Genomic DNA, 57,671 nt, shown 5'->3' on the forward strand with positions numbered 1-57,671 from the left:
ATTGCAAGACTTGTAAACTTTGCTTCTTCTGGCGTTGAACCAAGAATCATGGGTATCGGTCCAGTAAAAGCAATCCCGAAAGCGTTGAAACAAGCTGGTTTAGAATTAAAAGATATTGACTTAGTAGAATTAAACGAGGCATTTGCTTCTCAGTCTTTGGCTGTAATTCGTGAGTTAGGTTTAAATCCTGATATCGTAAACGTAAACGGTGGAGCAATCGCACTAGGACACCCTCTGGGATGTACAGGAGCTAAACTTTCTGTTCAGTTATTTGATGAGATGAAACGAAGAGGCAGTAAATACGGAATTGTTTCGATGTGTGTGGGGACTGGACAAGGAAGTGCGGGGATTTACGAGGTTCTTTAAAAAAGATAATAGAGAATAGAATATAGAAAATAGAATATAGAACATAGAATATAGAATATAGAGAATAGAGAATAGATTTTTTTTGAGAAGAAAGAGATAAGACTTTTTGAAATTACAAAATGTTTCAAAAATAATAAATAGTAATAATCTTACTTTTTATTTTAATTCTTTAACTTGACTCAAAAAACATGAGACATAATTATAAGAACTTGAAGATTTGGAAACTTGGAATTTCAATTGCTAATGATATTTCAGATTTATTGTTAGACTTTCCGAAACATGAAAGATATGATCTTAGTTCTCAAATAAGCCGATGTTCTGTTTCAATGCCTAGTAATATTGCTGAAGGTTCTTCTCGAACTGATAAATCTTTCAGTCATTTTTTAGACATTTCTCTAGGTTCTTCATTTGAACTCATTACACAATTATTGATTGCAACGCATAGAAAATATATAAACGAAACACAATTTAACCAATTAGAAATTAAAATAGAAGAATTTCAAAGAATGACAATGGGCTTCCAAAACGGCTTAAAGTAAAGTAAGCTCAGTCTAAAATCTATTCTCTATATTCTATTTTCTTTTCTCTTAAAAAAAAATAAAAATGGCAGATACAATCGAAAAAAACGTGACTCGTGGTGGTCAGTTTTTAGTTAAAGAAACAAAGTGCGAAGACATCTTTACACCAGAAGATTTCTCGGAAGAGCAGTTGATGATGCGTGACTCTGTGAAGGAGTTCGTTGACAAAGAATTATGGGCGCATAAAGATCGTTTTGAGAAAAAAGATTACGCTTATACAGAAGCTTCTATGCGTAAAGCGGGTGAACTTGGACTTCTTGGAGTTGCGGTTCCTGAGGAATACGGTGGATTAGGAATGGGATTCGTATCTACAATGCTGGTTTGCGATTACATTTCTGGTGCAACAGGATCTTTCTCAACTGCTTTTGGTGCACATACTGGTATTGGAACTATGCCAATTACACTTTATGGAACTGAGGAACAAAAGAAAAAATACGTTCCTAAATTGGCTTCTGGAGAATGGTTTGGCGCTTATTGCTTAACGGAACCAGGCGCTGGATCTGACGCTAACTCAGGAAAAACTAAAGCTGTTTTATCTGAAGATGGAAAATACTACTCTATTACAGGACAAAAAATGTGGATTTCGAATGCAGGTTTCTGCAGCGTTTTCATCGTTTTTGCTCGTATTGGAGATGATAAAAATATTACAGGTTTTATCGTAGAAAACGATCCGTCAAACGGAATTTCTATGAATGAAGAAGAGCACAAATTAGGAATTCGTGCTTCTTCTACGCGTCAGGTTTTCTTTAACGAAACAAAGGTTCCGGTTGAAAACATGTTGTCTGAAAGAGGAAACGGTTTCAAAATCGCAATGAATGCTTTAAATGTTGGTCGTATTAAATTGGCTGCTGCATGTTTGGATGCTCAAAGAAGAGTAACAACGGGAGCAGTAAAATATGCTAACGAAAGAATCCAGTTCAATACTGCAATTTCATCTTTTGGAGCTATTCGCTCTAAATTGGCTGAAATGGCAACTAGTGCTTACGCTGGAGAAAGTGCTTCTTACCGTGCAGCAAAAGACATCGAAGATAGAATTGCCGCTCGTGAAGCTGAAGGAACTTCTCACCAAGAAGCTGAACTGAAAGGTGTTGAAGAATACGCAATCGAATGTTCTATCTTGAAAGTAGCAGTTTCTGAAGATATTCAGAACTGTTCTGACGAAGGAATTCAGATTTTTGGTGGAATGGGATTCTCTGAAGATACTCCGATGGAAAGTGCCTGGAGAGATGCTCGTATTGCTAGAATCTACGAAGGAACAAATGAAATCAACAGAATGCTTTCTGTAGGTATGTTGATCAAAAAAGCGATGAAAGGCCACGTTGATTTATTAGGTCCTGCAACGAAAGTTCAGGAAGAATTAATGGGAATTCCATCTTTTGACACTCCAGATTTCTCTGAATTGTTTGCAGAAGAAAAAGGAATCGTAGCTAACTTGAAAAAAGTATTCTTAATGGTTGCCGGAAGCGCGGTTCAAAAATATGGCGCTGATTTAGATGCTCACCAACAATTATTAATGGCTGCATCTGATATCTTAATCGAAATCTACATGGCTGAAAGTACTATTTTAAGAACTGAAAAATTAGCCAAAAATAAAGGTGAAGACAAAGTTCAAGAGCAGATTGCTATGGCAAAATTATACTTGTATAAAGCTGTAGATATCGTAAACTTAAAAGGAAAAGAAGGAATTGCTTCTTTTGCTGAAGGTGATGAGCAACGTATGATGTTAATGGGATTAAAACGTTTTACAAAATACACTAATCTGCCAAATGTTGTGGCACTGAGAGAAAAAATTGCAGAAAAATTAGTTGCAGAAAATTCATACTGCTTCTAATATAAAATAGTTTTTAGCTTTTAATTTGTTTAAACCCGCGCAAGTCCGAAACTGTGCGGGTTTATTTTTTTTCTTATGCTACATGCAATCCGCAATATTTTTGCAACGATTTGCAAAATTTTCGTTAAAATTACTTTTTTATAGTTATTAAAAGCTGAATATTGAATGAATTGCTTTAATTTTAGCATTCTAAAAACGCTAAAAAACAAATAATGAAACACATTACTCTAATCGCATTATTTTTAATGTGCTTTGGTATCTCCAATACTTATGCGCAGAAAAGTAAAAAAATGGACATTATTGCCTATTATACAGGCGATTCTAAACTTATTGATGAATACGAAGTAGGTAAACTAAATCAGATTATATTTAGTTTTCTTCATTTAAAAGATGGAAAATTAACTGTCGATTCTGAAAAAGATTCCATTACTATTAAACACTTAGTTTCTTTAAAAGCTAAAAATCCGCAGTTAAAAATTATTTTATCTCTTGGCGGCTGGGGTGGCTGCGAACCATGCTCTGCTGCATTTTCTACTGCTGAGGGGCGTTTGAAATTTGCTAAATCTGTAAAAGAAATCAGCGATTCTTATAAAGCAGATGGTTTAGATTTAGACTGGGAATATCCTGCGATTGAAGGACTTCCTGGACATTTGTTTCAAGCTGTTGATAAACCAAATTTTACTGAATTAGTAAAAATACTTCGTTCAACATTAGGCAAAAAATACGAATTGAGTTTTGCTGCAGGTGGTTTCCAAAAATATTTAGATGAATCTATTGATTGGAAAGCTGTAACTCCATTAGTTAATCGTATTAATATTATGAGTTATGATCTAGTAAACGGATATTCTAAAGTTACAGGACACCACACTCCATTATACAGTACAAATCCAAATCAAGAATCTACAAACAGAGCTGTTGAATATCTACTAAAACAAGGTGTTCCATCTGAGAAATTAGTTATTGGAGGCGCATTCTATTCTAGAACTTGGAAAAATGTAGAGAATATCAATAATGGTCTTTACCAGCCTGGTGAACATATTGAAGGTGTAAACTTTAAAAACTTTGCTTCAACTTATACAGAAGCAAATGGCTGGAAATATTTTTATGATGAAAAAGCACAAGCACCATATTGGTATAATGCAGCTACAAAAACTTTCGCAACATCTGACGATCTTAAATCTATCAAAGCTAAAGCAGAATATGTGAAAGCTAAAAAACTAGGAGGAATTATGTTTTGGGAACTTACATTAGACAGTTTCCGTGACGGAATGGTAAATGAAATTTACAAAGTAAAAACAGCAAAATAATTTTGCTAAACCACATAATAAAAGGCAGTTATCTAAAAAATAACTGCCTTTTCTATTTTATATAATGACTCAGTTTTATTGAACTTTTGACTTATCCAATTCTCCAATAAACGGAATCGCTTCTAAAGTTTCACTGCGAATAATGGTTTGGAGATAAACTTCCAACTGTATAAATTTAGCTGCATTTATAGGGCCAATCGCTTTTTTGGCTTGACCATAAGTTTTAGAGTATAATTTTTCATAATCTATATGATTTTTCAAAGTTCCTTTTGCCAATTCATCTGCTTTAGCATCAGTTAAAGTATCATAATTAGCTGCATAATCATTTATTAATTGAAATTTAGTTTGTCCGAGGGCTTTACGCTTTGTTTCGTATTCATCATAAACTTTAGTAAAAGCAGCGGTTTGTGCATCTGAGAGATTCATGTACTGTTTTACAAGTTCACTTTTAGATTTTCCGTAAACACTTTGTAAAACATCAACATCTTCTTTGAATGAAGATTGCGCATAAGATGAAAACATGGCAGTGGCCATAATAAAAATAAGACTTAATTTTTTCATAGTTATAATTTTAAATTTGTTTCTAAATAATTATACATTCTAAAATATATTGATTTTTAAAATCGTAATTAAAAAAATGAGGCCGTTCAATTTTTATCCTTTACTTCTTCAGATTTTGGAGCATTTAGTACTCCATCATAACTAATCGCCGCCCTGTTATTGCTATTTACATTTAATGTGGCACTTCCATTATAAAAAACAGTAAAAGTTAAATCATAAGTATCCGTCCTTCCGCGCACTGTCGCTTTAAGAACAGTATTATTCTTCTTATTTTCAACTTTTATATTTGTTGGTTTTCCTTCAAATTTAATTCCACCGTCACTATTATATCCAACATTAAAACCGCGTCCAAAAAAAGGAAGATCGCAAGTTGTATTGTCGGTATTAAAATTCAAGAAATAAGTACTGTAATCGAGCTGAATTAATCTGCCACCTTGAGGCGTAACTTTCTGTGCTTCAAAAACAAAATTTTTCGCATCAAGAAGCGCTTTAATTTCATTTTTCTTATTGAGTTCTCTTTCTTCTTTGAGTTGTTTTTTTGTTTTTTCCTGTGCTGCAGCTGAAAAACTTAAAACAGCAAAAAACAGAGTCAAAACAGATAATTTAGCTTTCATATAACTATTTTTTAGTAAAACGCATCATAGCAATATCTCCAGAAATAAAATTCAAAGTTTTTCCGTCATCCGTAATATCGTATGAGGTTATTTTTTGAAGTGTACTCATATAAGTCTGCTCACCTTGCTGTCCGTCCATGCACATCATTTTTGTCACGGCCATTGGCTGCGTAAAATCAATTTTATTTCCGTTTACAACCAGCTTTCCTGTGTAGGAGTTACAACTATTATTTCCAGAAACTTGATTTTCTTTCGTATTAAAAACTATTGTTGGCTTTTTATTTGGATACAAACCTTCAAAAGTAATTCGGGGACCAGTGATATAATTTAGTTCCCAAGTTCCGTCGAGTTTCGAAACTGCATCGCTTTTTTTACATTTAAAAATATTGCAGGAAAGTACTATTGAACTAAGGAAAACGAGAATTAAAATCTTTTTCATCATGACATTAAGAATTAAATGTGAGCGAATTAGAGAAGTTTGGTTTCAGAAATTATTCGTTAAAACCCTTACGAATTTAAGCAATATTTTTGGGTTTTGTGCTCAATCGATTGTATTTTATAACGTATAGTTTGACTTTTTTTTAACTTTTAGAGTTAAAGTAATCCGTTATTTTATGTTAAATTTACTTAATCTTTAATTAAAATACCCATAGATATGAAAAAACTAATCGTTTCTTTCGCTATAATTACAGCCGTAATCATTGGCTGTAAGACCAATACAAAATCTGGTGATGCCAAAACTTTGACTGTTGCATTAGAACCAAAAAGTAACAGTACTGTTGCCGGAACTGCTGTTTTTACAGAAAAAAATGGAAAAGTGACTTTTACAGCAAAAATGACTGGATTAAAACCAGGTGTTCACGCAATTCACATTCATGAAAAAGCAGATTGTACTGCTGCCGATGGAAGTTCTGCTGGAGGACACTGGAATCCTACCTTTAAAAAACACGGAAAATGGGGAGTTGGAGAATATCATAAAGGTGATATCGGAAACTTTACTGCTGATGCAAAAGGTAACGGATCTATAACTTTTACTACTGACGAATGGTGTGTAGGTTGTGGAGATTCTAACAAAGATGTTTTAGGAAAAGGCCTAATTGTACATGAAGGAACAGATGACTTTACAACGCAGCCAACCGGAAATGCCGGCGGAAGAGTTGCTTGTGCTGGAATTATCAAATAAGAAAACCATAATAACCACTATTTTTAACAAAATCTAGTGGTTATTTCATTTAAAACTAATTCTAAAACAAGAAAAAGACATAGCTTTGCATCAGCAAAATTAAGTCAATGATTAACCCATCAGCACCAGGCTGGATAGATAAGTTTTTTAGTGAACAGAAGTTTTCAGAAGCTATCCCTTTTGAGACTGTAGATTCCTTTTACTATAAAGTAAGAGAAACGGGCTTTATCTATGGTCATATTATTGCTATTGATTCGCAGTTTCCTATTCCGATAAAAGGCTGGTTTAAAACCGAAATTTCTAAGACAGCTTTACTCAACACTCTTTACCATGTTTTTTGTTTAGAGAAAAGAAATTCGGAACCTAAAAATTTTATTTCAGAAGTTTTAAAGTTTTACAAACAAATGAATCCAGAGGGATTTAACTTGTTTAAAATTTTACTTCCAAAAGACACTCCTTCCCTTTCGCTGGAAACTATTATTGATCAAAGAGTTCAAACGAACGACAGTATCATCAGCAAAAACTTTTCGCATTTAGTAACCAATGCTTTGCTTTTTATTGATGTTTTGGCTTTTAGACAATATTTAGCTCACGGCGAAATTCCAGAGAAATATTTAAAACGTATTGAAGAAACGGTACTTGGTATTGTTGGTTTGGCACTGAAAACCAAAACAGTAAAATCAGTTCACGACGATTTATTGATTAAGTTGTTTGAAGCTTCTATACGTTATTCGAAATTCTCAAAAGTTACGGTCGAAACTTTAGAAACACTTCAACTAGATTATTTCAGCAACAAACTAGAACAGTATTACTTAATAGATATGGCTGGAATGGCACTTTGGAGCGACGGCGTTGTTGAAAATGAAGAAGCCTACTTTCTGTATTCTTTAGGTTCGATGATGGGTGTTACGGATGAATTTACAGCCAAAAGTATTGCGACTACAAATACTTTTATCACCACTCATAAAAGTAAAATTCCATACTTTAACTACTCGAATCCTGTTAAACATTTCTACGATCAAATGACGCACAGCGTTATAAAATTGATTACAAGAAACAAAAACAGATTGGTAAGAGAGATTATGCAGAGTAAAGAACTTGTTGTGCTCCTTGCCTATTCTACAACAAGAGATTTGGATGCAAAGGAAAAGAAGAAAGTAAAAAAACAGCTTTTGGATATTTGCAAAACCATTCCGTCACTGACTATATTTTTACTTCCTGGAGGAAGTTTATTATTACCGATATTAATTAAGTTTATTCCAACAATGCTTCCATCTGCATTTAATGAGAATTTAGACGAAAACGAATAAAAAAAAATCGCCCTTAAGGCGATTTTTTTATTTCTTATAGATTACTAAGCTGGTAAACTTCGTCTAATTCATCATTCGAAGCAATATTTACATTTAAATCGGTTACAAAACCAGAATTTAAACCATAAACCCATCCGTGAAGCATTAAATCCTGACCATTTTTCCAAGCTCCCTGAACAATTGAAGTTTTGGCTAAATTATAAACTTGCTCTTTAGCATTGATTTCTACAAAAGCGTTAAAACGCTCCGTTTCATCTTCAATTGAATTTAAATATTTATCGTGCAAACGGTATTCATCTTTAATGTGGCGAATCCAGTTGTCAATAATTCCAACAGACATATTTCCCATTGCTGCTTTTACACCTCCGCATCCGTAGTGCCCGCATACAATAACGTGTTTTACCTTTAATACATTTACTGCATAATCCAGTACACTCAGCATATTCATATCAGAATGTACAACCATGTTTGCAATGTTACGGTGAACAAAAACTTCACCTGGCTTTGCACCTACGATTTCGTTTGCTGGAACACGACTGTCAGAACATCCAATCCATAATAATGGTGGTGACTGTCCTTTTGCTAGATCAGCAAAATAATTTGGATCTAAAGCCAATGAATTCTCAACCCACTTTTTATTGTTTTCTAATAACTGCTCATAAAACTTTCTCATTTTTTTTATTTTTTGCGTGGTAATTTCTAAGTTATAATAGTCTCAAAAAATGAACTTGTTGTAAAGTTACCTAAATTTAGACATTTTTTCTGCCTCAGAAAACCTATTTTTTTTATTCTCCTTTAACAACTTCTTTTTGAACTACTTCTCGTTTTGCCACATCATAATAATGCTCGATAGTAACGTGGTTGCTATTATCAGGCGTGTTTTCTAATTCGTATGCCGCTTTAAAACCTTTTAGTTTTACTTTGATATTTTCATCAATTGCTCTGGTTTCTTTAAACTCACGAATCAAATCTAAAACATCGTGTGCAATGTATTCGGTATCATGTGCATTGATAATTACTTTTGAATTTTCAGGAATTTCACTCAGCGTCTGCTTAATCGCAGCTTTATTTAAAAATGAAACTTCCTGCGCTAGATCGATGTGGATAATATCGCCATCTTCATATTGTTCTTTTTTGAAGACATAAGCTCTTTTTAAGTTTCCTCTCAAAACAAAAATAATACTAATAACGATTCCTAACGCAACACCTTTTAGCAAATCTGTCGCAACAACAAAGACCAAAGTTGCAATAAAAGGTACAAACTGGTATTTCCCCTTTTCCCAGAAATGCATAAAGGTTGCTGGTTTTGCTAATTTATATCCAACCAAAATTAAAACCGTCGCCAATGTTGCCAAAGGAATTTTGTTCAAAATTGCTGGAATTGATAATACACTTATTAATAAAAGTACACCATGAATAATGGCAGACATTTTAGATTTTGCCCCAGCATTGTTATTTGCTGACGAACGCACCACAACAGATGTCATAGGAAGACCTCCTAATAGAGAACTTATTATATTACCAATACCTTGTGCTCTAAGCTCAACATTCGTATTGGTATATCTTTTTTGAACATCCATTCTGTCAGAAGCTTCAATACATAAAAGTGTTTCAATAGAAGCGACAATGGCAATTGTAACAGCAACTACCCAAACCTGCGGATTTGAAACTGCAGCAAAGTTTGGTGTAATTATAATTGATTTAAATTCATCAAAAGATTTTGGAACTGGCAAAGAAACCAAATGTTCTTTTGCAATTGCCAAAGTGCTTCCTGTTGATACAAATATTTCGTTTAAGACTACTCCAGCGATAACTGCAACTAGTGCACCTGGAACTAATTTTATTCTTTTTAGAAAAGGAACTCTATCCCACGCTAATAAAATGGCTAATGAAACCGCAGAAACAACTACAGCTCCTAAATGAATATGATTTAAAACATCAAACAAAAATGAAAAAGAATTACTTCCGTCATTTTGTATAAATGCCTGATCGCCTTCAAAATCGGCATCGTAGCCAAAAGCGTGAGGGATTTGTTTTAAGATGATTATAATTCCAATACCCGCCAGCATTCCCTCAATTACATTTGTTGGAAAATAGTTCGATATACTTCCGGCTTTTAAAAATCCTAATGCTAATTGAATAATTCCAGCAATAAAAACAGACATTAAAAATACATCGAACGCTCCAAAATCGGTAATTGCGGTTAAAATAATAGCTGTTAACCCCGCAGCTGGACCTGATACACTAATGTGGGACTGGCTTAAATATCCTACGATAATACCACCCACGACACCAGCGATGATTCCAGAAAATAATGGTGCTCCAGAAGCCATTGCAATACCTAAACACAATGGAAGAGCCACCAAGAAAACCACTAAACCTGAAGCAAAATCAGATTTAAGGTTGGCAAAAAGATTGATTTTTTTTGTCATAATACAACACTAAAAAAATTATTCATTAAAGATTTACCCCATTTGTTCAAAATGCGGCTAAAGATCAAAATAATCGGAAGTATTATGCTATGTTGGGAGGTGGAGCAAATATGCTCGGAGAAATATTGTCAAGTTTTACAATATTTTCAGATAGGATAGTTTTTTTCTCGATATAAACCGAAATAATAACTTCATGCTCAAGAATTGACGGATGCATTACATTTTTAAGCTCTTTATGCACTTCTTCTTCAGCTATACTAAAAGATACAGCCGTATTATTCCCTTTCTTTATCGCCTGAACAATCGTCGGGGTCGATAAGAAAGCAATAAATATGAATAATAATATGCGAGCTAGTAATTTCATCGAAACAAAAATAGCGTTAAACAAATAAAAACAAAGCGATTTTCATAGAAATTTAACATACACAAAAAAGCAGAACGCAATTTTAATGCCGTTCTGCTTTTAATTCATTAATAAACAATATTTTAAAGAGTCTCTTCTAACCAAGCATTCATCATCCAAATTGTTTTTTCCTGCTCAGCAATGAAGTCACTCATCATAGAATTGGTTCCTTCATCATTAATTTCATCAGATCTGTTTAATATCTCTCTTTCAATTTTAAGTAAATCTGATAGAGAGTTAACAATTAAATGAACAGCTTTTTCATCATTCGAAATGTTTTTACCAACAGCTAATTTGTTGTTTTGAATATAGTCTTCAAAAGTATGCAATGGTGTACCGCCAATTGTCAAAACTCTCTCGGCTATCATGTCTATTTTTAGTTGTGCATCTGTGTATAATTCTTCAAATTTTACGTGTAAGTCAAAAAAACGTTTTCCTCGAATGTTCCAGTGAATTCCTCTTAAGTTTTGATAATACACTTGAAAGTTTGATAATAACACATTCAATTCTTTTACTAATAATTCTGATTCTTTTACAGGTAATCCTAAAATATTTGTTTTCATAATCTAATTTTTTACACCAATTTACTACAAATTTAAAGTAAGTTTGATAATTTTTACATAAATAAAAATTATATTTTCTTATTTTTGCATCAAAATTTACTATTGATATGACTATAACTCAATTACAATATGTGTTAGCAGTTGCTGAGCATAAAAACTTCACACTTGCTGCAGAAAAATGCTTTGTAACGCAGCCAACGTTAAGTATGCAGATCCAAAAGATTGAAGAAGAACTTAATATATTAATTTTCGACAGAAGTAAAAAACCAATTCAGCTTACTGATATTGGTCAAAAAATAGTGAATCAGGCCAAAAATATCGTAAACGAGGCAGATCGTATAAAAGATATTGTAGAACAGCAGAAAGGTTTTATTGGAGGAGAATTTCGTTTAGGCATTATTCCAACCATCATGCCTACTCTACTGCCCATGTTTTTAAATAATTTCATTAAAAAATATCCGAAAGTAAAACTCTTAATTGAAGAGCTTAACACAGACGAAATTATTCTAAAACTAAAAAACGGACATCTAGATGCTGCGATTGCAGCGACACCGCTTGAAGATGAAAAAATTAAAGAAATTGTTTTATATTTTGAGCCATTTGTAGCGTATATTCCTGAGCATCATGCTAGTTTTCAAAAGGAGGAAATCGAAGTTGCCGATTTAAATTTAAATGAAATTCTGCTGCTCCAAGACGGTCACTGTTTTAGAGACGGAATTCTGAATTTGTGCAAAAATGGATCTGACGTCGAACAAAATAATTTCCAGATTCAAAGCGGTAGTTTTGAAACCCTGATTAAATTGGCAGACGAAGGCCTTGGCACAACGTTACTTCCGTACTTGCACACCTTAGACTTAAAAGATTCCGACAAACTGAAACTACGAAATTTTAAGGAACCAAAACCAGCTCGAGAGGTAAGTTTGATTTACCCAAAGAGCGAATTAAAAATGCAGATTATTGACGCAATCAGATCTACAATTGCCGGCGTTGTAAAAGGCGCAATTGTTTTTCAAAATGTACAGATCATAAGTCCGCTACAAAAAAAATAGCCATAAAAAAGGAGCCAATTGGCTCCTTTTTTTATACTTTAATTAGCTGCAGACTTTGTTTTAATTCTGGTTTTTCAATAATAAAATTTAATAACCATTCTTGCAATTGTTCCATTTCGTATGGTAACAGCGTTTTGATAGCTTTTTCTAACTCTTTGCAGAAAAGTACCGGGTCGAAACTTACTCTCTCAAGTATTGATTTCGTGTAATCAAACATCATTTTTGACATAATAAAATAAGATTTTCGGGGGTTATCTATTTTTTAAACTCGCAACAAATGTAAACAAATATCATTCATAAGCATCTATTTTAACTTATTTTTTTAAAAAATTTAGCAACGAAACCGTTTTCTTAAAACAAATAAATCAATATAGAACAATTCTAAATAATTCATTTAAACCATTTTAGTTGCTCTAAACATTTCTCTTTTTCCTGGAGGACCTGCCAATTTTTCTACAGTAAACCCAACTTCGATCATGCTTCTTTTAACAACTCCGCGGGCTGCATAAGTCACAAGAACTCCATTTGGTTTTAAACTATTATACATTTTCTGAAAAATTTCAGTACTCCAAAGCTCCGGCTGCACTCTATATCCGAAGGCGTCAAAGTAAATCAAATCAAAAATTTCAAAATCGTTTATTTCGTGAAAAAATTGTTTCCTTTTGGTTAACGAGAACCGATCGCAAATTTCTACCTTTTTTCCCCATTCACTTTTATGCATTTTTTCAAAAATGTTCTCAAATTCCAATGCTTCAAGTTCTGCAGTATAATTCATTTCTAAAATTTCATCAGCATCTACTGGATACGCTTCTACTCCGACGTAATCAATATTTTGCTGTTTTCGAACAGACTCCAGAAAAGTAATAAATGCATTTAAACCTGTTCCAAAACCAATTTCTAGAACACTTATAGGTTTATCAAATAATGAAAGTCCGTTTTTTATAAATACATGTTTTGCTTCCTGAATGGCACCATGTCTAGAATGGTAACATTCGTCCCATTCTGGCAAATGAATTGTAGTTGAGCCGTCTAACGTTTTAATTATTTCCCTTTTCACTTTTTTCGAAATTTACAATAGCTTTTTGTTGATTTACAAGCCATTTTAATATTCAAATTTAGTCAAATCTAATGCGTAAAGCCTTAAAAATCGATAGTTTTTTCATAAATTCTTTATAAAAACGAATTAAATATTTCAGTTTATTATAGGATAAATAAATCTCAGTTTATAGTCGCAAATAATGAATTTTCTCTAAGCTTTTTACATTATTTTATTTAATTTTGCATTTAATAAATTCTATTTTACATGATATCATCACTTTAAATACTATAGTGAAAATATATCGCAAAAAACTTACATAACTATGAGTACAACTCAAACAGGCAAAATTGAAATCATCAAAGCTGCTTCTACAAAAATAAACGAAGTAGATTTTGACAACTTAAGTTTCGGTGCTGTATTTACAGACCATTTATTCGAATGCGATTTTAAAAACGGACAATGGCAAAATCCTGTCATTAAACCTTACGCTCCAATTTTAATGGATCCGTCTTCAAAAGTCTTTCATTACGGACAGGCTATTTTTGAAGGAATGAAAGCTTATAAAGATGACAATAACGATGTTTGGTTGTTTAGACCAGATGAAAACCACAAACGTTTTAATAATTCTGCAGTAAGAATGGCAATGCCAGAAGTACCAGAATCTATTTTTATGGATGGTTTGAATGAATTATTGAAATTAGACAAAGACTGGATTCAGAGAGGAAACGGAGCAAGTATGTATATACGTCCCTTTATGATTGCTACAGGCGCTGGTGTTGTTGCAAATCCTTCTGACGAATATAAATTCATGATTTTACTTTCTCCTGCAAAATCTTACTATTCTGGTGAAGTAAAAGTAATTATTGCGGAACATTATAGTAGAGCTGCAAATGGTGGAATTGGTGCTGCAAAAGCGGCTGGTAACTACGCTGCGCAATTTTACCCAACTAACTTAGCAAACAAAGATGGTTTTCAACAAGTTATCTGGACGGATGATGCAACGCATACAAAATTAGAAGAAGCTGGAACAATGAACGTTTTCTTCAGAATTAATGATACTTTATTAACTGCTCCAACAAGTGAAAGAATTTTAGATGGTATTACCAGAAAAAGTTTGATCGAAATGGCAAAGAAAGAAGGCCTTAATGTAGATGTTCGTCCTGTAATTGTTACAGAATTAGTTGAAGCGGCTAAAAACGGATCTTTAAAAGAAATTTTTGGAGCTGGAACTGCTGCTGTTATCAGCGTAATTAAAGGTTTCTCATATCAAGATGAATATTATGAAATGGCTCCAATCGAGAATTCATATGCTTCATTATTAAAGGAAAAACTAACAAGTCTTCAAAACAAACTTTCTGAAGATACTTTTGGATGGACAGTTAAAGTTCAATAAGCAAAAGACAAACATTATATATAAAAAACCCGACAGCTTAATAGTTGTCGGGTTTTGTTTTTTTTAATATATAAACACATAGAAACATAGCTTTTTGACACTTTATAAAAGGCGTTTCACTCACATTAGTGCACATTGCTATGTGTGAGAAACTAGTTTCTTTTTGCAATCTTTTTTAGGTATAAAAATCTATGATTCTATGTGTTTTAAATTATTTATATCAAGAATCTGCTCTTACAATAATTTAGAAAAATCAGGTTTAAAGTAGTTTGGCCCTTTCATTACCTTTCCGTCTTCACGATAAATTGGCTTGCCATCTTCTCCGAGCTTACTCATATTACTGCGTTGGATTTCATCAAAAACCGCTTCAATTTTATCTTGAAGACCATGTTCTATAATTGTACCGCACAGAATATACATCATGTCTCCTAAAGCATCAGCAATTTCAACTAAATCATTATTCTGAACCGCTTCATAATATTCTTCATTTTCTTCCTTCATTAAATTATAACGAAGTAATTTTTTCTCTGATCCAACATCGGCCAGTGGCGCTGTGCTGTGTCCAATTTTAAAAGCAGTATGAAATTCGGTTACGGCATCAAGTTGTTTTTTCATATAATCGTTTCTTTTTTTTTGCTAATTTAAGTTACTTCAGAATAAATCTAAAATAAAAATGAAGTAAATGAAAAGGCAATTTAGCCGCAAATCGTATACAATTCTCTAAATTTGCCAAAAATAATTTAAAAGCTATGTTTAGTCAAGGACAATTAATATTTGGAGTTTGTTTTTTTATTGCATTTGTAATCGTAATGATATTTGCTTATCGAAAAGATCTCGCATTGCACAAAATCTTTTACAAAGGAAACTATAAAGTATTACTTGTTTTTTTACTGTTTATCGCCATATTATTCTTGATTAAAATTTTCTTTAAAAGATAATTATTTCAAAAGCAAAAGAATCGTTTTTTTGATCTAAAAGTTTATCGCAATAAAATAAAACCTAATAATTATTGGTTATTAGTAAGACTCACGATAAAATTTATAACTTTACGAAACCAAACAATCTACCAATGAAAATTCTTAAGTATTTATTTCTTTTTGCGTTATTAAGCCTTGTTGCCCTTACTGTTTTTGTAGCTACACAAAAAGGAATTTTTGATGTAGAAAGAAGTAAAGTAATCAATTCGCCCCGCGCAACGGTTTACAATTATCTTAATGACTTTAGAAATTACGAAGATTTTGAATCTTGGTCGGTTGAAGATCCTTCAATACAAATGACTTTTCCTAACAAAACAAGCGGCAGTGGTGCTTCATTTTATTGGGATGGTGTTGATGGAAAAGGAAATGCGATTACTCTTAAAACAAAAGAAGGCGAAAGTATTGACCAAAAAATGAAATATGACGGAACAGAGGCTGATGTTCGTTGGATTTTAAAAGATACTTTAAACGGAAAAACTAAAGTTACCTGGAAAGGAAAAGGAACGATGAGTTTTTTATTTAAAATATATGCTGCATTACACGGAGGTTCTGATAGAGTTATTGGAACTATCTACGAAAAAAGTTTAGCAAATATTGACAAAAATCTTGATTACGAAACCAAAACTTATGCTGTTAAAGTTGACGGAGTGGTTAAGAAAACAGAAACACCTTATATCCGCCAGACTTTTACAAGTGAAATAGAAAAAGTAAACAAAAATGCTAGAATTGTAATTCCAAAGCTGATTCATTTTAGTGAAACTAACGGATTATCTGCAAACGGAAAACCTTTTATTATTTACCATACTTACGATACTAAAACTGGTTTAGCAAAAATTTCAATTTGTCTGCCAATCAATAAAGAAATTTCGATTAGTTCTGGAAGCGATATTCTTTCAGGAAAATTAAACGGTTTTGACGCTGTAAAAACAACGCTTACTGGAGATTACTCTCATAGAAATGAAGCTATTGCAAAAACAACTGCTTACATCAATAACGAAAAAATAATTCCGGAATTAGGCTGGTCACATCTGGAAATATGGGCGCTTAGTAAATTGGATGTAAAAGGCTCTTCGAAGTTAGTAACAGAAATTTATTTCCCAATTAAACCTAAAGTTGAACCTGTAGTTACTACACCTGTTTATTCACCAGAAACCCAAACGCAGGCAGAACCACAAGCAGAACCGGCACCAAAACCAGTACAGAAAAAACCAGCTGCTCCAACGCCAGCCACAACAACTCCTGCACAAGAAGAGGAACAGTCAGAATTCTAAATTTTAAGGTTCATTAAACCTTTTGTTTTAAATTCAGTCTAACTTATATTAAGAAAGTTTACAAAACAAAAAGTTTGATAGACGAGAAGGAATTTATAAAACAATTATTAGACCCTAAAACGCAAAATGCTGCGTTTCAAAAACTCCTGTCTGATTATCAGAGACCTTTGTATTCTCATATTCGAAACATTGTTTTGAATCATGATGATGCAGACGATGTCTTGCAGAATACTTTTGTAAAAGTCTTTCAATATCTTAAAAACTTTAAAGGTGAAAGTAAACTTTTTTCCTGGATGTATCGTATTGCTACAAATGAAGCCTTGACTTTTTTATCTCAAAAAGCAAAATTAAGCGGTGTCTCATCAGAAGATCTGCAGAATAAAACAATTGATAATTTAAAAGCTGATATTTATTTTGATGGAGATGAGATTCAAATTAAACTTCAAAAAGCAATTGTAACACTTCCAGAAAAACAACAGCTGGTTTTCAAAATGAAATATTTTGAAGAATTAAAATATGAAGAAATAGCAGAAATCTTAGGGACTTCTGTTGGAGCTTTAAAGGCCTCCTATCATCATGCAGTAAAAAAAATCGAATTATATGTTACATCAAATTAAACCTTTTGTAACTAAAACTATCTTATAGGTATTATGAAAACATTTAAATTAGAAAACGAACCAAAAATAAAATCTGGATTTAAGACTCCAGAGCATTATTTTGATGATTTTTCAGAGAAAGTTTTACAGCAGTTAAACGAAAAAGAAGTAAAAGTAATTCCATTTTACAAACGTAAAAAATCATTCTTTTTAGCAGCTGCGGCAGTAATTGGTTTTGCTTTAATGATTCCGATCGTAAACAATTACAATGCAACATCAAACGATCTTGATGAAGCGACTCTGGAGACGTATTTGGCTTATCAATCTAATTTGAACCAATACGATTTAATTCAAAAATTAGACGACAGCGATATCGAAAAATTAAACAATGATATTACACTTGAAAATGAAACTATAGAAGATATTTTATCAACAAGTCCAAACATAGAACATTTAATTTCAGAATAAACTAAATTAAACTTAACTCAACTTAACTTAACAATGAAAATAAAAAATATTTTACCGCTCCTGCTCTTTCTGATAAGTTTTTCCTTTTTTGCACAAACTGGAAAAATAGATGAAAAGCGTGAAAAAATTAAAGCTTTTAAAGTTTCTTTTTTAACAACAGAATTAGAATTAACTTCTACAGAAGCAGAAAAATTCTGGCCCATTTATAATGCTTACGACGACAAGCAATTTGACTTAAAGCATTTGAAGATGAAAACTTATCTTCGAAAATTAAACGATGATAACATCAACAATCTTTCTGAAAAAGAGGCTGTAACATTATTATCTCAAATAGAAAGCACAGATAAAGAGCTTTATTCACTTCGCGAGAAATATATGGCTAGTTTGAAAAAGATACTTTCTGCTAAAAAAATATTAAAGCTTAAAAAATCTGAAGACGATTTTAATCGAAAGTTACTACAGCAATATCGAGATAAGGCTGGTAAAGATTAAGCTCAAAACGAAACAACAGCGATAGGAACCCTATATAATAATACTTACTTTATTATTTAGGGTTCTTATTATTTTATTTAAAGTTAAGTCGGACAACTTTATTATATCCAGCTGCAATTGCAGTATTTCTATTGACGAAACGAACGGTAAAAAGACTTGAATCTGTAGACAATTGTGTCCAGTTTTCGCCACCATTTTGAGAGTATTGTATTCCCTCAGAACCAACACAAATTATTTCCCTGCCGCTTCCGCCTGGAACATATTGTATGCAGGACGCATAACCAAATCCTAAATTTTGGCCTATTAATTTCCAAGTTTTACCTCCATCTTCAGTAAAAGCTTTATTATCAGTTTTTTTAGTTGGAAGATCATAATCCCCTCCAGCAATAAATCCGTGTTTAGAGTCGTAAAAATCAGCGGTAAAAATCCCTGTCATTTGTTTCCCCTGTACGATAGGCGTTTCAATTACTTTCCAAGTTTTTGCTTTATCAGAAGAATAAAAAACACGTGCTTTTTTACCACCAGAAACCAGCCAAGTCTCATTTCCTTTTATTACAACATTAGTATTGCTGGCTGCAAAAGCAGCTTCTCCGGTAGCATTTGTTGGTAATTTATCAGACAATAATTTAGTCCAAGTTTCACCGCCATCACGGGTAACAATAATAGAAAAAGTATCTTCTGTCGGATCACCAATTGCAATTCCTTCCTTATCATTCCAAAACTGCATACTGTCGTAAAAAACTTTCTCATTTATCTCTTTGTAAACGAGTTTTACTTTATGGTCTTTTTTTGAAACAGAATAAAGCAAAGCAGGATTGGCAACACTAAGAAGAAAAATATCTTTAGAAGTCTGAGCGATACTTCTAAACTCTAATTTTAAAGTATCACGGTAAATATGTTCTTCGAATTTTTCTCTTTTATCTAAATCGTAATATCCAAAACGAGAATTATCTGCACCGTACCAAACTTTATTTTTATCAATTACAATCGCTCTTATACTAATTCTATCTTTAAACAAAGTATCTACTGTCATTGATGTAAAACCACTGTTATAAGCAGCTTGAGTTTTATAATTAAATGTTCTAAAAGACATCAATAAAATAAAAATACAACAAAACAAAACTAGTTTTTTCATATAAATCAAAATTTGGTTAACGCTAAAATACGATTATTTATAATATCTCAAATATGTTTAGATTTTTTTCAAAAATAATTTTTCTAAAAACTCCCTTGTTTTCTGTAATACTGCAGCGGCACGCAAAAACATAATAAACTAAAAATAAGACAATTAAAATCTAAAAACCTAGTAAGTAAATTTGTGGCACAGTAATTGAATATTTGATAATACAAATAATTTAATATGATTTAGTCATGAAAACGAAATTACTTTTAATAGCATTTACAGCATTAGTTTTTGGTTCTTGTGCAGCGCAAAGTCAAACTACTGTTTACGCAAAAAACTCAGATATAAGTGACAATTTAGACTTAAGAGCGGTTGCTTCCATGTTTGGAGAATCTGCAAATCTTCAAGATTTTGAAAGAAGGTTAAATGATCCAAAATATCAAATATCCAACTTAGACTTAAACGGCGATAACCAAGTAGATTATTTACGTGTAATCGAATCTGTAGAAGAGAGAACACACGTTGTAATTATTCAGGCGGTTTTAGACCGTGACGTTTATCAAGACGTAGCAACGATTGATGTAGAGAGAGACAATTACAATAAAGTAAGTGTTCAAGTTGTTGGAAATACTTATCTATATGGTGACAACTATATTTATGAGCCTGTTTACAGCGTTGTTCCAGTGATTTATACTTCTTTCTGGGTTACAAATTACCGACCATATTATTCAACATGGTCTTGGGGTTATTACCCAACATATTATGCAGCATGGAGACCTTACCCTGTTTACAGATACAGAAATAACATTAACGTTTGTATCAACGTAAACAATCATTACAACTACGTGAATACAAGAAGAAGCTACAGAGCACCAGCTATTTATGAAACTAGACGTGCGTACGGTTACGAAAGAATGAAACCAAACAATAGTTTTGCTCAAAGAAATTCGAATGTAAGTAACAGACACGATCTTGATCAAAGAAGAACTGCGAATAGAACTCAAAACACGTATAACACAAACAGATCATCAAATACCGGAAGAGTATCTTCTACCGAAAACAGAAGCACAAATAGAACTTATAACTCCAACAGAAACAATTCTGACAGAAGTTATAATACAAATCGTGCTACAACTAACAGTAGAGAAAATGCTGCAACAGTAAATACTCCTGCAAGAACGGAAAATACACAAAGAACAGAATACGGTAGAAATAATTCGACTGCATCTGCTCCAAGAGGAAATTCTGAAAACAGAGGTTACAGCAATAGACAGTCTTCACAAACAAGTGAACCATCGAGAACTTATTCTGAAAACAGAGGAAGTTCAAATAGAGCAAGCACAACTCAATCTGCTCCAGTTCAAAGAGCGGAGCCGTCAAGAAGCAGTTCTGAAAGCAGATCTAGTTCTTCAAGCAGATCATACGAATCTAGACCTCAAAACACCCAGCGTTCTGAAGCTCCAAGAGCAAGTCAGGAATCTAGAAGCAGTCAGCCGCAACGTGAGAGCGGTTCTAGCTCAAGAAGCGGTGGAGGAAGAAGAGGTTAAGAATATCTCAATTTATAATTAAATTTAGAAGCACAATTTTAGGATTGTGCTTTTTTTTATCTTTTTAATTATAATAGCTGCTAATTTGTTTTAAAACAGTAAATTTGCAACCGTCTTTTATAAAAACATACATGAGCGCATCGCATAAAAACTTACATAGTAAGTTGTCTATTGGGGGTTTATTGATTACTTTAGGGATTATTTATGGAGATATAGGGACTTCTCCACTGTACGTAATGAAGGCAATTCTGGGCGACCACACGATTAATGCCGATATTGTTCTAGGAGGTATTTCTTGTGTATTCTGGACATTAACGTTACAAACTACAATAAAGTACGTACTTATAACTTTAAGCGCAGACAATCATGGTGAAGGCGGAATCTTCGCATTATATGCTTTAGTCAAGAAAACAAAAATTCAGTGGCTTATTGTGCCCGCCATTATTGGGGGAAGTGCACTTCTGGCAGACGGAATTATAACCCCTCCCATTTCGATCTCATCTGCGGTTGAAGGAATTAGGGCGTTTTACCCAACAATGGAAACACAAACCATTGTTTATATCGTAATTTCGATCTTATTTGTTTTATTCACCATTCAGCAATTCGGAACTAAACTTGTGGGTAAATTTTTTGCTCCAATGATGTTAATCTGGTTTGCTATGCTGGGAACTTTAGGTACTATTCAAGTACTTCATTATCCAGAAGTTATTAAAGCAATTAATCCGTATTACGCTTATCATTTACTATCGATTCATCCTGATGGCTTCTTTGTTCTTGGTTTTGTATTTTTATGTACCACCGGAGCTGAAGCTTTATATTCTGACATGGGACACTGTGGAAGAAAAAACATCAGAATCAGCTGGATATTTGTAAAAACAACTTTAGTTTTAAACTACTTCGGACAAGCAGCTTATTTAATTCATCACGAAGGAAGTACTTTGCAGCAGTTAGGTGGAGAAAACGGAAATCCGTTTTACTTAATTATGCCGCATTGGTTTTTACCATTCGGAATTGTAGTTGCAACATTAGCAGCCGTAATTGCCTCTCAAGCGCTTATCAGTGGATCGTTTACGTTAATCAACGAAGCGATGCGTTTGAATTTCTGGCCGAAAGTAAAAATTAAATACCCAACAGAAGTAAAAGGGCAATTATACATTCCGTCAATTAACTGGTTATTGTTTTTTGGCTGTGTTGGAATCGTTTTACATTTTGAAAAGTCTGGAAACATGGAACATGCTTATGGTCTTGCCATAATTCTATGCATGATCATGACCACGATTTTATTGAATTATTACTTAATCATGAAACGTGTAAAATTATACTTCATGGTTCCGTTGATTACCATATATTTATTAATTGAATTCAGTTTCCTTTTTGCTAACATTACCAAATTTGCAGAAGGTGGTTATGTAACATTGATCATCGCAAGTATGCTGATTTCTGTAATGACGATTTGGTATCTGGCTAAGAAAATCAACAAAAACTACACTAAAGTGGTTAAAATTGATGATTACAAACAAGTTTTAGTTGAATTAAGCCAAGATTTATCCATTCCGAAATACGCTACGCATTTAGTTTACATGACTAATGCCAATCGTGTAGACGAATTAGAACATAAAATAATCTATTCTATTCTGCAAAAGCGTCCGAAAAGAGCTGATATTTATTGGTTTGTTCACGTAAACATCTTGACAGAACCTTATAAAACACAGTACAAAGTAACTGAAATTGCAAAAGACGATATTTACAGAATTGACTTTAATTTAGGTTTTAGAGAGCCTACTAAAATCAATTTAATGTTTAGAGAAGTTATCAAAGACATGGTAAAACGAGGCGAAGTGGATATTACAAGCCGTTATGAATCTTTGAACAAAAACAATATCATTGGTGACTTTAAATTTGTCTTGTCAGAGAAATTCTTATCAAACGATAATGATTTAAGATGGCACGAAAATATCATCATGAATTCTTATTTCTTTATTAAGAAACTGAGTTTATCCGAAGAGAGAGCTTTTGGACTAGACAGCAGTTCTGTAAAAATAGAGAAATTCCCAATGGTGCTTCATGCTCCAGAAAACATTGGATTAACACGTATTATTAAATAAAAATCGCATTTATATAATTCAAAAAAGACACTCTAAATTAGAGTGTTTTTTATTTTAATGAGAATCAGACTTAAGATTCAGTATTAAAAATTTAACTTTCAATCAATTAATAGTACCTTTGCAACTCAAATATTAGAAATGAGATTACACAGAAATTTAGTTTATACTACCATCGATTCTTTAAATGCAATTTTCAATGAAGGAGAATATGCAGATAAAGTGGTAGCCAGAGCATTAAAAAAAGACAAACGTTGGGGAAGTTCTGACAGGAAATTTGTTGCTGAAACGATATACGAAATTGTTCGTTGGAAACGATTATACGCTGAAATTGCAGAAGTTAAGGAACCTTATGATAGAGATAACCTTTGGAGAATGTTTGCTGTTTGGGCAGTTCTTCGCGGTTATCCAATTCCAGATTGGAGACAATTGGAAGGAACTCCAGAAAGAAAAATAAAAGGCCGTTTTGACGAATTATCTAAAAACAGAGCACTGAAAGAATCTATTCCAGACTGGATGGACGAATTAGGTGTAAAAGAATTAGGTGAAACAGTTTGGTCAAAAGAAATTACAGCACAAAATCAGCCGGCAAAAGTTATTCTTAGAACCAACACTTTAAAAGGTACCAAAGAAAACCTTAGAAACACTTTAATGGATTTAAATATTGAAACAGAATATTTAAAAGACCAGCCAGAAGCTCTTGTTTTAAAAGAAAGAGCAAATGTATTTTTAACAGACGCTTTTAAACAAGGACTTTTTGAAGTTCAAGATGCCAACTCACAATTAGTTGCAGGATTTCTAGATGTAAAACCAGGAATGCGTGTCGTAGATACGTGTGCTGGAGCTGGAGGAAAAACATTGCACATGGCTTCTTTAATGGAAAATAAAGGACAGCTGATTGCAATGGATTTGTATGAAAGCAAATTAAAGCAGTTAAAATTAAGAGCTAAAAGAAACGGTGCTTTCAATATCGAATACCGTATTATTGACAGTACGAAAGTGATTAAAAAACTGCATGAAAAGGCAGACCGTGTTTTAATTGACGCGCCTTGCAGCGGATTAGGAGTTTTAAAAAGAAACCCAGATTCTAAATGGAAACTACAGCCTGAATTTATCGATAATATTCGTAAAGTTCAAAGTGAAGTTTTAGAAAACTATTCTAAAATTGTAAAACCAGGAGGGAAATTAGTTTACGCAACTTGTTCTGTATTACCATCAGAAAATCAGGAGCAAGTAGAGAAATTCTTAAAAACAGAAATCGGACAACAATTTACGTTTGTTCAAGACCGTAAAATGCTGGCTTCAGAATCTGGTTTCGACGGATTCTATATGGCTTTACTGGAACGTAAAATATAAACTCCAATCCCAAAGCCTCGGGATAAATTCCAAATTCCAATTTGTTTTGGAATACTCAATATTAAAAAATCCAAATTCCAATTTTAAAACTTGGAATTTGGATTTTTTTTATTTTCTATATTTTTATACTTAGCCAACTTTGACAAAGTTCTAAATTAAAAGTTTGGAATTTGGAATTTATCCCGAGGCTTCTGGATTGGAATTTCAAACCTGCAAGGTTGGCTTGCGCAATAATTTTCCGTTTTCGTTTTCTTTAAACTTGGAAACAAAAACAATTTCTTTTGGTTTTTCATATTTACTCAAAACATCAAAAAAATCAGGAGCAAAATCTTGTTTTTCGCCTTCAATAACCAAAACCAATTTTTCTCCTAAAACCGTATCTGGAAGTCCGGTCACAAAAAACCTGCTGCTTATTTTTCCTATCAATTTAGCTTCAATTTGTTCTGGAATAAGCTTTACTCCTCCACTATTAATAACATTATCAATTCTTCCCAAAAAGATAAATTGTTGTTCGTTTACTAATTCAACCAAATCATTTGTCACAATTGGTTCATCAGAAATTGTGGCAACATTTATAACCAGACATTGACGATCGTCTTGAGATATTTTTACATTTGGCAAAATCGAAAAAACAGAATCGCCTAAACGTTTCGCCGCAATATGCGTTATCGTCTCTGTCATACCATACGTTTCGTAAATTTCTGTTTTAAGCGGCAAAAGTTTTTCTTCCAGAGAAGAATCCATTTTTGCACCGCCAATTATCAACTTACGCACTTTTGAAAGTTCCTTTATTGAATTTTGAACTTGAAGCGGTACCATTGCAACAAAATCATACAGTGTAGAATTTAAAGCCAGCGGATGAAGACTTGGCGAAACCACATCTAATTCTAGTCCTAAAATTAAACTGCGCACCAGCATCATTTTTCCTGCGATAAATTGAGTCGGCAAGCATAACAAAGCTTTATCTCCAGGTTTTAAATCGAAGAAGTCGCCCGTTGCTAAAGCAGAATGTATCATTGCCTGCTTTTGCAATCGAACCAATTTAGGAAGCCCTGTCGTTCCTGAAGTTGTCATTTCGATATATTCTTTTTTATCAAACCAATCCAAAAAGAATTCGCCAATCGATTGTTCGTAACCATCTCCTTCTTTAATAAAACTATAAGCAACACGGCACAAATCTTTAGCATTTAAATGATAACCATTTAACTTAAAATAATTGTGCACATTTCTGTGGGTCAAATTTTGCATGATTTTAATTTATTACTTCTGTTTTATTAATTTCTCCTGTTAACCTTTCTTTCCAATTTGTCCAGCGGTATTTTTTACTATAAATAAAAAGTAAAATAGGGTAAATGACCACAACAGGCAGAATAACATCAATTCCTGCCGATGGTTCTGAAATATCTTTAAATATAGAATTTGTTTGAAAAACCGACCAATCTGATGTAACTAGCAAGGCTCCTATTAAATTGTTAGCGGCATGAAACCCAAGAGCCAGTTCCATTCCCTCATCCATTAAGGTAATGATTCCTAAAAACAGCCCAGTTCCTATGTAATAAATCATGATAACATTTCCCATTTTAGCCACTTCCGGATTTGCCCAGTGCATTGAGCCAAAAATTACAGAAGTCATCAATAACGGAAACCATCTGTTACGAGCCAGATTAGCAAACCCCTGCATTAAATATCCTCTAAAAACATATTCTTCTGTACTGGTTTGAATTGGAATCAAAATCGAGCCTAAAACAACCAAAATCAGAAATGGAACTAATCTAAAATTCCACACAAATTGTTCCGGTGATCTGAGATAAACAAATAAAAAGCTGAGTAACGAAAAGAACGTCCATAAAAAGAAAGAAAAACAAATTCGATTCCAGTCTACTTTTGGCCTTGAAGTCGTTACTGATAATAAGGTTTGATGGTGAATATATTTGACAACAAAATAAATTCCGGCGAAAGCAAAAACAAATGAAATCATAACCAGAAAAAGAGTGGTATTAGACTCAAACATTTTCATAATTTCATCATTAGTCGTTGGAAAAGCTTTTTTCTCACTAAATGTTTTATAAAATACAGCAGCAGTAATCGGAATCTGCCCTACGAAAGATGCTGCAATAATAAAAACAGATCCTATAAGGTATTTCCAAAATTTATTTTCGGGTTTAATTCCTTGCTCTAAAAACATAAATATAAAATTTAAAAAAATGAGAATTCAAATTTGATAAGTTAGCCTTATTTTTGACATTGCTAAAATACCTCTTTTTAGCGTAAGACTATTTTGAATATCTAAATATAACAAAATGATACAAATTTATCATAATCCGAGATGCGGAAAATCGAGAAACTGCCTAGCTTTTATAGAACAATCAAAACAAGAGTTTGAGATTATACCGTATTTGACAGAAACTCCATCTTTTGATGAGCTTAAGGTATTATTAAAACAACTTGATCTTGAACCTCTTCAGTTAGTTAGAACTAAAGAAAAAATCTGGATCGAAAATTTTAAAGGAAAAACATTAACCAACGATCAAATTATTAAAGCAATGACAGAAAATCCGATCTTAATCGAACGTCCTATTGTGGTAAAAGATGGAAAAGCTATAATTGGCCGTGATCCTGATCTTGTGGCTTCTTTTTTAGATTGATTCTAAAATACAGTATTAACATATTTTTGTGATTTTTCTCTTTAAACCAAAAACTACTTTTGCCGTCTAAAGAGAAAAGAAAACCAGAAATGAAAAAAATCAAATTTGCCGTATTACTTGTATTCTTGTTTACAAGTTTTTACAATTACTCTCAACAAGGCCCAGGTGGAAATAAAGTCAAGGTCACCGGAAAAGTTTTTGAAAAAATAAGCAAACAACCTTTAGAGTATGCTACAATTTCTATTACTGCTCCAAACGACACTAAAGTTCTTGCTGGAGGGATCACAAATCCAAAAGGAGAATTCGAGGTTGCCATTGCACCTGGAACTTATGATATTAAAATTGAATTTATTTCATTCAAATCAAATGAAATCAAACAAAAAAGCATTCAGGGTGATACTAATTTAGGTGTAATAAATTTATCTGAAGACGCTGCACAGCTTAACGAAGTTGTTGTTCGTGCTGAAAAATCATCTGTAGAAATAAAATTAGATAAAAAAGTTTACAATGTTGGTCAGGATATGATCGTAAAAGGCGGAAGCGTGAGCGATGTTTTAGACAACGTACCATCTGTTTCTGTTGATACAGAAGGAAATGTAAGTTTAAGAGGAAGCGACAACATTCGTATTTTAATTGACGGAAGACCTTCACAGGCAATAAATATGGCAGAAGCTTTAAGACAGTTACCTGCAGATGCGATCGACAAAGTAGAAGTTATTACTAATCCATCTGCGCGTTATGATGCAGAAGGTGGATCTGGAATCATCAATATTGTTCTTAAAAAAGGAAAAAATCAAGGTTTCAACGGAACTTTAATTGCTTCAACTGGTTTACCAGAAACGTATGGTTTAAGTGCCAATGTGAATTATAAAACTGAAAAACTAAACTATTTTACCACTGCTGGATACAACTACAGAACAAACGAAGGTGCTGGTAAAACAAACTCAGAATATCTTAACGCTGACGGAACAACAAAAAGCTTCTTAGACGAAGATCGTGATACTAAACGTACCAGAAACGGGTTTAACGGAAGAGCTGGAGTTGAATGGACACTTACACCAACAACTTTCTGGACAAATGCCATAAACTATCAAAAAAATAACGGTAAGGATAGAGATTTGATCAACTATTACAATTATGATGCTGATAGAGTTTTTACAGGAACAACGTATCGTTTAAATAATGGTGATAGCGACAGTGAAAATGTAGAATTTACATCTAACTTAATTAAAAATTTCAACGATAAAGGACATAAATTGACTGCCGATCTTTCTATTTCAAGAAATACAGACGACAGCAATAGTACAATTACAGATTCGCCAAGATTTGACACAACATTAAATGATCAAATTCAAAAACAAGTTCTTTTCCAAGCCGATTATGTTTTGCCTTTAGGTAAAGGAGGTCAGTTTGAGGCTGGTTACAAAGGAAGTTTTGGAGATTTGAACAATGTTTACAATGTAACAGACAGCGAAGGTGTGGTAAACACTAATTTATCTAACACATTAGAGTACAAAGAAAACATAAACGCACTTTATACACAGTATGGTTTCAAAGTAAATAAATTTTCTTATTTATTTGGTTTAAGATGGGAAGACACTAATATCGAAGTTAACCTATTAGACAACAGCGATTTCAATACTAAAAAATACAACAACTTATTTCCAAGTGCTTTTGTTAGTTACGAAATTTCAGATCAAAGTAATTTCTCTGCAAGTTACAGCAAGCGTTTATCAAGACCAAGAGGACGTTTCATGAACCCGGCGGTAAATTATGCAAGTAATATCAATATCTTTCAAGGAAACCCAGATTTAGATCCTTCTTTAACAGATAAGTATGATATTGGCTATATCAAAAGATGGACTAAAGTAACGTTTAATACTTCGGCTTATTTTGAAGACACAAAAGATGTTTTCAGTTTTGTAAGATCTCCTACTGGAGACGAAGTTAATGGAGTTCCAGTAATCAAAAGCTCTCCTATCAACTTAGGTAAAGAGCAAAAATTTGGTTTCGAATTTACATTCAATTACACTCCATACAAATGGTGGAAATTAAACAGTAACTTCAACTTTTTCAACGTAAAAACAACTGGAGAAAACAGTTATACAGATACACAAGGAAATCTTATAGTTCAAAATTTAGACAATCAGGCTAACTCTTGGTTTGCCAGAATCAACTCTAAAGTTACTTTACCATACAAAATTGACTGGCAGTTGACAGGAATGTACAATGGCGAACAAAAAACAGCTCAAGGTAAAAATTTAGGAATGTTCGGAATGAATACTGCTTTAAGCAAAGATGTATTAAAAGACAAAGCTACAATTGCATTCAACATCAGCGACATTTTTAATTCTAGAAAAATGAGATCGTATACATATTTGGATAACGTAAATTCATACAGCGAATTCCAATTCCGTAAACGTCAATTCAATTTATCATTCACATACCGTTTCAACAAAGCAAAAGGTGAAAGAGATAAAAACATGCCAAAAAACAATGATGGCGGCGGAGAAGGCGGCGGAGAATTTCCTGGATAACCTTAGTTAAATTCCAAATTCCAATCTCTTTGAGATAAATTATAAAACTACAAATCCCAAATCCCAATGTTGAAATTGGAATTTGGGATTTTTTTTATTCCATCTTTTTATATTTTGGAATTCGAAATCATCAATTAAATTCCAAAATTTAAAAAATTCCAAATTCCAATCTCGTTGACATAAAATTACAAAACTAAAATTCCATCTTTTTATATTATGGAATTCGAAATCATTAATTAAATTCCAAAATTTAAAAAATTCCAAATCCCAATCTTAGAAATTGGAATTTCAATAATTGGAATTTGGGATTTTCAATATTGGAATTTGGAATTTCAAAAATTGGAATTTCATCTCAACGAGATTGGAATTTCTTATTTTTTTGGAACAAAAAAAAAGAACCCAAAAGGGTTCTTTTCTTATGACATCAATCTAAAATTAAATAGATTGTTCTTCTTGTCTTCTTTTAGCTCTTTTTTCTTTGAACATTTCCCAGCTTGCTCCCGTAACCCAATAAGATACGAAACCAACTAAGAAAAACATCAACCAAAACCCTATAGTTAGTATGGTCAAGAAAAGTAAAAAGCCTAAGTACTGTGAAAATTCAAACATGTTTTCCGGAATTTTTGAATGTTACGACAAATGTAGCGTATATATTTTTTCTCAGCAATAAAATCTAAATCAATTTTCGTTAAATAACATTTATCCGTATATTTATACTCATTTTAAATAAGGATTTTTTTGATCGCGAAACCTTTTAAATAAAGAGTTCATTTAAAATGATGATAAATTTCAGGAGCTGAAAACTGCTGTCCACTATATCTTTTATGACTCCCGAAGCCTCGGAACAACCATAAAAGGATACCGTTACCATCAGGGCTAAAACACTCATTTTCAAAAGAAATAAAGTTGAATTACATTATTATAAACATCATATATTACAAAAAATGAAATACCGTATAGAGAAAGACACCATGGGCGAAGTTCAAGTCCCAGCCGATAAATATTGGGGTGCACAAACAGAACGTTCTAGAAATAATTTCAAAATTGGACCATCGGCATCAATGCCTAAGGAAATTATAGAAGGTTTTGCTTATCTAAAAAAAGCTGCCGCTTATGCAAATTACGATTTAGGTGTTTTGCCTATCGAAAAAAGAGATGCTATCGCCGCTGTTTGTGATGAAATACTAGAAGGAAAATTGGATGATCAATTTCCTTTGGTAATCTGGCAGACAGGTTCAGGTACTCAAAGCAATATGAACGTGAATGAAGTAATTGCAAATCGCGCACAAGTCCTTAAAGGTTTCGAAATTGGCGAAGGCGAACAATTTATAAAAGCCAATGATGATGTTAACAAATCGCAGTCATCCAATGACACTTTTCCAACTGGAATGCATATTGCAGCCTACAAAATGGTTATAGAAACGACTATTCCAGGCGTAGAAAAATTACACGCCACTTTAGCCAATAAAGCTGCCGAATACAAAGATGTTGTAAAAATTGGCCGCACACACCTTATGGATGCAACGCCTTTAACATTAGGTCAGGAAATTTCTGGTTATGCCGCTCAATTGGCTTTCGGATTAAAAGCACTAAAAAATACTTTAGCACATTTATCTGAAATCGCACTTGGCGGAACCGCAGTTGGAACAGGATTAAATACTCCAAAAGGTTACGATGTAAAAGTAGCCGAATATATCGCTCAATTTACCAATCATCCATTTGTAACAGCCGAAAACAAATTTGAAGCACTTGCAGCTCACGATGCAATTGTTGAAACGCATGGGGCATTAAAACAATTAGCTGTTTCTCTTAACAAAATTGCAAACGACATTAGAATGCTGGCTTCTGGACCACGTTCTGGAATTGGAGAAATCCACATTCCCGAAAATGAACCGGGATCTTCTATCATGCCTGGAAAAGTAAATCCAACACAATGTGAGGCTTTAACAATGGTTTGTGCTCAAGTTATTGGAAATGACATGGCAATTGCTGTCGGCGGGATGCAAGGACATTACGAATTGAATGTTTTCAAACCTGTTATGGCGGCGAACTTTTTACAGTCTGCTCAATTATTAGGTGATGCCTGTGTTTCTTTTGATGAACATTGCGCTCAAGGAATCGAACCAAATCATAAACGAATTAAAGAATTAGTTGATAATTCATTAATGTTAGTGACAGCTTTAAATACTAAAATTGGTTACTACAAAGCTGCCGAAATTGCTCAAACCGCTCACAAAAACGGAACTACTCTAAAAGAGGAAGCGGTTCGCTTAGGTTATGTAACGCCCGAAGATTTTGATGCCTGGGTGAAACCGGAAGAAATGGTTTAATGTAATTGTTAATTGTTAATGGTTAATGGTTAATTGTTAATGGTTAATGGTTAATTGTTAATGGTTAATGGTTGATGGCAACTATTTATATAAAAAAAAGAGCTTTCCAAAAAATTTTAGAAAGCTCTTTTTTGAATTTATAAACGCATTTTATATTTAACAACCATTAACAATTAACAATTATTTCCCATCAACGTAATCTTGGAGGTAACTGAATCGCTCTGTTAGTTTTCCGTTTTCTGTTATTTTAGCACGCTTTAGAATTCCGTCTTTATCTTTGTTGAAAAAAGCCGGAATTACATGTGCCATAAATTGTTCTCCAAATCCTTCGCTGGCATCTTTTGGAATCTCACACGGAAGATTATCAACCGCCATGACAGCAACGGCTGCAGGATGAAAGAAATCTACTTCTTTATCTTCTAAAGGAAAATAACCATATAAAGGCTCTTCAATTGTCGACGAACGAATTGTACTCGCAATTGGTCCATTGACATCGCAAGAAATATCTGCTACCACTTTAAGTTTGCAATCGCTTGCATTAAGCATTTCTTTTGTCAAAATCATTGGGGCAGTACTCGCATAAAAATGACCCGCAAAATAAACATCAGATACTTTTGTAAACTTTTCAAAATCAGATTCGTATGCTTCGGGATGATTTACAAAATCATTAAAATCTAAAACTTGTCCGTCTTTTCTTTTGTTATATTCTAAAACATCGAGCTGTACGTAAACAGCCTGCGCATATTTTTTAGTCAAATAATTGTCTATTGTAATTTCTTTTACTTTTATGGCGTCCAAAATTTCTTTTGCCCCGCTCCCAACCTTCCCAGTTCCCGTAACTACAAATTTTAAAGCTGGCATTGTAATACGTTTTAAATGCATTATTAATGCTTCTTTTCCTGAAAGTGTTTCTGCTTTTGGCAGTTTAAACAATTCAAATTTAATTCCGAAAGCACGAATTCCGTTGTAAACACCAACCATTCCAGCATAACGTCCAAAACCAATTAAACGTCGGTCCAGTTCGTCAACAATAGTTTCGTGATCGTATAAATCAATATTCTTTTCTAAAATTGCCTGAAGCAGTTTTCTATTATGAGGCTGTTTTTTAATCGTGTGAGAAAAGAAGAAATACGCTTTGTTCGGAATTAAATTTTCTATAGGCACTTCTTTTACACCAAATAAAACATCACAGTCAGAAACATCATCTGAAACTGTAATTCCCATTTTTTTGTAATCCTCATCAGAAAATATTCGAATATCTGAACTTTCTACTTTTACAGAAGCTTCAGGATAAAGCTGTTGCAGCTTTGTTAATTCATTTGGAGAAAAGACAACTCTTCTATCCGGCGGATTTTTTCTTTCTTTTATGATTCCAAACTTCATTTAAATTGATTTTTTAACATTCAATAATATAACTTTTTAAACAGTATTTGTTTCAAATATAACAAATTTAGTTAAATTTTTGTTTTCAAAATACAATTTAGAATACTTCAAAAACGTTACAAGCTGAAAAACAAGTAAATAAAATTTATAACTCTTAAAATTATGTTAAAAAGAGTCGTTTAAAGCGTCTAAACTGAGAAAACAACAAAATTGAATTCGATATATTTGTTTTTAAAGAACGATGCAAATGATTTTCCTTAAAAAAACAAAGATACCACAAATACTTTTTTCTATACTAGTTTTAAGTTCTTGTGGTCAAAACAAAAAGACAGATACAGCTACAGCTCCTACAATCGAAGATACATTACCTAAAATGAAGCCCTTAGGTTCTGAAAAGAAAATTTCGCAGGCTTATATAAATTCGGTTACTGGCAGAATAAATCATTTTTACAATAAAAACTGGCCGAACAATACAATGAACGGAAGTTTTTTAGTCGCAAAAAATGGCCAGATTATTTTTGAAAGATATAATGGATTTGCCAATAAAAACGAAGGCACTAAGATAACAGCTGATACACCTGTACAAATTGCCTCTGTAAGTAAAGTTCTAACAGCTACGGCGGTTTTAAAATTGGTAAATGCCGGCAAAATTGATTTAGATCAAAAGGTAAACACAATTTTAAAAACATTTCCATATGAAGACTGTACTATCCGAATGCTTTTAAGCCACCGTACCGGAATGCGTAATTATGCTTATTTTACAGATAGGGATAAATCGGTTTGGGACAGACACAATCAATTAACCAACAAAGACATCTTGGATATTTTAGCCACAAAAAATATTGGTTTAGAATCAAAAACTGGAACTCGTTTTAGTTACTGCAATACCAATTATGCAATGCTTGCGCTTATTATCGAAAAAATTACGGGTTTAAGTTATAAAGAAGCGATGTCTGAAATGATTTTCAAACCATTAGGAATGAAAAATACTTATGTTTTTGATGATGATAAAGACAGAAAAAAGATCGTTCCATCCTACAAAGGAAATGGTGTAGAAATTGGTTTTGACTATCTGGACAATGTTTACGGAGATAAAAACGTTTTTTCAACCGCAAGAGATCTTTTAAAATTTGACAGAGCGAGACAATCACCTGATTTTTTAAAACCTGAATTACTGAAACAAGTTTATACAGGTTACAGCAATGAACGCAAAGGAACTAAAAATTATGGTCTGGGAATAAGAATGATCAATTGGGAAACGGGACAAAACTTTTACTTTCATAATGGCTGGTGGCATGGAAATACCTCATCTTATATTACTTTGAAGAATGAGGGAGTTACGATAATTGCACTTTCAAACAAAATGACTACTAAAACTTATGCCGTTCGAAAATTAGCTCCAATTTTTGGAGATTATCCTTTTAATTTTAAAGACGAAGAATAGAATAGTCATAAAGTCGAAAGTCATAAAGTCGAAAGTCTTAAAGCTGAAAGTCTTAAAGCTGAAAGTCATAAAGTCGAAAGTCATAAAGCCGAAAGTCTTAAAGTCTTCAGGCGGTTCCTAATATTGATTTTGTTCTTTTTTAACTACATAAATGGGTGAAATAAAAAGAAATAAAAGTAATCAAACAGGTGACTTTAAAAACTTTACAACTTTCGACTTTTGACTTTCTAATTTTTCTGAAAATTTTAATACAAAGTAAATTCAAATAGTATAAATTTGCAGACTCAATTTTGGGGTCGACTGGTTTTGACAGCAAGTCGAATTGAACAGTAAGCACGTCGAGCATTGAGACCTTGCTCGTAAATATAAGATCTCACACTTTTACACGGCGAAAATAATTACGCTTTAGCTGCATAATCCGAATCATAGTAAGATTGCGCCACGTCTCTACAAGGTAGAGAAGCTGGATTCTCCTGGAAAGCCTTGGTTTGTGGCGTTCCGTCAAGGAGAACCGTAAAAATAAACCTAGATATCCATGAGCTTCGGGTGGGTTTCGAAAATTAAGAAGATAAGTGTTCGGTGGCTGTTTCTGGCCTAGCTTAACAACGAAAATCTAATCAGGAAATAAGCGTGTAGAAAGCTCTTTAGTTGCTTGTTTGGACCCGGGTTCGATTCCCGGCGACTCCACAAAAAAGCCTGTAAACTTAATGTTTACAGGCTTTTTGTTTTTTGGTTGACAATTTAGTTGATAGTTTTGTTGTTGATAAAAATTCTTTATAAATTCTTTTCTGCAGTTTTGTCAAACTTAAAACAGGTAATTCTACGTGGGTATAATCACTTATGAATGAATAGCTTTGATTAAAATCTACTTTTATTTACTTTTTATGGAAATCCGTAAATAACTTCAAAGTTAAAAATAGACTTTAGCTATCTATTAATCATAAACAATAAAAAATGAAAAAATATTACCCAATACTTCTATCCAAAGCAGGAGAATTTACAGCTCTTTCCAAATTAAGTCAAACAACAAAAGATGAAGTAGTCCCTATTATTCAAGTCTTACCTGAGCAAATAACAAAACTTGAAGCTTTTTATTCTCATTGGAACTTTAAAGGCAATGAATTATTTTTAGACTTTTCTCTAATTGAGTCTTTTAGCTCAACAACTGTTTCAAAACTTATCAAACATTTACAATCTAATGGTGTCAACGTAGTTCCTGTCGTTCAAGAAAACAGCAATCAAAGATATCTAACTTTAATTGAAAACTTAATAAATAACTTAGAAATAGATAAAATCTGTATACGCTTTTCAAATGATAGCGGGGGATTTCTTAATATTAATACAACTATTGAAACATTAATTAATGCTCTAGGAACAAGCCCTTCCCAAGTATCACTCCTTCTTGATTTTGGATTTGTAAGAACAACAAATTATACCTTGATTGAGGCATTTGCAGTAAATGTGATAACTTCTATTACAAATCGCGATGATTATAATAACGTTATTATTTCTTCAGGTTCATTCCTTGACAATTTAGGAAGCCTTAATCCTGCGGGGAGAGTTTATAGGCTCCCGAGATATGAATGGCAACTATGGTCTACTTTACAAACACAAACCAAAATCAAAGGGACAATTAAATATAGTGATTATGGAACTAAACATCCTATTTATAGTGAAGCTGGTTTTCAAGGTAGCTGTAGCATCAAATACACAGTTATAAATGAATATGTCATTTATCGAGGAGAGATATCCAGTAACCACCCTGATGGCAATGGTCAATATATAACTTTTGCTAGCCAACTAATCGCAAGTGCAGATTACAGTGGAATAACATTTTCTTGGGGAGATGAAAGGATAGATTTCTTTGCTTCACAATTACTTACTGATCCAAATAGAAAAACTGGAAATGCTGGAAGTTGGGTTGAAATCTCACAAAATCATCATATTACCCTATTAGCATCTATTTTATAAGAATCTATCAGCTGAATTCCTTTAAAGTGCTTACTTTTGTAACTCCTAAACTACTATTAAAATGAAAGACCCATGTATTCGTGAATTGCTTCGAACTACCGAACTAAAACATTATATCGACGATAACGATTCCAAAATTGTCGAAGAATTAAGTCTTCCCGTTGCAAAAGCTAGAATTGATATTGCCGTCATAAATGGTTCGCTACATGGTTATGAGATAAAAAGCGCATCAGATACTCTTCAAAGATTGCCTGCACAAATTGAAGCATATACAAAGGTATTTGATTTCTTATCAATAGTAACGGAAGAGAAATATGGTCAAAAAATTCTAGATTATGTACCTGATTGGATTGGAGTTCTGATTTGTAATGAAAAAAATGGTGTTAAATCAATTAACGAATTGCGTAAACCTATTAAAAACGAAAGTAGAGAATCAATTTATATCGCTAAACTTCTTTGGAGAGAAGAATTAATGGAATGTTTAGAAGAACTTCAAATAAAATTTCGAAAGAAAGATAGAAACTGGCTTCTATGTGAAGCTTTATCTAGTAATCTTGATACAGATTCAATCTCAGCTATAGTAAGAAACAAATTAAAAAAAAGAGAAACTTGGAAAGAATCTTTTATTTAATTTTCCATAAATAATTATATAAAAAAATCCTGTAAAATGTATTTGCAGGATTTTTTTATATTACTATTTAAAATGGTAAGTCATTCCACTCCTCAACATCATTTGAATTAAATAATCTATTTATCTGCATAACTTCATTTGGAATATCTTTATCTTCTTCAAAATCTTTTATCACTAAGCCTTCTGTATTATTAAGTTCATTATTGAAATTCAGTTGAGAATCGTAATCGAATTCATATTCATCAAGAATACTAGAATTATCAATACTAATTTGATCATTTATATTCTCTGCCTCTTTTTTACGTTTAGTAACTATCTCAACCAGTTCTTCCTTTGTTTTAATAAAATTTAGATTGTAAGTTTGTTTAATATAATGTTCGATGCTAAACTCCCATGATTTATTTATATTTTCTTTTAAATCAGTATAATATTCAACATCAAGTTCTTTAGCACTCTCAATGACATTTTTATAAACTGAATGTTTCCCAATCAAATTTGCGAAAGACTCAATCTGATAATAATTTGTCATATGTCTTGATAGAGTCAAAATCATTTTTTCAATGGATTGAAAATAATGTGTCAGATTGTTTTTTGCTAAATAATCTAAAATATCTATCAAATTAGACCTATCATCCCAGTAGTAGATTCTATCTAAATTAAGATCATTTAGTCGTTCTATAAAAATTTCTTTTATATCTTCCCAAGTAAAAAGCCTTAATAGAATAACTAAATACATTATGTCATCATCATCGCCCCCTTTTAACTTTGGAGACAATTTAATAAAAGTATCAAATAACTTCGAAATCGTACTTGGATCAGAAAAATAAATCCTCTTAGAATTCTTTACCAATTTAGTCGTAATTCGTTCATTAAATTGCTCAAAATAAATTGATAAACTTAAAATTGTGATGTACTCATCTTTGTTTTTTGAAAAATAATCGAATAAGAAATCTTCAATTGATGGATTAAAAAAACTATATTCTATTTTTGAATTATCATCTTTATATGTAATCCTATTAATAAAACCACCTACCAACTCTTTTATTACGGCTTCAAAAGTATTTCCCTTTTTTACATAGTTATTATATTTTACTTCATAATTTAATCTAGAAGTAAATGCTTCTCTCAACCGTTCTTCACTAATAACATATTTTCCACCTAAAGAATAAAGTGTAGAGAGCAACAACCTAGAATTAGATGATATTTGAATCAAAAAAGGTTTCTCCCATATTAATGAAGGGTTATCCAGAAAATCAATAACCTCTCTACTATATTCTGCATTCGACTTTACTCTATCGTGATCTGTAAAAAAACTTATAATACGTGGATTATAAAATTTATGTTTAATTACTTTCCAATAAAACTGATCTTTAAAAAAAATAGATTTTTGCTCATCAGTCAATTGAGAAAAATAAATATGATTGTACAGTATTTTTGCTTTATCAATATTTCTGTAGTCTTCAATAGTTACCTCATGATTCGAAATATCAATTTTTGATGCTTCAATTTTTTCTGAAACTTCCTTTGCTTGATTTAAAATTGTAGTTCTACATGTTAGAATAAGCTTTTTCTGCTTATCATTTTTAACCCTTTCAATAAAATTAACAATTGCTGAATCTGCATTTCTAGAGCTTTTTAAATCTAATGTAATTGCACCTAAAAAATCATCGAAATAAAACACTTGATTTTTCCCTACTACATATAAATCTTCAGCTTCAGTAATTTCTCTCACATAAATTAACTGAAAATCTCGAGCCAAAAGCTGATAAGTCAAGATATTTGCTAATGTAGATTTACCAATCCCAGGAGCACCAGTTATGAGTATAAAATTATTTCTATTAAGAATATCTACAGCCGTTTTATGCGCCCTGTTTGGCACAAAAAGTTTAATATCGTTTTTAATTTTTTCTTGGTGAAATTCCGATCTTCCACTTATACCATTTTTAAATATTCTTTTTAATATATTGGCACTAGAGAGCCATAATTTAAAATGCTTCTCTTCAATCAGTGGAAAAACACCTAGAAAAGCATTCAAATCATTTTTCCCTAATATATCATCTGTAGAAAGAATAAATGGATAAAAAATATTTTTAATATCTTCCTTGTCCTTGGGTGATAATTTTAGAGATGTTACAAAAATGTATCTTTTAGGATTCAATAAAAGAACTTTTGACAACTCTTCCTTTTTTAACGAACTTTTTAACTTAGAAATTCCTGATCCTAAATAATGCTTAACTTGAACTATAATTTCATTTTCATCATCAATTGTTGCATATCTCAAATCAATTCCTTGATCTGCCCCAGATTTAAAAGACTGGAAATTATATTTCAATTTTTCTGTTAAAACATCTCTAGCCAATTCCTCTAAATCTCTATCGTTTAATGTTGAAAAATCGTAATCTATCATTGATTATTAAGTTTAAATACGATTAATTCATTGACTTTAAATTCACTCTTTTTTGAGTTAAATTATAATTTTTGAATTTATACCTTATAAATGAAGACATCATTTCTTCGTGAGTAGAAATAATTATTTGATTTTTATTAAATTCATTCCTTAATAGTTCTACAAATCCAACTACATTTAATTCATCCATAGTTTGAACTGGATCGTCTATTAATACAATTTTATTTTTAGAATATTTTTTATGTAGAGCAAGAGTAAATGCTATTATTAAAGCTGACAACTGTCCTGAACTCATTGAAAATACAGCGTCAAAAGTTTTTGCTGGATTTGTTTGAAATCGTATACCATTTTTATCAGAATAGATAAACAAACCAAGGCCTCCTTGAAAATCCTGCATTATTCTTCCTGAATATATATGAAAAATTATTTCAATATCCTTAATAACTTTTTTTTGATATTTCTTCAATGATTTATCATAGACATCTTTCATGCCTTTCAATTGCTTACTTAATTTTTCAGCATTTTTAAATTTGGTTTCTTTAATCTCAAGTTCTTTATTCTTTTCAATTAAAATATCACTTTGCAATATAGAATAGTTATATTTTAAATAACGAGTTTTCTTTTTGAGCATATCAAGATCAACCTTTTCCAAAGCTTCATAATTATTATCAAAGTATTCATTAAAATACTCTCTAAAATAATTTTGAATTTTTTCTATTTCGAAATCTCTTCTATTATCCTTTAATGCTAAGATTAATTTTTCTAGTTCAATTTCATGGTCCATTTTCTTTATCTGACTTAGATATGAAACATAATTAAAATCAATTTTAGAAAAATTTAGAATCAAATTATTAAACTTTATCAATTCGAAAGAGCATAATTTGTCAATAAATTGGACATCTACTTTACTCTCTGTTAGATCATTAGTAATATCATTAATTATATCACTAACTATTTCATTTTTAAACTCCTCAAGTCTTTCATTGAATTTTTTACTTTTAACCCCAGTAACCTCCTCTAAATTATCAGATTGAATGGAAATATTTATCAACAATTCATCAATATCCCCCCAATCGTTACCACATAATAAGCAATTCCCTGAAATTTCACCTTCCTCTTCTTTTAATTTTTCAATATTTTTTATTAATTTTTCTCTAGAATCATTAATATTAGAATAAATAGTCTCTAAACTATTTAATTCTTCAATTTCCTTTTTTAGTATTTCAAATTCATCTCTAAAATCATCAATTAAATCTGAATCTAAAAAGCTAAAATTGTCAAAATCATATTCAAAAAATTCATCCTCTAAATCATCAATTGAAAATTCTTTTAATTTTTCTAAATAAGTTAATTTTTGATTGTAGCTTTTTTTTGCTTTTAACAATTCATCCTTTTCTTCTATAAAAGCGTAGAATCGTAAAAAATCATTAAGTAAAATTTCATCTCTTAATAAAGAATTTATTGTTTCATTATGCATATAATCTTTGAACAAGGATTTATTGACTATAAAATAATCCAATTGTGTCATTATTCCATCTTCGTCAAATAAATCTTTATATGACAAAATATTATAATCGAAATCAGGCTCATCCCAAAAAATGTCTTTCTCAGAAAACAATTTAATAAATTCTGTTTCTTCAAAATCTTTGGCTAATATTTCTTGAATTTGCTTAATCTCAGATTTTAATTCACTAATAATCAACCCTTCACTTTCACTACAAATTTTATCTATTTTTTGTTTTAATATTTTTATCACCTCAATCTTATTTTCAAACTCTGAAACATTAAAAAGATGAGAGATATGCTGTTTTCTATTCTTATCTTGATTTTTAAGCAAAAACAAACTGTCTTCTTGCTCTATATAATTTAAATATTTGAAATTTTCTTTATAGTTTCCCCCAAAGATGTTGCTCAAAAAATCTTCTTCATTTGCTATAAGTATTCTTTCTTGCGAATCAAAATTGTCTTTTTCATATAAATGATAGATAGAAAAATCAACTCTATTACTTAAGTCATTTGTTTTTGCAATTCTTTCTAAAAAATAACTCGTTGAATCTTTAACAAATTCAATACATACGACAATATCACCACTAGCTCCTTCATTATAAAAGGGATGTTCTTCATATGATTCCCTACCATCTACAATCAGCTTTTGTAACTCATTGTATCTTCTTATACTTCCCGTAAATAATAACTCAATAGCATCATACAAAGAAGTTTTGCCAAATCCATTAGGTCCATCAAAAATAATTAAATCTGAAGAGCTAAAGTCAACTGTTATTTCTTTAAAGACTTTAAAGTTTTGTATTTTTATCCTTTTAATTTCCATTTTGATTTAGTACAATGATTAACTGTTCATAGATTTCATTTTCAGGCATTTCAATTAGTTCTTCTTTTGTTCTTTCAAATAAATCTAACGTTAAAGTATCATTAAGATTCTTATATATGCTATCATCAATTTTAGCCTTATTGCTTTCTGTCAAATCTAATAATCCATCAACTTGATTAGCCTTTATCATTACAAAAGGTATCTTATGAGCAATTCTATATAATAAGGATTCAAAATTATTATTATTTATACTAGTCTTATGATACTCAAAAACCTCTTCTGTCAATATTTTCTTTTCAATAAAATCCCTAATATTCAACCCGCTAATATTTATCGCTTCAATCAGTTTCTCCTTCTCTTCTTCCGTATATAGTAAAACTTGTTTTTTGAACAAATATGGATTTTCTTCTATATCAATTATCTGATCCTTATTTACTGCATCTAAAGAAATTGGCTTGTGTAATATCAATAAACTAGCATTTTTTTCAAACCATTCATTTTTAACCTTTTCTTTTGCTTGCACAAAATAATCAGCCTGTTTTTCAAGCAATGAACTTAAATCACTGGATTCAACTACCATCCAATAACTATGAACATTTTCATCTTTGAAATAATATACTGGACCTAAATCACTAAGTACACTTTCTAATCCTATATCAATAAGCAACCTATCAATTATTGTTTTCATTTTATCAATTTAATTTTCTTTTAGCCTCTTCAAGAGGTATAAGCGATACTTTACGCCAGTTAGTAATTTTTGTATAAATGGTATCATCATCTTCTACTTTAAAAATATTTGAAGCTTCTTTTTCTAAAGATTCAACTTGGCATCCTTCAGTAATTATATAATCACTATTAAATGGAATATCAACTAAAGTATCTAATGCAACATTTACAATCTTCTCGCTAATCTTTTTCTTACTGTTGCTTGTATCAGACACATCAATTGTTGATGGAAAATATCTTTTGTTATCTACGCAAATCCAGCCGACCTTATTTATTGTATCTTTATCAGAATCTCTTAGTTCTTTAAGAATTAATGCAAGAGCACCTTTAAATTCATCAATATTTAACGAATTATCTTTATATTCTTGTAAGGTCGAAAATTTAACATTTCTGTGGGGCATAATATTTTGTAAAAATATCTGAAATTCAACATCCGTTAACCCATTAAAATATATTAAATAATTGGAAAGTTTCTCCTTAGTTTCGCCATCAATTTCCTCTTCAAGATCAAAGCAAAATTCTTGAAAATATCTATTTAAATCATATCTCAAAACTTGTCGATAATAATTTGAATCATAAATTTTAGCATTAATATCTGAGTTTAATTCTGCAACAAAATTATTTAAGGGAATTGTAAAGTAATAAGCTCCTTCGTTTATTGTTAAACCATTTCTTCTATGATTATTTGCATGAACAGCAATAATCTGACTAGTAATTAACTCTTCTAATGTTTCACTCATTAGTGAAACGTACTCTGGATTATTACTTTCCGCTAACTTTCCAAGGTTCCTTAAACATTCTTGAGTTTTTACGTTTATTTTATTTTGCAAATTTTCAATTTTACAAAATGGTTCTCGATCATATTCATATATAGAAATTGTGGGATGATCAGTTTCTATTTCCAACTTTGTCTTTTCATTTTCTGTTGCCAAATGGAAATATGCATTTCTTTCACATGGAAAACTAATCTTTCTTCTTTCTAGCTTTTCAAAAGCTTCTTGATATGCTGAATAAAAATGACTCTTCATTGCCTTAACTTGGTGCAAACTAACTGGAATCAGAGCACCACCATCATATCTAATAATTGCAAAATCTTCAAGTGAATCAAGTTGCAAATAAAACTCATCAACGTTCTCGTTTAGGATTAATGTGAGAACATGAAGAAGAGCTATTTTTCCTTGGTAGATGAAGCCACTCCATGTATCGGCGGCAGAATGAATATCATTAGGATTTGTTGTCAGCATTTAAAGAAATTTAGCAACTAAAATAAACTATTATATTCATTTAAACATTAAAATTGTAAGGTTAGTTTTAACAAGTTAAAACTAAATACAATAATTAAATATAATTAAATATAATTAAAGTATAAAAAAGTGAAGAATTCAATTGAAACTGTAAATCACTTTTTCTAATTCTTTATTTAAAAAACTATCAAACAAATAGTTATACATAAAATCCGTAAAATACTCATCTTCCAACTCTTCCTCAAATTCAGCAGTAAACTTTTCCAAAGTATTTTCGAAAAATATAGATTGATATTGCACTTTATAGCGTTCATAATTTTCAGCCAAGCTTAGGTATATTTGAGTTAAAGATTGTTTATTCAATTGATCGTCTCGTTTCTCTAAATTGCATTGGCTTAAAAACTCTATGCTATCAGATATAAATTCTGTTGCAGTTGTTCCCAATCCTTTATTAGTTTCCCATTCTGGAAAAGAAATATACATGAAATGAATGATTCTTTGAATAACTCCGTATCTGAATGTTCTTTCATTAGAATTTCAAATGCGCTCATAACAAAGATTTTAGTTTATAATAAAGAATTGGTTTAATATAATTAAAATAATGTTCAACAGTAAATATTATCCATCTAACCACTTATAGCTAAAAAAACAAATACGGCTCCTATACAGGAAACCGCACTCATCAAACTAATTCAAAACTAAATTATAAACTTGCTTTTACTTCGCCGCAGGTCAGCATATTTTTTGGGTAGTAAGGATTTTTAATTTCTTTGCTGTCACTTACCCACTCCGCACTGGTCATTGGGCAGACTTGCAGAAATAATGCAGTATCTTCTGCCTTGAATTTTGGTGCTAGATCCCAAAACTTTACAGAAAGTGATTGAAAAAATTTACGCTGTTTGTTGATGTTTTTAGTTGCGCCAACTTCAGCAGCAAGTTGTATAATTTCTTTTCTTGCTGTAGTTGCTTCGTTCATTTTTTCAAGAGTCAGTTTTTTAAACTTAAAGTTTTGTAATGATTTTTGTAATGCAGCCGCATTCTTAACCACTGCCAGACTATCTGAAATTAAAAGGTTGTTTTTTAAAGCCAGATAATTGTTAGTGATTTCCTTTTTTTGGGCTTCACGTTTTACTGCTAATTCAGGAGCGACTTCTTCTTTTGATGTTAACTGAGCGTGTGCCAGACTGCTTAAGAAAATTAAGGCTATGACTAATACATTTTTCATATCGTGGTTTTATTGAGTTTATTGATGATTTTATCTATTTCTATCAAAATACTTTCGTAATGTTCTTTGTTCAAATCTGCTGCTCCAGTCATTAAGTTTGTTACGTCGTCTCTTAATTTTAAAAGATGCTGTTTGGCATACAATCTCACATCACTGCGCTGCGCTGTGTTCAAAGCTCTAGTACCTTCTGCTTCTTTTGGCAATAACAAGAGGTATAACTTATCAATGTAGCTGCGCTGCAAACTGCGTCTGTAAAAATCTAATTTCTCGTTTCCACTCAATTTTACCCAAACTGTTTGCTGTAAATCGTTTAAAAACTCTGGAACGGTGTAAGCTCCTTCAGACTGCATTGATTTTAAACTGATGTTATACAGCATACCAGAACTCAATAACATATTTAAAACCTGATTCTGCTGGTCTGCAATTTGATCTTCCGTTTTTAAAGCAATATATTGATCGATTTCCTGTGGATACATCCAAAGCGGCGCAACAAACAATTGTCTTCCAACATAATCCACAGCCGCTTTCACTTTGGCTTTAGGAACTGACTTATATACTACACCTTTTTCATCGACAGTTCTTTTGGTTACGTAATTATTTCCAATATTTTTTAGTACATGATACAAGTACAATCCATATTGTTTTACGACTGCTTTGTGCATATCTGATAAATTATCATAAGCATCGTTAGGCTGATATGTCCATTGAATCAAATTAGGAACAACGCGTTTCAAATTCTTGATTCCGTAATCACTTGCAGCTACAGAATCATCACTAAGATCTTCTGTCTGGCTGCGTGGATCTTCGTCTTTTCCTTCGCCTCCAAACCATAATTTAGGATTGGCGGTTAAACTATCAGTCGTTAATTTGGCAAGTGCAGTTTCTTCTTCAAACTCATCTTTCGCTTTTGAAAAATAAGTATATCCCCATTTTACAGCCCATTTGTCGTAAGCTCCAATACGCGGGTAAATTCCTTTTGGGCTAATATTATCTTCTGGCTGTGCCACATAATTAAATCGGGCATAATCCATAATAGAAACGGTATGGCCATTTGCTTCAACCCATTTCTTATCTCTTAATTTTTCTACCGGAGTAGCACTGCTGGCTCCCATATTATGACGCAATCCAATTGTATGTCCAATTTCGTGAGAAGAGACAAAACGAATTAGCTGTCCCATTAATTCATCATCTAAATGCATTTTTCTAGCTCTTGGATCTAAAGGTCCAGCTTGGATCATGTACCATCTCTGCACCAATTTCATCACATTATGATACCATCCTACATGACTTTCGATGATTTCGCCGCTTCTTGGATCGCTTACTCTCGGCCCATACGCATTTGGTGTTTCCGATGCATAATATCTCACTACAGAATATCTGGCATCTTCTAAACTCATTGATGGATCATCTTCCGGCCATTCTTTACCTACAATTGCATTTTTAAAACCAGCGGCTTCAAATGCTTTTTGCCAGTCGTTGATTCCGGCAATTAGGTAAGGTCTCCATTTTTTTGGCGTTGCTGGATCGATGTAATAAACGATTTGTTTTTTGGGTTCAACCAATTCTCCGTTTAGATATTTCTTAATATCCTTGTCCTTTGGCTCCAGACGATAACGCTGAATGATATATTTTGTTTGAGCACGTTGTTCATCATCATCAAACAAAACATATTTATTAGCGAAAAAGCCCACTCTTTCATCTGCAAAACGTTTGCGCATTGGCGTTTTAGGAAGCAGTACAATTGAGGTATTCAATCGTAATGTTACGCTTCCGCTGCTTGATGTCGCATTAGTATACGTTTTTGTAGTTTTTACTTCGATATTAATCGGATAAGTATCTACAGTTTCGACGAAAGATTTATCATCGGCAAGCGAGGTTATTTTTTTCTCTGTTTTCTCTTTACTTTCTATAGAAAACATAGGATTATCTTTCTTGAAAATATCGGTTACATCAATAACAACATTGCCATTATCAGGATTGGTTGTTTTTATTGGAAAAGCAGCTGCAATTGGATTTTCATTACTTCCTGCCAATGCTTTTGCCAGCATCGAATCGGCATTGCGAACATCTTGTTTGTATTGCAGAGATCTTAAATAGACTGTATTATTAGCCCCTTTTTCAAAATAAATAGTCTGTTCGTTTGCTTTTTCTCCACCAAAACGTCCAAAACCTTCAGGAGTCGAAAGATATCTGGTTACTACCAGCATATATCTGTTAAATAAGCTGTCTGGAATTTGAAAGTAATATTTAGTATCCACCTGACTTACAACAAATAATCCCGATTTACTTTTAGCTTTATCGGTAATTACTTTATTATAAGCCTGCATGCCTTTGGACTGCGTACTGGTACTATCTGCTTTTTTTTCTGGAGTCTGAGCAAAACCATGCTGGTGAACAGCCACCAGCATGATTAATAAAATAAATAATTTCTTCATTATAATTAAAATGGAACCTTTTCGTCAGTATTCAAGGTAAGTTTAGGATTCTTTTGCAGTACAGATAAAGGAAATGGTACAATGTACAATCGAGAGTTAGGCTGTAACGTGTACGTTTTTTGAGGAACAGTCTTGTTTACAATTGGAAATACTCTCGTAACCGTTTTTGCATATTCTGTTTCGGTATTTAATCTTTTCAAATCGAAAAAACGGTTGAAACCTAAAAGCAATTCTTTTCTGCGTTCGTTTACAACAAGTTCCATTGTTTCCTTTCTTGTTGCTGGGACAGCTAAATTTACTGTACCAGATAAAATGCGTTTTGCTCTCAATGTATTTAAAACCGCAACTGCTTCATTAAATTTATTGTCTCTCGCATAACATTCTGCCAGCATTAAATATACTTCGGTAGTTTTCATCCCAACTGTAGGATAAAAGAATCTGGTGTACTGTGTTGCCCAATAAGCTGTATTTGAACCTTGATCTAGATTGGTTGCGCTTGTTGAATTGAAAAACAAATTAAAACGTGCATCATTAGTACCAAATAAAGTTCGCAGCTCTGGACTGATGATATAACTTTGTGCAAAATTCATCTCGTTGTAACCAGTCATGTACATATAACTCAAAACCTCAACATTATTTGCTGCTGGAACGGCAAGTGCCGTTGGTCCGCCTTGTGTGTCATAAGCAACCATATCAAATATTTGACTGTTATAACTTAGTGATTTTTCTGCAGCTGCCTGAGCGTTGGCAATTTCACGTTTAAACAAATGAACTTTAGCTTTAAATGCATACGCAAATGCTAATGATGGATGGTAAACGTCAATTGGTTTTTCCTGAAGATAAGGTAATGCATCTTCTATATCTTTCTGAATAAAATCGTAAACCTGTGCTACAGTTGATTTTGAAGGCTGTGCTTCTAAATCAAATTTATCCATAATGCAAATTCCGCCATCTGTGGCTGCCGTCTGCGGATCATATCCTTTAGCATAAGTGTTTATCAATAAAAAATGATCGTAAGCTCTATAGATTTTAGCTTCTGCTTTTGCTAAACGTTTAGTGTTTTCATCACCTTTGCTTTCGTCTACTAATGAAATAATCGTATTCCATCTGTTAATGTAAGTGTAAGCCTGATTGTAAAAGCTGGAACTTCCAAGTAAGGAAACTCTATCGACACTTTCGTCAAAAGTAAAATTGATAATATCAATGTTTGGAGTTCTTCCAATCACGTTTGCTTCTCTCATCCATTGATCGTCTGATAAATATTGAAAGTTATTGATTGGATAACCTCTGTTTGGAAGCGATACCAGTTCAAGAAATTGTTCTGGTGTCTCAATAACTAAAGCTCCTTTTGGTGTAATTTCGGTATAATCTTCGCATGATGCTACTGTTAACATCATCAACGACAGCAGTGTTATATATATCTGTTTCATTTTTTTAAAGAGTAAGGTTAAAGCCAAGTAAATACGTTTTTGGCGATGGCAAATTACGTGTAGCTGCGTTTGCACTGTAAACTTCTGGATCGATACGATTTCCGGCTGCACTCCAATACCAAATGTTATTCATTTGGAAAGTAAATTTAGCCGATGCAATATTCATTCTAGTTGCAAAAGTTTTTGGCAGATTATAACCAAGAGAAATATTTCTAAGTTTAATATAATCTCCATCTACAACATTGGCACTTGAATTTTTCCACTGACTGCTGATTGTACTTGCGTAATTTCTAACACTTTCGTCTAAGTCTACATACAAACGTGTATTGCCATTTTGATTTGTATCTGTATAACGATCTGCAATACCCGACATATTTACAATATCAGAATCCATCGCCAAAACTTCTTTACGCATTACATTTCCACCAGAGAAAACAAATAAGAAATTCAAATCGAATTGTTTATATGAAAATCGCTGTGATAATGAACCTGTATAAGTTGGTATCAAAGTTCCCATATTTACTAATGCATCTGGATTAGTAACTGTTTTTATACTTGTAGAAATTGGGTTTCCATTAGCATCAAAAGTAATTGACGGATTGCCGTTTTCATCTAAAACATAAGGGTATCCGTTAGTTGTTCCTCCATATTGGTAAGCATACAAACTATTGTATAATTCATTTTCTTGGAAAAAATCTACAGGTGAAGATATATAGACAGAGGCAGATGACTGTGCTCTTGTCACTTTTCTTACTGTTGTTTTGTTATGAGCAAATACTACATTAGAAGCTACACGGAAATTACCATTATTAAACCATTCAGATCCAATACTAAATTCAATTCCTTTGTTTAGTAAAGCTCCAGCATTAATTCTTCTTGTCAATGCACCAACTGTAGGATCTAAATCTGTCGTAGCCAATAAGTCGCTACTGTATTTGCGATACAAATCAATACTACCGTTTAACTTCGCTCTAAACAAACTGTAATCTACACCAACGTTTGTGCTTTGCGTTTTCTCCCATCTTAACATTGGGTTTGGCTGTGCTGTAATATTGGTATATTGTAAAGACTGATATAAATTATCGTTTCTTCTTGTAGCAGTAATGTATGGAGTTGTACTTTGGTCTATATTTCCATTAATACCGTAAGTAGTTCTCAATTTCAGCATGCTCACCCATTTTACAGGTTTCATGAATTCTTCATTACTTACATTCCATCCTAAACCTGCGGACCATAATGGACGATTTTTATACTTAGGATCTACTCCAAATAAATCGGCTCTATCTACACGGTAACTTCCTGTTACGTTATATTTTGATAAATAGGTATAACTCGCAGTACTAAAAAAGGAAAGATAGCGGTGTAATATTTCTTTTTGTGTTCTTGCTAAAGCTCCAAGTGTTCTATTATTTCCGAATATATAACTTGAAACTCCCGTTTGGCTTAATGCTAAATTATTTAACACAGCAGAGCTAAGAGTTACAGGATCATAACCATAACGCAATTGTTCAATTGTTCTTGGAAGAAATGTTTCGCGCATTTCAAAACCGGCTAAAGCATTAATCGAATGTTTACCTTCTCCAAATTCTTCCGCATAATCCAATTGATTTCTAAAAGAATAATTGCTGGCCTGACTGCTTGACTGCTCATAACGTCCTCCTGTAGAAAAACCTTCAACTGGCGTGTATACATTTGTAGCTGCATTATATCCTGTTAAGGCATTAATAGCATAACGCATTTTATAAGAGTTGATGTCGTAATACTGCTCATTATCGTTTCTTCTTACCTCATATTGAAACTGCGTATTATAACTTAAACCTCTCCAAATTTTTGCTTTTATATTAGCAAATGCTCTTAAGCTTAATGAATTTTGTTTTTCAATCCCTTCCTGAAGTGAATTTAAAACATTAAAGGTCATTGGTTTAAAACCGCTTAAAGCTGCTAACTTTTCGGCTACAGCCGGATTAATAACACCGCTTGAAGTGAAACCATCTCTAATTCCAACAAATGGAGCTATTACAAGATCTCCGTTATCATCTGTAATGCGTTCGTATCTTTTTTGAATAGTAAGGTAATCATTGTAATCGCCATCGGTTACGTCGTCATTGCTGTAAGTTCCATTTACTCCAAATGTTGCATTCAACCAATTGTTAATTTGAAAACTGCTTTTTGCGTACAGATTAAATGCTCTGCTTTGGTTGAATTTTACACGGTTTTTTGATTCATCATAGTTTAACGACACGTACGTATTCTGCTTACTTGTACTTCCAGAAAATGCAATATTATAACGCTGTCTGAATTCATTCTGCCATACATTATCATGATAATCTTTTATATAGTCGTTTTTTCTCCATTGTGCAATGGTGCCGTCATAATCAGCAGTACTGATTTTTCCTTCTTCCAAATTTCTGTTAAGCTGGTAAAGCGGACTGTAGTATTTCATACTGCTGTTTCCGATATCTCCATAGTTACTGAACATCGTAGCTGTATTGGCAAATCTTGCACGCTCTCTATCATAAACTGCCTGTTCAAGATCGATTATATCGCTCGTAGAAGCGTAATTCATATCTCTTAAATTAGGCTTTTCGGCAATAAAGAAATCTGAATTTATAGTCACTTTTAATTTACCATTACCTTTTTTGGTCGTTAAAACAATAATACCGTTTGCTGCTCTTGAACCATAAATAGAAGCTGCAGCGGCATCTTTAAGAACGTCTACGCTTTCTATATCATAAGGATTAATATCGTTTAGAGTCAATTCTGTCGGTAAACCATCGATTACTAAAAGCGGACTATACCCTACTTGGTCAGAAGAAAAAGTACCAATACCTCTTAGAATTGGTTTATCTGCTGCGGCTCCACTTGGATTTTTCTGAAACATCAAACCTGCCACACGACCTTCAAGCGCGCTTGATAAATCTGCATTGATGTTTTCGTTTAATGTTTTTTCGTCAACTTTAGCAATTGCACCTGTAAAATTACTTCTTGCTATAGTTTGAAAACCCGTCACCACCACTTCTTTCATTGCAGCAACCTTGTCTTCTACCACAACAGTCAATTCTGCACGTCCGTCTACAGCGATAGATTTTTTCTCTATCGTTAATCCCGTTAATTCCAGTATGGCATTTGATGGTACTTTATCAAAAGTAAAACTTCCGTCAAAATCTGTTACACTAACTCTGTTAGTACCTGCAAGAGTAATCGATACGCCTGGAAAAGGTTCGTTTTTATTATTTACGACCTTTCCTCGGATATCGATTAATCCGTTTCCCAAGCTTTCCGCTTTTTCTTTTGCATCGGTTACCACAATTGTTTGGTTGGTAAGCGTGTACTTTAAATTTTGGGAATTAAAAATCTGATTCAGCGTTTCCTTTAATGCAGTATTCTTCACATTAATAGTTACAGGTTTCGAGTCTTTCAGCAGTTTCTGCGTATAAAAAACTTCGTAATTAGCCTGTTTTGCCACTTCTTTCAGCACGGTTTCAAGTGGTGCATCTTTAAATTTAATGGTGATGTTCTGTGCTTTTCCTGTAAAACTGCAAAGCAGCATAAATAACATACTGAAGCCCCATAAACAAGTAGAAAAATTAGATCTGGGAATCCTTTTTTTGATTTTTTTGTAAGGTTTTTTTGGTTGTAAATTAAATTTCATACATTTACATTTGGTTATAGTTAAACAATAGGTGGACAAACTTATACTGGCTATAAACTTTTATAACAACCAGAAGCATCGCAACTGCTTCTGGTTTTTTAGTTTATAGTCTCAATATAATCGGGTAAATTTAAAATCAGGGATATACAATAATTGTTTTTCCTTCAACCTTAAATTTTATATTACTAAGCTCAAGTACTTTTAATACCTCAGACAAATTTTTATTCATAAACGTACCTCCATTAAATCTCACATCCGAAACATCGCCGCGGTATTCTACTTTAATTCCGTACCAGCGTTCTAATTGTTTCATAACTGATTTTAAGTCGGCATTATCAAATTTAAATCGGCCGTTCTTCCATGCCACTGCAGCTTCGGTATCGACTTCTTTAATTTTAATTTTACTAAAATTGTCAGATACACTAGACTGTTGTCCTGGTTTTAAAATTGATTTTTGATTTTTATACGAAACTGCAACACTTCCTTCTAACAAAGTAGTTTTTAAAACCGATTCATTGTTATAAGCATGTACGTTAAAATGCGTTCCAAGGACTTCAATAGATTGATCGCCTGATTTTACGATAAAGGGTTTGTTTTTATTTTTGGCTACTTCAAAATAGGCTTCTCCTTCTAACTCCACAACTCTTTGATCGCCATTAAACTGTGTTGGATATTTAATGGACGAAACTGTGTTAAGATACACTTTGGTACCGTCTGCCAAAATAATATTATACTGCCCGCCTGTTGGTGTTGAAAGTGTATTGAAGGAATCACCATCATCTTTTGAACCAGCTGCATTTGGGTTTATTACATAGGTAATAACGCCATTTGCGCCCATCTTAATGGTTACTTCTTCTTCATCTCCTTCTTTGGCAATAGTATCTTTTCCAGAAATAGCAGACAAAACAATTTGTTTTCCGTTAGAAAGTGTCAAAATTCCTCTTGTTCCTCCAGGAGCAATTTCCTGTGGCTTTGCTGCAACCGTAGTAATTTGTTCTTTTGGTTTTATAAAGTAAAATATTCCAGAACCTAAAAGTACTGCTAATGATGCCGCAACAGCAATGCGCGGCCAAAGAGAAATTACTTTTTTATCCTGCTGTAATGGCAGATTCGATTTTAAATAATTATAACTGTCTTCCAGTTCATATTCGCTGAGCTGTAAATTGCTGTTAGAAGCCTTATGTAAATACCAAGCGTCCAGCTTATCGCTTTCTTCCATAGATAAAGTACCTTCTTGATGCTTTTTCAGCAATGTTAAGATTTCAGTTTTATTCATAATTACAACACGAAATTTTTGTCCTGTTTTATATAAGACAGTTAGAAATGACTTTTGTCATAGATAATGACGAAAAAAAATTAAAAAAATATTATTAGATCATTAACAAATCTTGAAATACGTTATTTTTTGTTTACCAATCAGCCTGTTATAAGTAAGATTCTGCTATAGAAATTAACAAAAACAACATAATACTTTACCAAATGAAAACTCCCATTAAAGACTTGAGTTTTTCACGCAGAATTTTGAGCGAATTATATACTTGCTGTTTGGCTGTTTTGTCTGTAATATTTAATTGAAGGGCAATTTCTTCATACGATAGTTCTTCTACTTTTCTCAAAAGAAAAACTTCCCGCATTTTTTCTGGAAGTAAAGCAATTTCTTTTGCTATAATCGATTCTAATTCTTCTTCTCTAAGATTAGAATCTGCAAAAACATAGTCGTTTTCAACAAAGTGCGAAATAGAATCAGCGTAGCGCGAAACCACTTTTTCGTGCGCGATATAATTAAGTACTCGATTTTTTACTGCTTTGTATAAGTAGGAAGAAAGAGATCCTGTAATGGATAGTTCGTTACGTTTGTTCCAGATCGAAAGAAAGACCTCTTGAACAACATCATTGGCCTCATCTTGATTTTCAAGAATTTTATAGGCGTGATTAATTAGGATTTTAGAATACCTTTTAAAAATTTCGGTATAGGCTGATTGATCGTCTTCCTTAAGAAGATCTAATAAAATATCATCAGCATATTCGCTATAAAGAGGCATTAATAAAAAGGATTGAAGATCAAAAAACGCAATATTAAACATTTTTTATGTTAAATACTAAAACATAAAGAAAAGGGCGGCATTATCTGTAATATTTATATTGAGTTTATGTAAGGCTCTTATTTTTAACAAGTTTTAACTGCTTCTTACCACAAAAAACAATATTTCTTCTTCTAATTCTTTAGATAAGTTTTCACATTCCAATTTACGGCGGAAATTTTTTTCAAATTTCTTCTGATAAACTTGAGCATCAACAACATTATTACAATAATCATCACAAATTGTTCTGAACTTTTCATTGTTTAAGTAAAGAAATTTGATAGATTCAAAGTGTTCCGCAAATCTGATATTATATAATTCTTCAGGCACAGACATAATTTGGAGTTTAAGATTTAAATTAATCATAAGGTATCTCAGGAATAATCTAGTAAATCATTTCACACCGAAATTATAAATTAAAAACACTGTTTTATTGAGAAAGAGGTTGCAAATTATAATTTGCAACAATATTCAATCTGATGATCGTTTTTTGAAACAAGTTTTATCTAAATCGAACGACAAACCTAACAGGTTTTTAAAACCTGTTAGGTTTCTTATGATACGATCTGCATCCTAAATAAATCTCACGGCAAACCTGACAGGTTTTTAAAACCTGTCAGGTTTATTAGTATTATAAATATTTGTATCCGCTTAATCCAGCCTAAACCATTCATTTACTTCCTGAGAAATTGTTTCTTTTATTTCAGGATTTTCAAATTCATTAGAAGCTGCATTATACACATAATCTTTCTGCCATTTTTTATAATGCAGGGAGATTTGTTCAATTGCATCGCAGATAAACGTAACTTCATCATTTGTCATAATCGGATGCAGTGATAAACGCACCCAACCCGGTTTATTGGTTTGGTTTCTTTCTAAAAGTTCGTTTGTAATGAGTTCCGATTTTTTTTCGTTTATATTGAAAAGATAATGCGCATAAGTACTCGCGCAAGACCAGCCGCCGCGAACCTGAATTCCGAAACGGTCATTTAAAAGCCGAACGATTAAGTTGTAGTGAATATCTTCGATAACAAAAGAAACGCATCCAATTCGGTCTGTCTGAAGATCTCCTAAAATGGACAAACCTTTTATTTTTTGAAGTCTAGAAAAACAAAGATCAAGCAGTTCTTTTTCTCTGTTTTTAATATTTAAAACGCCCATTTTATCTTTTAATTCCAAAGCTAAGGCAGTTCTTATTACTTGTAGAAAGCCTGGCGTCCCGCCATCTTCTCTAACTTCTATGACCTCGCTATAACAATATTTACCCAGCGGATTCGTCCATTTTACATTTCCTCCGCCCGGATTATCCGGAAAATTAGATTTGTACAATTCCTCATTAAAAACCAAAACGCCGCAAGTTCCTGGTCCGCCTAAAAATTTATGAGGCGAAAAGAAAATTGCATCTAATTGCTGTTGCGGATCTTTTGGATGCATATCGATTTTGACATAAGGCGCCGAAGCAGCAAAATCAACAAAACAAAGTCCGCCGTTTTGATGCATGATTTTAGCCAGTTCATGATACGGCGTAATAATTCCCGTAACATTCGAACAAGCTGTAAATGAACCAATTTTCAAACTTCTGTCTGCATATTTTTTTATTTCTTCAGAAAGAATATTCGGATCAACCAGATTATTTTGATCAGCAGGCAGAATCACAACTTCCGCATTGGTTTCGTACCAGGAAACTTGATTCGAATGATGTTCCATGTGCGTAATAAAAACCACAGGTTTATCATTTTCATCAATCGCTCTCAGTCCCATTATCCTTTGCAATTTCGACAAAGCGGCCGTCATTCCAGTTCCAGTTGTAATCAAAACATCAGATTCATTTGCGTTCACCGATTTTTTAATGATATCTCTCGCATATTGATAGGCATAAGTTGAAGTCTTTCCTGTCTGGCTTGAAAGTGAATGCGTATTGGCAATCATCGGTCCCATTTTATTGAGCATAATATCTTCGATCGGAGCATACAATCTGCCGCTGGCAACCCAATCTGCATATAACAGATTTTGTTTTCCATAAACCGATCTAAAAGTATGATCTACACCTACTGTATTTTCTCTAAACTTAGAAAAATAGCTTTCTAATTCAATTGGTTTCGTTTGTGTCTCAATAGCATTCATTTCCTTATCATTTTATATTAACTAAATTTATTATTGATTGAATCTTCTTTGAAGAATTCAAAAACTTCAAAGTAATTGAAGTTTATTTGTCATTCTGAACGAAGAATCGCACTAGAATCTCAACATTCTTTGGCCAATTCCGCTTGTGATTCTTCGTTCCTCAGAATCACAAAAAAGTTACTTTTCTAAAAGTGATTTAAGCGTAGCCTGCAATTCTTCTCCGTGCAGATTTTTTGCTACGATAATGCCTTTTGAGTCCACTAAATAATTCGCTGGAATTGCTCTTACGCCATATAATTTAGCGACTGCACTGTTCCAAAAAGCCAAATCTGATACTTGAGTCCAGTTTAAATTATCGTCCTGAATTCCTTTAACCCAGTTTTCTTTCTTTTTATCCAAAGAAATTGCCACAATATTGAATCCTTTATCGTGAAATTCTTTGTAAGCTGCTACAATATTTGGATTCTCTTTTCGGCAAGGTCCGCACCACGAAGCCCAGAAATCTACTAAAGTGTA

Annotated in this window: 50 protein-coding genes and 1 other RNA gene (2 of these 51 running past the window's edge); 22 read left to right on the forward strand and 29 right to left on the reverse strand. The window is 32.5% G+C overall.

All coding sequences use genetic code 11. From position 1 onward, the window contains the following. From BSF42_RS03685 to BSF42_RS03700, 4 genes are all read left to right on the forward strand, one after another. Window positions 1–366, forward strand: the 3' portion of a protein-coding gene (locus tag BSF42_RS03685; protein ID WP_095951777.1) for an acetyl-CoA C-acyltransferase. The gene continues 816 nt to the left of window position 1, outside the view; only the last 366 of its 1,182 coding nucleotides appear in the window; its start codon lies off the left edge, out of view; it ends in the stop codon at window positions 364–366. Between the two features lie 188 nt (window positions 367–554). Continuing rightward, window positions 555–905: a four helix bundle protein gene (locus BSF42_RS03690; RefSeq protein WP_095951778.1), complete on the forward strand. Its 351-nt coding sequence runs from the start codon at window positions 555–557 to the stop codon at window positions 903–905. 64 nt (window positions 906–969) lie between these two features. Beyond that, window positions 970–2,775: an acyl-CoA dehydrogenase family protein gene (locus BSF42_RS03695; protein ID WP_095951779.1), complete on the forward strand. Its 1,806-nt coding sequence runs from the start codon at window positions 970–972 to the stop codon at window positions 2,773–2,775. Between the two features lie 212 nt (window positions 2,776–2,987). Then, window positions 2,988–4,082: a glycoside hydrolase family 18 protein gene (locus BSF42_RS03700; protein ID WP_095951780.1), complete on the forward strand. Its 1,095-nt coding sequence runs from the start codon at window positions 2,988–2,990 to the stop codon at window positions 4,080–4,082. A 75-nt stretch (window positions 4,083–4,157) separates the two neighbouring features. On the opposite strand, the gene BSF42_RS03705 is transcribed toward BSF42_RS03700, so the two are convergent. The 3 genes from BSF42_RS03705 to BSF42_RS03715 form a co-directional block, all read right to left on the reverse strand. Further along, a complete protein-coding gene (locus BSF42_RS03705; protein WP_095951781.1) occupies window positions 4,158–4,643 on the reverse strand; it encodes a hypothetical protein in 486 nt (161 codons plus the stop codon). 86 nt (window positions 4,644–4,729) lie between these two features. Continuing rightward, entirely contained in the window at window positions 4,730–5,257 is a 528-nt protein-coding gene (locus BSF42_RS03710) for a DUF4251 domain-containing protein (RefSeq protein ID WP_095951782.1), read from the reverse strand. Between the two features lie 4 nt (window positions 5,258–5,261). Beyond that, complete coding sequence (locus BSF42_RS03715) at window positions 5,262–5,699, reverse strand: META domain-containing protein (RefSeq protein WP_095951783.1); 438 nt, start codon at window positions 5,697–5,699, stop codon at window positions 5,262–5,264. Between the two features lie 213 nt (window positions 5,700–5,912). On the opposite strand from BSF42_RS03715, the gene BSF42_RS03720 reads away from it, so the two are divergent. Then, complete coding sequence (locus tag BSF42_RS03720) at window positions 5,913–6,440, forward strand: superoxide dismutase family protein (RefSeq protein WP_095951784.1); 528 nt, start codon at window positions 5,913–5,915, stop codon at window positions 6,438–6,440. A 107-nt stretch (window positions 6,441–6,547) separates the two neighbouring features. Continuing rightward, the gene (locus BSF42_RS03725) at window positions 6,548–7,750 is read left to right on the forward strand and encodes an LETM1-related biofilm-associated protein (RefSeq protein WP_095951785.1); all 1,203 of its coding nucleotides are present in this window, start codon (window positions 6,548–6,550) and stop codon (window positions 7,748–7,750) included. Window positions 7,751–7,784: 34 nt separating this feature from the next. Here BSF42_RS03725 and can read toward each other — a convergent pair whose 3' ends face one another. The 4 genes from can to BSF42_RS03745 all read right to left on the reverse strand — a co-directional run bounded on the left by can (window position 7,785) and on the right by BSF42_RS03745 (window position 11,148). Next, window positions 7,785–8,423: a carbonate dehydratase gene (gene can / locus BSF42_RS03730; protein WP_095951786.1), complete on the reverse strand. Its 639-nt coding sequence runs from the start codon at window positions 8,421–8,423 to the stop codon at window positions 7,785–7,787. Window positions 8,424–8,535: 112 nt separating this feature from the next. Beyond that, window positions 8,536–10,182, reverse strand: coding sequence for a SulP family inorganic anion transporter (locus BSF42_RS03735; protein WP_095951787.1), 1,647 nt, complete (start codon window positions 10,180–10,182; stop codon window positions 8,536–8,538). Window positions 10,183–10,264: 82 nt separating this feature from the next. Continuing rightward, window positions 10,265–10,546, reverse strand: coding sequence for a hypothetical protein (locus BSF42_RS03740; protein WP_253250971.1), 282 nt, complete (start codon window positions 10,544–10,546; stop codon window positions 10,265–10,267). A 122-nt stretch (window positions 10,547–10,668) separates the two neighbouring features. Beyond that, window positions 10,669–11,148 (reverse strand): Dps family protein, encoded by a 480-nt coding sequence (locus BSF42_RS03745; protein ID WP_095951789.1) that lies wholly within the window; start codon window positions 11,146–11,148, stop codon window positions 10,669–10,671. Between the two features lie 107 nt (window positions 11,149–11,255). On the opposite strand from BSF42_RS03745, the gene BSF42_RS03750 reads away from it, so the two are divergent. After that, the gene (locus BSF42_RS03750; RefSeq protein ID WP_095951790.1) at window positions 11,256–12,197 is read left to right on the forward strand and encodes a LysR substrate-binding domain-containing protein; all 942 of its coding nucleotides are present in this window, start codon (window positions 11,256–11,258) and stop codon (window positions 12,195–12,197) included. Between the two features lie 31 nt (window positions 12,198–12,228). Here the strand turns inward: BSF42_RS03750 and BSF42_RS03755 are convergent, their stop codons facing one another. Together BSF42_RS03755 and mnmD are read right to left on the reverse strand one after the other, a co-directional pair. Further along, window positions 12,229–12,426: a hypothetical protein gene (locus BSF42_RS03755; protein WP_057116701.1), complete on the reverse strand. Its 198-nt coding sequence runs from the start codon at window positions 12,424–12,426 to the stop codon at window positions 12,229–12,231. 165 nt (window positions 12,427–12,591) lie between these two features. Further along, on the reverse strand, window positions 12,592–13,254 hold the full coding sequence (gene mnmD, locus BSF42_RS03760; RefSeq protein ID WP_095951791.1) for a tRNA (5-methylaminomethyl-2-thiouridine)(34)-methyltransferase MnmD: 663 nt from the start codon (window positions 13,252–13,254) through the stop codon (window positions 12,592–12,594). A gap of 304 nt (window positions 13,255–13,558) precedes the next feature. Between mnmD and BSF42_RS03765 the strand changes: the two genes are divergently transcribed. Further along, complete coding sequence (locus BSF42_RS03765; RefSeq protein ID WP_095951792.1) at window positions 13,559–14,629, forward strand: branched-chain amino acid aminotransferase; 1,071 nt, start codon at window positions 13,559–13,561, stop codon at window positions 14,627–14,629. A gap of 234 nt (window positions 14,630–14,863) precedes the next feature. Here the strand turns inward: BSF42_RS03765 and BSF42_RS03770 are convergent, their stop codons facing one another. Further along, a complete protein-coding gene (locus BSF42_RS03770) occupies window positions 14,864–15,244 on the reverse strand; it encodes a nucleoside triphosphate pyrophosphohydrolase family protein (RefSeq protein WP_095951793.1) in 381 nt (126 codons plus the stop codon). Between the two features lie 454 nt (window positions 15,245–15,698). Here BSF42_RS03770 and BSF42_RS03780 point away from each other — a divergent pair, with 454 nt between their 5' ends. The 4 genes from BSF42_RS03780 (at window position 15,699) to BSF42_RS03795 (ending at window position 18,433) form a co-directional block, all read left to right on the forward strand. Then, window positions 15,699–16,877, forward strand: a complete 1,179-nt coding sequence (locus tag BSF42_RS03780) for a transcriptional regulator (protein WP_095951794.1) — start codon at window positions 15,699–15,701, stop codon at window positions 16,875–16,877. A 74-nt stretch (window positions 16,878–16,951) separates the two neighbouring features. Next, window positions 16,952–17,494, forward strand: a complete 543-nt coding sequence (locus BSF42_RS03785; RefSeq protein WP_095951795.1) for an RNA polymerase sigma factor — start codon at window positions 16,952–16,954, stop codon at window positions 17,492–17,494. A gap of 33 nt (window positions 17,495–17,527) precedes the next feature. Next, a complete protein-coding gene (locus BSF42_RS03790) occupies window positions 17,528–17,941 on the forward strand; it encodes a hypothetical protein (RefSeq protein ID WP_095951796.1) in 414 nt (137 codons plus the stop codon). Between the two features lie 33 nt (window positions 17,942–17,974). Continuing rightward, window positions 17,975–18,433, forward strand: a complete 459-nt coding sequence (locus BSF42_RS03795) for a sensor of ECF-type sigma factor (protein ID WP_095951797.1) — start codon at window positions 17,975–17,977, stop codon at window positions 18,431–18,433. A 73-nt stretch (window positions 18,434–18,506) separates the two neighbouring features. Here the strand turns inward: BSF42_RS03795 and BSF42_RS03800 are convergent, their stop codons facing one another. Then, window positions 18,507–19,568 carry an oxidoreductase gene (locus tag BSF42_RS03800; RefSeq protein ID WP_095951798.1) on the reverse strand — a complete coding sequence of 354 codons (1,062 nt, stop codon included), beginning with the start codon at window positions 19,566–19,568 and terminating at the stop codon, window positions 18,507–18,509. 236 nt (window positions 19,569–19,804) lie between these two features. Here BSF42_RS03800 and BSF42_RS03805 point away from each other — a divergent pair, with 236 nt between their 5' ends. From BSF42_RS03805 to BSF42_RS03815, 3 genes are all read left to right on the forward strand, one after another. Next, window positions 19,805–21,103 (forward strand): hypothetical protein, encoded by a 1,299-nt coding sequence (locus BSF42_RS03805; protein WP_095951799.1) that lies wholly within the window; start codon window positions 19,805–19,807, stop codon window positions 21,101–21,103. A gap of 131 nt (window positions 21,104–21,234) precedes the next feature. Further along, window positions 21,235–23,208 carry a KUP/HAK/KT family potassium transporter gene (locus BSF42_RS03810; protein WP_095951800.1) on the forward strand — a complete coding sequence of 658 codons (1,974 nt, stop codon included), beginning with the start codon at window positions 21,235–21,237 and terminating at the stop codon, window positions 23,206–23,208. Between the two features lie 138 nt (window positions 23,209–23,346). Next, window positions 23,347–24,561 carry an RsmB/NOP family class I SAM-dependent RNA methyltransferase gene (locus tag BSF42_RS03815; RefSeq protein ID WP_095951801.1) on the forward strand — a complete coding sequence of 405 codons (1,215 nt, stop codon included), beginning with the start codon at window positions 23,347–23,349 and terminating at the stop codon, window positions 24,559–24,561. A gap of 204 nt (window positions 24,562–24,765) precedes the next feature. Here BSF42_RS03815 and BSF42_RS03820 read toward each other — a convergent pair whose 3' ends face one another. Both BSF42_RS03820 and BSF42_RS03825 read right to left on the reverse strand, forming a co-directional pair. After that, window positions 24,766–25,809, reverse strand: a complete 1,044-nt coding sequence (locus tag BSF42_RS03820; RefSeq protein ID WP_095951802.1) for an AMP-binding protein — start codon at window positions 25,807–25,809, stop codon at window positions 24,766–24,768. 4 nt (window positions 25,810–25,813) lie between these two features. Then, window positions 25,814–26,746, reverse strand: coding sequence for a CPBP family intramembrane glutamic endopeptidase (locus BSF42_RS03825; RefSeq protein ID WP_095951803.1), 933 nt, complete (start codon window positions 26,744–26,746; stop codon window positions 25,814–25,816). 115 nt (window positions 26,747–26,861) lie between these two features. Here BSF42_RS03825 and BSF42_RS03830 point away from each other — a divergent pair, with 115 nt between their 5' ends. Both BSF42_RS03830 and BSF42_RS03835 read left to right on the forward strand, forming a co-directional pair. Continuing rightward, on the forward strand, window positions 26,862–27,206 hold the full coding sequence (locus BSF42_RS03830) for an arsenate reductase family protein (protein WP_095951804.1): 345 nt from the start codon (window positions 26,862–26,864) through the stop codon (window positions 27,204–27,206). A gap of 89 nt (window positions 27,207–27,295) precedes the next feature. Then, on the forward strand, window positions 27,296–29,743 hold the full coding sequence (locus BSF42_RS03835) for a TonB-dependent receptor domain-containing protein (RefSeq protein WP_095952058.1): 2,448 nt from the start codon (window positions 27,296–27,298) through the stop codon (window positions 29,741–29,743). A gap of 435 nt (window positions 29,744–30,178) precedes the next feature. Here the strand turns inward: BSF42_RS03835 and BSF42_RS03845 are convergent, their stop codons facing one another. Next, window positions 30,179–30,352 (reverse strand): hypothetical protein, encoded by a 174-nt coding sequence (locus BSF42_RS03845; protein ID WP_026730387.1) that lies wholly within the window; start codon window positions 30,350–30,352, stop codon window positions 30,179–30,181. A 335-nt stretch (window positions 30,353–30,687) separates the two neighbouring features. Here BSF42_RS03845 and fumC point away from each other — a divergent pair, with 335 nt between their 5' ends. Beyond that, entirely contained in the window at window positions 30,688–32,073 is a 1,386-nt protein-coding gene (fumC, locus tag BSF42_RS03850; RefSeq protein WP_095951806.1) for a class II fumarate hydratase, read from the forward strand. 180 nt (window positions 32,074–32,253) lie between these two features. Here fumC and BSF42_RS03855 read toward each other — a convergent pair whose 3' ends face one another. Further along, complete coding sequence (locus BSF42_RS03855) at window positions 32,254–33,456, reverse strand: NAD(P)-dependent oxidoreductase (RefSeq protein ID WP_095951807.1); 1,203 nt, start codon at window positions 33,454–33,456, stop codon at window positions 32,254–32,256. Between the two features lie 241 nt (window positions 33,457–33,697). Here BSF42_RS03855 and BSF42_RS03860 point away from each other — a divergent pair, with 241 nt between their 5' ends. The 4 genes from BSF42_RS03860 (at window position 33,698) to BSF42_RS03875 (ending at window position 37,502) form a co-directional block, all read left to right on the forward strand. After that, on the forward strand, window positions 33,698–34,900 hold the full coding sequence (locus BSF42_RS03860) for a serine hydrolase (protein WP_095951808.1): 1,203 nt from the start codon (window positions 33,698–33,700) through the stop codon (window positions 34,898–34,900). 292 nt (window positions 34,901–35,192) lie between these two features. Then, window positions 35,193–35,590, forward strand: a transfer-messenger RNA (tmRNA) gene (ssrA, locus tag BSF42_RS03865). Between the two features lie 264 nt (window positions 35,591–35,854). Then, complete coding sequence (locus BSF42_RS03870; RefSeq protein ID WP_095951809.1) at window positions 35,855–36,871, forward strand: beta family protein; 1,017 nt, start codon at window positions 35,855–35,857, stop codon at window positions 36,869–36,871. Between the two features lie 61 nt (window positions 36,872–36,932). Further along, on the forward strand, window positions 36,933–37,502 hold the full coding sequence (locus BSF42_RS03875) for a sce7726 family protein (protein ID WP_095951810.1): 570 nt from the start codon (window positions 36,933–36,935) through the stop codon (window positions 37,500–37,502). Window positions 37,503–37,569: 67 nt separating this feature from the next. Here the strand turns inward: BSF42_RS03875 and BSF42_RS03880 are convergent, their stop codons facing one another. The 14 genes from BSF42_RS03880 to BSF42_RS03945 form a co-directional block, all read right to left on the reverse strand. Beyond that, window positions 37,570–39,909, reverse strand: coding sequence for a restriction endonuclease (locus BSF42_RS03880; protein WP_095951811.1), 2,340 nt, complete (start codon window positions 39,907–39,909; stop codon window positions 37,570–37,572). 22 nt (window positions 39,910–39,931) lie between these two features. Beyond that, the gene (locus tag BSF42_RS03885; protein ID WP_095951812.1) at window positions 39,932–42,238 is read right to left on the reverse strand and encodes an AAA family ATPase; all 2,307 of its coding nucleotides are present in this window, start codon (window positions 42,236–42,238) and stop codon (window positions 39,932–39,934) included. Next, a complete protein-coding gene (locus BSF42_RS03890) occupies window positions 42,228–42,926 on the reverse strand; it encodes an ABC-three component system middle component 1 (RefSeq protein ID WP_095951813.1) in 699 nt (232 codons plus the stop codon). Before BSF42_RS03890 ends, BSF42_RS03885 begins: the two co-directional genes overlap by 11 nt. A gap of 4 nt (window positions 42,927–42,930) precedes the next feature. Beyond that, window positions 42,931–44,208 (reverse strand): ABC-three component system protein, encoded by a 1,278-nt coding sequence (locus BSF42_RS03895; protein ID WP_095951814.1) that lies wholly within the window; start codon window positions 44,206–44,208, stop codon window positions 42,931–42,933. 138 nt (window positions 44,209–44,346) lie between these two features. Further along, window positions 44,347–44,691: a hypothetical protein gene (locus BSF42_RS03900; RefSeq protein WP_095951815.1), complete on the reverse strand. Its 345-nt coding sequence runs from the start codon at window positions 44,689–44,691 to the stop codon at window positions 44,347–44,349. Between the two features lie 220 nt (window positions 44,692–44,911). Continuing rightward, window positions 44,912–45,433 (reverse strand): DUF3347 domain-containing protein, encoded by a 522-nt coding sequence (locus BSF42_RS03905; RefSeq protein WP_095951816.1) that lies wholly within the window; start codon window positions 45,431–45,433, stop codon window positions 44,912–44,914. Continuing rightward, on the reverse strand, window positions 45,430–47,868 hold the full coding sequence (locus BSF42_RS03910; RefSeq protein ID WP_095951817.1) for a zinc-dependent metalloprotease: 2,439 nt from the start codon (window positions 47,866–47,868) through the stop codon (window positions 45,430–45,432). Before BSF42_RS03910 ends, BSF42_RS03905 begins: the two co-directional genes overlap by 4 nt. Before the next feature lie 5 nt (window positions 47,869–47,873). Then, window positions 47,874–49,298, reverse strand: coding sequence for a RagB/SusD family nutrient uptake outer membrane protein (locus BSF42_RS03915; RefSeq protein WP_095952059.1), 1,425 nt, complete (start codon window positions 49,296–49,298; stop codon window positions 47,874–47,876). Between the two features lie 4 nt (window positions 49,299–49,302). After that, window positions 49,303–52,950: a SusC/RagA family TonB-linked outer membrane protein gene (locus tag BSF42_RS03920; RefSeq protein WP_095951818.1), complete on the reverse strand. Its 3,648-nt coding sequence runs from the start codon at window positions 52,948–52,950 to the stop codon at window positions 49,303–49,305. A gap of 136 nt (window positions 52,951–53,086) precedes the next feature. Beyond that, window positions 53,087–54,226 (reverse strand): FecR family protein, encoded by a 1,140-nt coding sequence (locus BSF42_RS03925; protein WP_095951819.1) that lies wholly within the window; start codon window positions 54,224–54,226, stop codon window positions 53,087–53,089. Between the two features lie 196 nt (window positions 54,227–54,422). Further along, on the reverse strand, window positions 54,423–55,034 hold the full coding sequence (locus tag BSF42_RS03930; RefSeq protein ID WP_253250972.1) for an RNA polymerase sigma factor: 612 nt from the start codon (window positions 55,032–55,034) through the stop codon (window positions 54,423–54,425). A 93-nt stretch (window positions 55,035–55,127) separates the two neighbouring features. Continuing rightward, entirely contained in the window at window positions 55,128–55,367 is a 240-nt protein-coding gene (locus tag BSF42_RS03935) for a hypothetical protein (RefSeq protein ID WP_253250973.1), read from the reverse strand. Between the two features lie 315 nt (window positions 55,368–55,682). Continuing rightward, window positions 55,683–57,155, reverse strand: a complete 1,473-nt coding sequence (locus BSF42_RS03940) for an aminotransferase class V-fold PLP-dependent enzyme (protein WP_095951821.1) — start codon at window positions 57,153–57,155, stop codon at window positions 55,683–55,685. 177 nt (window positions 57,156–57,332) lie between these two features. Then, window positions 57,333–57,671, reverse strand: the end of a protein-coding gene (locus BSF42_RS03945) for a TlpA disulfide reductase family protein (RefSeq protein WP_095951822.1). The gene runs 645 nt beyond the window's last position; 339 of the gene's 984 nt are visible here — the last part of the coding sequence; its start codon lies beyond the right edge, outside the window; the stop codon is at window positions 57,333–57,335.

This window comes from Flavobacterium sp. ACN6, assembly GCF_002304005.1.
GTDB lineage: Bacteria > Bacteroidota > Bacteroidia > Flavobacteriales > Flavobacteriaceae > Flavobacterium.

What these genes read in the sequence shown, in the direction of transcription:
- BSF42_RS03690 (WP_095951778.1), top strand. Translation starts at nt 555, where the DNA reads ATGAGACATAATTATAAGAACTTGAAGATTTGGAAACTTGGAATTTCA.
- BSF42_RS03695 (WP_095951779.1), top strand. Translation starts at nt 970, where the DNA reads ATGGCAGATACAATCGAAAAAAACGTGACTCGTGGTGGTCAGTTTTTA.
- BSF42_RS03700 (WP_095951780.1), top strand. Translation starts at nt 2,988, where the DNA reads ATGAAACACATTACTCTAATCGCATTATTTTTAATGTGCTTTGGTATC.
- BSF42_RS03705 (WP_095951781.1), bottom strand. Translation starts at nt 4,643, where the DNA reads ATGAAAAAATTAAGTCTTATTTTTATTATGGCCACTGCCATGTTTTCA.
- BSF42_RS03710 (WP_095951782.1), bottom strand. Translation starts at nt 5,257, where the DNA reads ATGAAAGCTAAATTATCTGTTTTGACTCTGTTTTTTGCTGTTTTAAGT.
- BSF42_RS03715 (WP_095951783.1), bottom strand. Translation starts at nt 5,699, where the DNA reads ATGATGAAAAAGATTTTAATTCTCGTTTTCCTTAGTTCAATAGTACTT.
- BSF42_RS03720 (WP_095951784.1), top strand. Translation starts at nt 5,913, where the DNA reads ATGAAAAAACTAATCGTTTCTTTCGCTATAATTACAGCCGTAATCATT.
- BSF42_RS03725 (WP_095951785.1), top strand. Translation starts at nt 6,548, where the DNA reads ATGATTAACCCATCAGCACCAGGCTGGATAGATAAGTTTTTTAGTGAA.
- can (WP_095951786.1), bottom strand. Translation starts at nt 8,423, where the DNA reads ATGAGAAAGTTTTATGAGCAGTTATTAGAAAACAATAAAAAGTGGGTT.
- BSF42_RS03735 (WP_095951787.1), bottom strand. Translation starts at nt 10,182, where the DNA reads ATGACAAAAAAAATCAATCTTTTTGCCAACCTTAAATCTGATTTTGCT.
- BSF42_RS03740 (WP_253250971.1), bottom strand. Translation starts at nt 10,546, where the DNA reads ATGAAATTACTAGCTCGCATATTATTATTCATATTTATTGCTTTCTTA.
- BSF42_RS03745 (WP_095951789.1), bottom strand. Translation starts at nt 11,148, where the DNA reads ATGAAAACAAATATTTTAGGATTACCTGTAAAAGAATCAGAATTATTA.
- BSF42_RS03750 (WP_095951790.1), top strand. Translation starts at nt 11,256, where the DNA reads ATGACTATAACTCAATTACAATATGTGTTAGCAGTTGCTGAGCATAAA.
- BSF42_RS03755 (WP_057116701.1), bottom strand. Translation starts at nt 12,426, where the DNA reads ATGTCAAAAATGATGTTTGATTACACGAAATCAATACTTGAGAGAGTA.
- BSF42_RS03765 (WP_095951792.1), top strand. Translation starts at nt 13,559, where the DNA reads ATGAGTACAACTCAAACAGGCAAAATTGAAATCATCAAAGCTGCTTCT.
- BSF42_RS03770 (WP_095951793.1), bottom strand. Translation starts at nt 15,244, where the DNA reads ATGAAAAAACAACTTGATGCCGTAACCGAATTTCATACTGCTTTTAAA.
- BSF42_RS03780 (WP_095951794.1), top strand. Translation starts at nt 15,699, where the DNA reads ATGAAAATTCTTAAGTATTTATTTCTTTTTGCGTTATTAAGCCTTGTT.
- BSF42_RS03790 (WP_095951796.1), top strand. Translation starts at nt 17,528, where the DNA reads ATGAAAACATTTAAATTAGAAAACGAACCAAAAATAAAATCTGGATTT.
- BSF42_RS03795 (WP_095951797.1), top strand. Translation starts at nt 17,975, where the DNA reads ATGAAAATAAAAAATATTTTACCGCTCCTGCTCTTTCTGATAAGTTTT.
- BSF42_RS03800 (WP_095951798.1), bottom strand. Translation starts at nt 19,568, where the DNA reads ATGAAAAAACTAGTTTTGTTTTGTTGTATTTTTATTTTATTGATGTCT.
- BSF42_RS03805 (WP_095951799.1), top strand. Translation starts at nt 19,805, where the DNA reads ATGAAAACGAAATTACTTTTAATAGCATTTACAGCATTAGTTTTTGGT.
- BSF42_RS03810 (WP_095951800.1), top strand. Translation starts at nt 21,235, where the DNA reads ATGAGCGCATCGCATAAAAACTTACATAGTAAGTTGTCTATTGGGGGT.
- BSF42_RS03815 (WP_095951801.1), top strand. Translation starts at nt 23,347, where the DNA reads ATGAGATTACACAGAAATTTAGTTTATACTACCATCGATTCTTTAAAT.
- BSF42_RS03820 (WP_095951802.1), bottom strand. Translation starts at nt 25,809, where the DNA reads ATGCAAAATTTGACCCACAGAAATGTGCACAATTATTTTAAGTTAAAT.
- BSF42_RS03825 (WP_095951803.1), bottom strand. Translation starts at nt 26,746, where the DNA reads ATGTTTTTAGAGCAAGGAATTAAACCCGAAAATAAATTTTGGAAATAC.
- BSF42_RS03830 (WP_095951804.1), top strand. Translation starts at nt 26,862, where the DNA reads ATGATACAAATTTATCATAATCCGAGATGCGGAAAATCGAGAAACTGC.
- BSF42_RS03835 (WP_095952058.1), top strand. Translation starts at nt 27,296, where the DNA reads ATGAAAAAAATCAAATTTGCCGTATTACTTGTATTCTTGTTTACAAGT.
- BSF42_RS03845 (WP_026730387.1), bottom strand. Translation starts at nt 30,352, where the DNA reads ATGTTTGAATTTTCACAGTACTTAGGCTTTTTACTTTTCTTGACCATA.
- fumC (WP_095951806.1), top strand. Translation starts at nt 30,688, where the DNA reads ATGAAATACCGTATAGAGAAAGACACCATGGGCGAAGTTCAAGTCCCA.
- BSF42_RS03855 (WP_095951807.1), bottom strand. Translation starts at nt 33,456, where the DNA reads ATGAAGTTTGGAATCATAAAAGAAAGAAAAAATCCGCCGGATAGAAGA.
- BSF42_RS03860 (WP_095951808.1), top strand. Translation starts at nt 33,698, where the DNA reads ATGCAAATGATTTTCCTTAAAAAAACAAAGATACCACAAATACTTTTT.
- BSF42_RS03870 (WP_095951809.1), top strand. Translation starts at nt 35,855, where the DNA reads ATGAAAAAATATTACCCAATACTTCTATCCAAAGCAGGAGAATTTACA.
- BSF42_RS03875 (WP_095951810.1), top strand. Translation starts at nt 36,933, where the DNA reads ATGAAAGACCCATGTATTCGTGAATTGCTTCGAACTACCGAACTAAAA.
- BSF42_RS03880 (WP_095951811.1), bottom strand. Translation starts at nt 39,909, where the DNA reads ATGATAGATTACGATTTTTCAACATTAAACGATAGAGATTTAGAGGAA.
- BSF42_RS03885 (WP_095951812.1), bottom strand. Translation starts at nt 42,238, where the DNA reads ATGGAAATTAAAAGGATAAAAATACAAAACTTTAAAGTCTTTAAAGAA.
- BSF42_RS03890 (WP_095951813.1), bottom strand. Translation starts at nt 42,926, where the DNA reads ATGAAAACAATAATTGATAGGTTGCTTATTGATATAGGATTAGAAAGT.
- BSF42_RS03895 (WP_095951814.1), bottom strand. Translation starts at nt 44,208, where the DNA reads ATGCTGACAACAAATCCTAATGATATTCATTCTGCCGCCGATACATGG.
- BSF42_RS03900 (WP_095951815.1), bottom strand. Translation starts at nt 44,691, where the DNA reads ATGTATATTTCTTTTCCAGAATGGGAAACTAATAAAGGATTGGGAACA.
- BSF42_RS03905 (WP_095951816.1), bottom strand. Translation starts at nt 45,433, where the DNA reads ATGAAAAATGTATTAGTCATAGCCTTAATTTTCTTAAGCAGTCTGGCA.
- BSF42_RS03910 (WP_095951817.1), bottom strand. Translation starts at nt 47,868, where the DNA reads ATGAAGAAATTATTTATTTTATTAATCATGCTGGTGGCTGTTCACCAG.
- BSF42_RS03915 (WP_095952059.1), bottom strand. Translation starts at nt 49,298, where the DNA reads ATGAAACAGATATATATAACACTGCTGTCGTTGATGATGTTAACAGTA.
- BSF42_RS03920 (WP_095951818.1), bottom strand. Translation starts at nt 52,950, where the DNA reads ATGAAATTTAATTTACAACCAAAAAAACCTTACAAAAAAATCAAAAAA.
- BSF42_RS03925 (WP_095951819.1), bottom strand. Translation starts at nt 54,226, where the DNA reads ATGAATAAAACTGAAATCTTAACATTGCTGAAAAAGCATCAAGAAGGT.
- BSF42_RS03930 (WP_253250972.1), bottom strand. Translation starts at nt 55,034, where the DNA reads ATGTTTAATATTGCGTTTTTTGATCTTCAATCCTTTTTATTAATGCCT.
- BSF42_RS03935 (WP_253250973.1), bottom strand. Translation starts at nt 55,367, where the DNA reads ATGTCTGTGCCTGAAGAATTATATAATATCAGATTTGCGGAACACTTT.
- BSF42_RS03940 (WP_095951821.1), bottom strand. Translation starts at nt 57,155, where the DNA reads ATGAATGCTATTGAGACACAAACGAAACCAATTGAATTAGAAAGCTAT.